We start from the raw sequence: 56,152 nt of genomic DNA, 5'->3' as shown, positions 1-56,152 counted from the left end.
GCTCGGGTGGATCGAGTCGATGCCCGCGCGGAACACCTCCGCGACGTACGCGCCGTACGACAGGACGAGCGCGAACCCGCCCAGCACGGCCGGGCTGTCCGGGACGCCCTGGAGCCGCAGCGCGGGCAGCCCGAAACCGACCAGGTACACCAGCAGGATCGTCGGGATGCCCCGGAACACGTCGGTGTAGGCGACGGCCAGGGCCCGCAGCGGGAAGAACAGCGGGTTGCGCAGCCCGCGCGCGAGCGCGACGAGCAGGCCGAGCACCAGGATCACCGGTTCGGCGATCAGGAAGATCCGCACGTTCAGCCAGAAGCCGCGCAGCACGTCCGGGAACGCGCCGGTGAACTCGCCCCAGTTGAAGAACGTCTCGTGCACGCGCGGCCAGCCGGGCGACGTCACCACGACGGCGACGACGACCGCGACGCACAGCACGGTCGACGCGGCGGCGACCGAGCCGGACCGGACGCCGGCGCGCCGGCGGCGCCGCTCCCGGTCCAGCTGCCGCTCGCTCTTGACCCAGGCGGTCTCGCCGCCCGCCCGCACGGTCATCGCGGGGTCACTTCAGGACGGGCGCGCCGGCCGACGAGGTCAGCCATTGCTGCTGGATCTTCGCCAGCTCGCCCGACGACTTGAGCTGCCCGACCGCCTGGTTCAGGCAGCCCACGAGCGTGCTGCCCTTCTCCATCAGCAGCCCGAAGTGCTCGGTGCTGCCGCCCTCGGTCTGCGGCAGCTGGCCCACGATCTTCGAGCCGTCGATCTGCGCGGCGGTGACGTAGAACGCGGTCGGCAGGTCCACCAGCAGCAGGTCGACCTGCTTGTTCTTCAGCGCGTTCACCGCGTCGATCTGGGTGTTGAAGATCTTCGGCTGGCCGTCCGGCTTGATCTGGTTCTGCACGGCCTGCAGGGCGGTCGTCCCGACCTGGACGGCGATCCGGGCCTTCTTCAGCTCCGCGATGCTCGTCGCGTTCGCGAACTTGCCGGCCTTGAGCGCGACGACGCCCTGCTGCACGTCGTAGTAGCCGTCGCTGAACGTCACCGCCTTCTCGCGGGCGGGGGTGGCCGAGATCTGGTTGATGTCGAAGTCGAAGTTCTTCGGCCCCGGCGCGTAGGACGACTCGAACGACTGCGTCGTCCAGGCGACCTGGTCCTTGGTGAAGCCGAGCTTGCCGGCGACCGCGTACGCGACGGCGCTCTCGAAGCCCTGCCCGTTGGACGGGTCGTCGTTCTTGAACCAGGGCTCGAACGCCGGCTTGTCGGTCGCGACGGTCAGCTTGCCGGCGGTCTTGAGCGGCAGCTTGTCCTTGGTGCAGGAGGCGGGGCTCTTGCTCGCCGAGGCGTCGGAGCCGTCGTCCTGCGGAGCGCAGGCGGTGACGGCGAGGGTGAGCGCGGCGACGCCGGTCAGGGCGGCCACGAGGGGGCGGCGGGTCACGGGGGTGCCTCCAGCGGTGCGGTGTTGCGTTGTCAAGAATGCGGGGTGGCGGCGCGCAGGGTGACGGTGCGCGCGCCGGCCAGACCGAGGACGTCCGCGGCCCGGCCCTGGTTGACGCCGAGGCCGAGCCAGCCCGAGGAGTCGATCCACAGCAGCGGCTCGCCGACGGCGACGCTGCCGAAGGTGCGCTCGAACGGGACGCGGGCGGTGCGGGACGCCCCGTCTGGAACGCTCCATGCGACGTCGAGGGGGGTGCCGGGCTCCAGCGCGCCGAACGCGGCGGCGAGATCGTCGCGCTCCGCGCCCAGCACCAGGCTGCCGAACCGGTCGGTGTACAGCACCGGGACGGTCAGCTCGCCGTCGCGGGCGACCGGCGCCGGAAGGTCCAGCGGGAGCGGCTCGACCGGCGCGCCGAGGTCGGCGACGTCCACGCCCGCCGCGAGGTGCGCGGCGGCGGGGGAGAAGATGTCCCGCCCGTGGAACGACGTCGAGACCTCCGGCAGCCGGTACGCCGGGTTCTCCAGCGCGTGCGCCCGGACGATCCCGCCGAGCGCCTCGGCCGCCGGCACCAGCAGCCCGTTGTCCGGGCCGACCAGCACGTCGCCGCGTCCGGTCTCGACCGCCAGCGGGCGGCGCGGCGTCCCGACCCCCGGGTCCACGATGCCCGTGTGCACGCCCACCGGCAGGTACGGCAGCGCCTGCCGCAGCAGCATCGCACCCTCCACCACGTCGAACGGCGTGATCTCGTCGCTGAGCACCAGGACGTTCGCCTCGGGCGCGATGGTGTGCACGACGCCGGCGCAGATCGAGGTGTAGGCGGCGCCGAAGTCCGTGGCGATGCTGACGAAGGGGCGGCTTCCGGACATGGGCGACCTCGGTGGGACCTGCGGGGATGCGGAGAGGAGAGCAGCAGCCTACCAAGCCGATCTCGTGACCGAACCGGCGCTAACCTCCGGGGATGCGCGCCGAATCGCTCGATCCGCTCCTGCTGCGGACCTTCGTCGCCGTCGCCGACCTCGGCTCGTTCACCGCGGCCGCGGCGGCGGGCGGCTACACCCAGTCGGCGGTGTCGCGGCAGATCGCCGCGCTGGAGGACGTCTGCGGCGTCGAGCTGTTCGCGCGCGGCGCCCGCGGCGTGCGGCCGACGCCCGCCGGCGAGCACCTCCTCCCGCACGCCCGCGCCCTGCTCGACCGGCTCGCCGACACGGTGCAGGCCATGGAGGGGCTGCGCCGCCTCGACACCGGGACGCTGCGGGTCGGCGCGTTCCCCACCGCGAACGCGGCGCTGGTCCCGCGCGCGCTCGCCCGGTTCCGCGGCCGGCACCCCGGTGTCCGCGCCACGCTGCGCGAGGGCGTCACCGACCGGCTGCTCGCGATGCTGGACGGCGGCGACCTCGACCTCGCCGTCGTCAGCACGCACACCGTCCCCGCGCTGCCCGCCGGCGACCTGGTGCCGCTGCTGGACGACGCGCTGCTCGTCGCGCTGCCGTCCGGGCACCCGCTCGCCGCCCGCCGCCGCGTCCCGCTGGACGCCCTGGCCGGCGACGCGTGGATCGTCGCCGACGCCCCCGAGGCCGTCGCGGCGCTGCGCGCCCGCTGCGAGCCCGCCGGGTTCGAGCCGCGCACCCCGCTGCGGGTCGCCGAATGGATCTCCAAGCTCGGCCTGGTCGCGGCCGGGTTCGGCGTCACCCTCGTGCCCGCCCTCGCGGCGGCAGCGGCGGCGCGCGACGGCGTCGTGCTGCGGCCGCTCGCCCCCGAGCAGCCCACCCGCGCCGTCCGCGCCGCCGTCGGGCGGCACGCCCGCAGGTCCCCGGCGGTCACCGCGTTCCTGGACGACCTGCGGGCCGTCGCCGCCGAACTGGGCTAGGCGGCCGGACCCGGTCAGGGGATCGCGGCGACCACCTCGACCTCCAGCAGGGCGTCCGGGTGGAACAGCCGGGCGACCTCGACGGTCGTGCTGGTGGGCGCGGCGCCGGGGAAGAACTGCCGCCGCACGGCCCCGTACTCGGCGACCCGGCCGAGATCGGTGACGAACGTCCGGATGTTGACCACGTCCGCGAACCCGGCCCCGTGCGCCGCGAGGATCCGGTCCAGCAGCGAGAAGATCACCTCTGACTGCCGGGCCATGTCGCCGGGCGCGTCGACCTTCCCATCCTCGGTGAGCGCGATCTGCCCCGACACGTACAGCATCGGCCCGGCCGTCACGTACGCGGCGTGCGAGTAGAAGGGGTTCGGCGGGGGCGGGACGGTGGCCGGATCGCCGAGCGTGACGCGCATAGGGGAGTCCTTCCTCGTGTGGTCCGCGAGTGCGATGAGGTCCTGCGGCCCGAGGCCGTCCGCGAGGGCGGCGGACGCGCGGGCTCGCGCGGCGGCGAGGACGCCCCCGGCGGGCGCTCCCGGGACGTCCAGCGCGAGATCGAGGTCCTTGGCGGCGAGCGCCACCGTGAAGCGCGGCGCCGCGCCGGGCGCCGCGTCCCGCAGCCGCCGCGCCTGCGCGCTCGTGCGGGACAGCACGTCCAGCACGAGGTCGCGGTCGAGGCCCAGGCGCCCGGCGAGCGCGAGCGCCTCGCCGAGCACGGCGAAGTTCGCGACCAGCATGCCGTTCGCGACGAGCTTCAGCGCGGCGCCGGACCCGGGCGGGCCCGCGTGCCGGACCCGTCCGAGCGCCTCCAGCGCCCCGGTGCAGCGGGCAAGGTCGTCGCCGGTGCCGCCCGCCAGCACCTCCAGCTCGCCCGCCTCCGCCTGCGGGACGCTGCCCACCACGGGCGCGTCGACGTAGGCGACGCCGTCCGGCAGCCGTCCGCGCACGCGGCGCGCGGCGTCCGGGCCGATCGTCGACGTGTCGGCGACCACGGCTCCGGGCTCCAGCGCCGCCGCGGCCCCGTCCGGGCCGAACAGCACGGCCTCGACGGCGTCCGCGTCGGTGAGCATGGTGATGACGAGGTCGCGGCCCGCGGCGGCGAGCGCGGGGGACGCGGCGAGCACCGCGCCGAGGTCGGCGGGCACCCCGCCCGCGGTGCGGTTCCACACCGCCACGTCGTGGTCCGCGGCGATCAGCCGCCGGGCCATCGGGACGCCCATGCGCCCCAGTCCGAGAAAAGCGATTCGTGTCATGGTGCGACCGACGCTAGGCCCGGCCGAGCCATGCCACCAGCGCAGGTTTCGCAGACCGGCCATGCGGGATCCGCATGGCTCGCGGAGACCGGCTCAGCCGAAGCGGCGGGCCGAGGCGTTCTCCTGGGCCATCCGGTGCAGGGCCGTCAGGACCTGCTCGTACAGCACGGTGGAGACGAGCAGGGTGTGGACGGTCCGGGCGCGCGGCGCGCCGTCGACCACCCGGCCGATCTCGTGGTCGGCGACCTCGGCGGCGGCCTTCACGTACGGCCGCAGGTCGGTGAGGGTGATCGGGAAACCGAGCCGGCGCAGCGCGACGAACGTGCGCGCGAGCAGGTCGCGGGCGGGGGAGCGGTCGCCGACCGTCCAGCCGAGCTCGCGGACGAGCGCGTCGACGTCCTGCCGCGCGGCGCGCCAGTGCGGGTCGTACGGCGCGACGACGTGCGGGGCGATGGCGTGCTGGGCGGTGCCGAACAGCTCGTGCAGGCCGACCCGCTCGTCCTCGATCGCCTCGACGATCCGGTGGATCGCCGCGACCGGCAGGTCGCCGACCTCGCGCAGCGCGCTGATCAGGCGCAGCCGCTCCAGGTGCCGGTGGTCGTACTCGGCGCGGGTCGCGCTCACCGTCGAGCCCTTCGGGAGGAGGCCCTCCCGGATGTAGAACTTGATCGTCTGGACCGTCAGGCCGCTGCGATCGCTGAGCTCGGAGATCTGCACCGCGCACCTCCCTGTCCGGAGCACAACGCTATCCAGGGCGTGCGGGCCGGTACCGGCACTCTTCGAAGGTGGCCCGAGATGCGGTGCTTTGTCGGCCCTGGGCGTCAGGCGGTCAGCCGCAGATCGGCGACGGACCGTCCGGCGCGCACCGCGCACCCGCCGGGCAGCCGCTCGTCCAGCGGGACCCGGACGGTCACCCGCTCGCCCGCCGCGGCCTCGGCGACCGCGAACCCGGCGAGCCGGAGCGGCAGCCCGTCCGGCGACGCGTAGACCTGGACGACCTCGCGCCCCGGCCGGTCGCCCGCGTTGCGGACCGTCACCTCCGCCGTCCCGTCCGCCACCGCCAGCGACTCGTACTCCCAGGCCGTGTACCCCAGGCCGTGCCCGAACGGGTAGGCGACCTGCTCGGGCGCGTAGTGCAGGTAGCCGATCGCGGCGCCCTCCGCGTACGGCAGGGACCCGTCCTCCACGGGAACCGGCGACAGGATCCCGTCCTCCGACACCGGGAACGTCGTGGGGAGCCGCCCGCCCGGCTCGGCCGCGCCGGTGAGGACGTCGGCGAGGGCGTCGCCCCCCTCCTGTCCCGGCAGCCACGCCCACAGCACCGCCGCGACCTCGTCCCGCCACGGCATCAGCACGGGCGCGCCCGCGTTCACCACCACCACCGTGCGCGGGTTGGCGGCGGCGACGGCGGACACCAGCTCGTCCTGGCGGCCGGGCAGTGCCAGCGTCGTCCGGTCGAAGCCCTCGCTCTCCACGTCGTCGTTGGTGCCGACGATCACGACCGCCGCGTCGGCGGCGCGGGCGGCCTCGACGGCCGCCGCCAGCTCCTCGTCCTCGGGCAGGTGCGGCTCGTGGTGGCCGATGCCGAACGCGGTCAGGAACGATCCGGGCCGGTAGGCGCGCCGCAGCTCCACCGGGACCGCCCGCCCGGCGGCGAGCTCCACCTCGACGCGGTGCTCCGGCGGCCGCATCATCGCCTCGACCGGGTCCCCGCCGTCCAGGGCCAGCTTCACCGTCGCCGTCGTGTCCGCGACGCGCACCTCGTACTCGCCGACGCCCGCGACCGCGAACGTGTGGACGCCGTCCGCCGCCGGCGTCACCCGGGCGCGGACGACGATCTGCGCCGTCCCCTCCGGGACGCCCTCGAAGAACATGAAACGGGCGGCCTCGCGGTGCTCGGAGTCGAGGATGGCGCCGTCCGCGTCGAGGAACTCCAGCCGCACGCCCCGCTCGCCCGTCTCCGGATCGGCCGCCATGTCCAGCGGCAGCGCCGCCAGCCGCTCATGCGGGTACACGCCCGCGCGCACCGTCAGCTCGGTGCCGGCGCCGAGCGCGCGGCGCAGGCCGTCCACCGGCGAGACGACGTGCTCGGGGTTCACGTGCGCGCTGCCGCCGCCCTGCGCGCTGAACCGCACCGCGTTCGGGCCGATCAGCGCCAGCCTGCGGGGCGCGTCGAGCGGGAGCACGCCGCCCTCGTTGCGCAGCAGCACGCACGCGCGCGCCGCGAGCGCGCGCAGCTGGGCGGGCGCGTCGGGGGGCGTCGTCACGGGCGCCGGCTCGGGGAACCCGTCGAGCGCGCCGACCCGCGCGGCCAGCCGCAGGATCCGCAGCACCTTGTCGTCGACCAGCTCCTCGGCCACCTCGCCGTCGCGGACCGCCGCGACGAGCCTGTCCCGCCACGCGTTGCGGGGCATCCCCGGCATCTCCAGGTCCATCCCGGCGTTCGCGCTCGCCGCGGTCGACCGGATCGCCGTCCAGTCCGACATCAGCACGCCGTCGAATCCCCAGCGCTCCTTCAGCACACCGGTCAGCAGCGCGCGGTGCTCCGTCATCGTCGTGCCGTTGACCTTGTTGTAGGCGGCCATCACCGCCCACGCGCCCGCCTTCACCGCGTCCTCGAACGGGCGCAGGTACACCGCGTCCAGGGTCGCGCCGTCGATCCGGGCGTCGTACGACATCCGCGAGGTCTCGGAGTCGTTGCCGACGAAGTGCTTCACCGTCGCCGCCACCCCGGCCGACTGCACGCCCCTCACGAACCCGACGCCGATCCGCGCGGTGAGCAGCGGGTCCTCGGAGTAGTTCTCGAAATGCCGGCCGCCCAGCGGGGTCCGGTGCAGGTTGATCGTCGGCGCGAGCTGGACGTGGACGCCCTTGTCCCGGGCCTGGGCGCCGTTCAGCCGGCCCACCCGCTCGGCCAGCTCCGGATCCCATGTCGCGGCGAGCGCCGTCGGGCTCGGGAACAGCAGGCTCGTGCTCCGCTCGTCCCACGCCGTGCCGCGGACGCCGCTCGGGCCGTCCGACAGCACCACCTTCCGCAGCCCGATGCCCGGGACCGGGCGCAGCGACCAGAAGTCGGCCCCGCTCAGCAGATGGACCTTCTCCTCGAGCGTCAGCTGGGCAAGCCGCTCGCGCAGGCCGGACTCGTCGACGGACATCGAACCTCCTCCTGGACGTATCCGAACGCCGCCGCCCACCCTAATTTCCGATACCGAGTACTCGGTAGGTTTGTTATTCGTGCGTTATTCTCCGCCTGCGTAGAGTGAGGCGATGTGAGGACCGGCACGGATCGGCGGCGCGGCTACGCCGCGGGCGACGCCAGGCGCGAGCGCATCCTGCACGTCGCGACCCTGGAGTTCGCCGAACACGGCTACCGCGGCACGTCGCTGGCCCGCGTCGCCGAACGCGCCGGGCTGTCCCAGCCCGGCCTGCTGCACCACTTCCGCACCAAGGAGCAGCTGCTGGTCGCCGTCCTCGAACTGCGCGACCGGCGCGACATGGAGCGGTTCTTCGCCGACGGCGGGGCCGCCGGCGGCCCCGACCTGCCGGCCGCTCTGGTGCGGGTCGTGGAGCACAACAGCCGCACGCCCGAACTCGTCCGGCTCTTCGTGGTGCTGACGAGCGAGGCCGTCACCGCCGACCACCCCGCCCGGGACTGGGCGCGCGCCCGCTACGCGCGCCTGCGCGCCTGGGTCGCCGACGCCCTCCGCCGCGCCGCCGACGCCGGCGAGCTGCGCGCCGGCCTCGACGCCGACGCCACGGCCGCCCGCATCATCGCCATCATGGACGGCCTCCAGACCCAGTGGCTCCTCGACCCGGACCGCATCGACATGCCCGCCCTCTTCAAGGCCCACGTCGACGACCTTCTGGAGACCCTTCGCCCCAGCAAGGCTTGAACGCGAGCCACCGGTCACGGGACAGCCCGTGGAGCGAGCCCTGGCGAGCGCAAGGGATGCCCGGCGCGCCGCGCCCCCCGCAGCGGAGCGAGGAGGTGGCGAGCCGCGCAGCGGGGGGTTCAGGGGGCGTCCCCCGGTCAGCTCCTGCGCATGCCCTCGCTGATCTTTTCGGCGGCGGCGACCACGGGGGCGGCGTGCAGGCGGCCAGGGGAGCGGGTGAGGCGTTCGAGGGGGCCGGAGACGGAGACGGCGGCGATGACGCGGCCGCCCGCGCCGCGGATGGGGGCGGAGACCGAGCCGACGCCCTGCTCGCGCTCGCCGACGGACTGGGCCCAGCCGCGGCGGCGGACGGAGGCGAGCGTGGTCGCCTCGAACTTGGCGCCGCGCAGGCCGCGGTGCATCCGGTCCGGCTCCTCCCAGGCCAGCAGGATCTGGGCGGCGGACCCGGCGGACATCGGGAGGGCGGCGCCGACGGGGATGGTGTCGCGCAGGCCGCTGGTGCGCTCGGCGGCGGCGACGCAGACGCGGACGTCGCCCTGGCGGCGGAACAGGGAGGCGCTCTCGCCGGTGTGGTCGCGCAGCTGGGCGAGGATGGGCTGCGCGATGGCGAGGAGTCGGTCCTCGCCGGCGGCGACGGCCAGTTCCGCGAGCCGGGGGCCGAGGATGAACCGCCCCTGGGTGTCGCGGTGGACGAGGCGGTGGTGCTCCAGCGCGACGGCGAGCCGGTGGGCCGTGGGGCGGGCGAGACCGGTGGTCTGCACGAGCTGCGCGAGCGAGGCGGGACCGGCTTCGAGCGCGTTCAGCACGAGAACCGCTTTGTCAAGTACGCCGACTCCGCTAGAGTTGTCCATGTCTTGATATTGCCGTCTCGTAATTTGAGATGCAAATCAGCCGGACCGGACCTCGGCGCGACGGCGCGCCGGACGATCATGACAGGTGAGGTGGGTGTGATGGGCCGTACATTGGCCGAAAAGGTGTACGACGCGCACGTCGTACGGCGTGCCGAGGGTGAGCCCGACCTCCTCTACATCGACCTGCACCTGGTCCACGAGGTCACGAGCCCCCAGGCGTTCGACGGGCTGCGGATGGCCGGCCGGCAGGTCCGCCGCCCCGACCTGACGATCGCCACCGAGGACCACAACGTCCCGACCACGGACCTGCTCAAGCCGATCGCCGACCCGGTGTCGCGCACCCAGGTCGAGACGCTCCGCAAGAACTGCTCCGACTTCGGGATCCGCCTGCACCCGATGGGCGACGACGGCCAGGGCATCGTGCACGTCATCGGCCCCCAGCTGGGCCTGACGCAGCCCGGCATGACCGTCGTGTGCGGCGACTCGCACACCTCCACGCACGGCGCGTTCGGCGCGCTCGCGTTCGGCATCGGCACCAGCGAGGTCGAGCACGTCCTCGCCACGCAGACGCTGCCGCAGATCCAGCCGAAGACGATGGCCGTCACCGTGAACGGCGACCTGCCCGAGGGCGTCACCGCCAAGGACCTGATCCTGGCGATCATCGCCAGGATCGGCACCGGCGGCGGCCAGGGCCACATCATCGAGTACCGCGGCGAGGCGATCCGCTCCCTGTCGATGGAAGGCCGCATGACGGTCTGCAACATGTCCATCGAGGCCGGCGCCCGCGCCGGGATGATCGCCCCCGACGAGACCACGTTCGCCTACCTCGAGGGCCGCCCGAACGCCCCGCAGGGCGAGGACTGGGACAAGGCCGTCGAGTACTGGACGTCCCTGCGCACCGACGACGACGCGGTCTTCGACAAGGAGGTCGTGATCGACGCGGCCGAGCTGACCCCGTTCGTCACCTGGGGCACCAACCCCGGCCAGGGCCTGCCGCTCGCCGAGTCCGTGCCCGACCCCGCGGCCATCGACGACCCGGTCAAGCGGCAGAACGCCGAGCGCGCCCTGGAGTACATGGGCCTCACCGCCGGGACGCCGCTCCGCGACATCGCGGTCGACACCGTCTTCGTCGGCTCCTGCACCAACGGCCGCATCGAGGACCTGCGCGCCGTCGCGGGCGTGCTGGAGGGCCGCAAGGTCGCCGACGGCGTCCGGATGCTGGTCGTGCCCGGCTCGATGGAGGTCAAGAAGCAGGCCGAGGAGGAGGGCCTCGACCAGGTCATCTCCGCCTCCGGCGCCGAATGGCGCGAGGCCGGCTGCTCGATGTGCCTGGCGATGAACCCCGACAAGCTCACCCCCGGCGAGCGCAGCGCCTCCACGTCCAACCGCAACTTCGAGGGCCGGCAGGGCCCCGGCGGCCGCACCCACCTCGTGTCGCCCGCCGTCGCCGCCGCCACCGCCGTCACCGGCCGCCTGGCCGCTCCCGCCGACCTCTGAGGAGACCCGAGCCATGGAAGCCTTCACCACCTACACCGGACGCGCCGTCCCGCTGCGGCGCAGCAACGTCGACACCGACCAGATCATCCCGGCCGTCTGGCTCAAGCAGGTCAGCCGCACCGGATTCGACAAGGGCCTGTTCTCCGCCTGGCGCGAGGACCCGGACTTCGTGCTGAACCAGCCGCAGTACCAGGGCGCCGGCATCCTCGTCGCCGGCCCCGACTTCGGCACCGGCTCGTCCCGCGAGCACGCCGTCTGGGCCCTGCAGCAGTACGGCTTCCGCGTCGTGATCGCGCCGCGCTTCGGCGACATCTTCCGCAACAACTCCACCAAGATGGGGCTGCTACCGGTCGTCCTCACCGGCGAGCAGGTCGAGGCCCTGCAGAGCGCGGCCGAGAAGGACCCCGCCCTGGAGATCACCGTCGACCTCGAGAAGCGCGAGGTCCGCTGGGGCGCCGACACCGCGACCTTCGAGATCGACGACTACACCCGCTGGCGGCTCATGGAGGGCCTGGACGACATCGGCCTGACCCTCCGCCACGGCGACGCCATCACCGACTACGAGGCCGCCCGCCCGACCTGGCTGCCGGTGACGCTGTAGTCCTGGGGGGACGCCCCCTGGAACCCCCCGTCGCGGCCGGCAGGCTGTTTCGCGCTCCGCTGGAGCTCCGCGCGAAACAGCCTGCCGGCCGTCGGGCATGCCCGCTGCGCTCGCTGGCGCTCGCTCCGCGTGCCTGCCCGTGATGGCGGCCGGGCTTCGAACCCCGGCTCGGCTTCGGGCTTTGCGGCTTGGCGTACCCCGGGGCGGGGGTCGCGTAGCCTCGCGCGGGAGAATCTCTCGCAGGGGACGAGGACGCCCGAGCGTTTGGGGGCTTGTGTGAACGCCACGCCGTGGAGCGGACCGGAGTGGGACGACCCGGCGCTGACCCGGCTCGCCCGGCAGCTGCGCGACGCGCACCGGGCCGTGGCGCCGCTGCCGCCGCAGACCCGGCAGCGCCTGATCCGCCACCTCCTGGCGATCACCGATCTGGCGAAAAGGGACTCCGACCTGGCCGCCCGCAGGCTGGAGGCGTTCCTCGCCGATTTCCACGAGGCGCCCGACGTCCGTTAGCGTGCGCAGTGGCCGGATCCGGTCCGGTCACCCGGCGAGACGGGGGCGAGGCCGACAAAAACGCCAGCGACACGGCAACTTCTGCGTGCAGGTGATTGTGTCCATGCTGAGGGTCCCTTAGTTTCGTTCGGGCAAGGGGGGAACTAGAGGAGTAACCCATGAACAAGCGTGAGCTGGTCGACGCCATCTCTGACCGGCTGGGCAGCAAGAAGGCCGCAGCCGAGGCCGTCGACGCGATCCTGGAGGCGATCCAATCCGCCGTCGCCAAGGGCGACAAGGTGGCGATCACCGGGTTCGGTTCGTTCGAGAAGGCCGACCGGCCTGCCCGTACGGCCCGCAACCCCGCAACGGGCAAGACCATCGAGGTTCCCGCGACGTCCGTGCCGAAGTTCAAGGCCGGGGCGGACTTCAAGAACCTGGTGGCCGGCAAGAAGTAGCCTCACCGCGGCAGCGCCCGGGACCGTCCTGAACGGTCCCGGGCGCTGCCGTTTCCACGGCCCGTTCAGATCCCCGGCAAGGGGAACGTCGACAGCGTCACCACCGTGACCCGGTCGCCCTCCATCGCGAGGTTCACCCGCTGCCCGAAGCGCAGCAGCCGCAGGCCCCCCGCCGCGAACGCGTCCGCGTCGAACGGCAGCTCCGTCCCGTCGTCCAGCAGCACGCTCCCCGCCCGCGCGGCCGGGTCGAAGTCCTTCACCGTCCCCTGCATGCGGGAACCCTATCCCCGGCCGTGCCCGGCGGACGGCGCGAAATCGGGGAGCAGGGCGGCGACGGCCGCGGTGCGCGGGCCGGTGCCGAGGGCCAGGGCGGCGCGGAGGTCGTCGGGGGTGTCGACGTCGCGGCGGACGCTGTCGGTCCCGGGCAGCAGCAGCTCGCGGGCGCCGCGCGCGCGGTGCGCCGTGCGGGAGTCGCCGCCGAAGGCGGGGGAGAAGGGGACGCCGGGACGCGCCGTGTAGAGCGTGGTGCCGATGCCCGCCGCGTCCGGGACGAACGCCTCCGGCGCCCCCGCCGCGGCGTCGAGAACCGCGGCGAGCTCCTCCGGCCGCAGGGCGGGCAGATCGGCGGACAGCGCGCCGACGCCCGCGTCCGGGGCGAGGTCGCGGCCGCGCCCCGCCCCGTGGATCAGGGCCGGGTTCAACCCGGCGTCGGGCTCGTCGGGGACGATCCGGGCGCCGAGCGCGGCCAGCTCCCCGGCGGGCACGGGATCGTCGGTGACCACTATCACATCGCGGACGCGGGCGCAGCGGAGCGCGGCCGCGACGGTGTCGGCGGCGACCGCCAGGGCGAGCGCCTCGCGGTGCGGCCCCGCCGCCGCGGACATGCGGGTCTTGGCCCTGGCCAGCACCTTGACCGGCACGACGAGCGACCACTCGGGATGAGGCGCGCTGGGCGCTGGGGTAGACATGGCAACTCGACACTATGCGCAGACAACCGCGACACTTGTGGACACCCCGCGTTCACGTCGGGTACGGATGGAGGAGGGGACGGGTCATGAGCCACGGGTACTCGCCTGGCTGGCGCAAGCTCACGATCGTCATCCTGCGGCCGCTGCTGTTCGGGCTGCTGAGACGGGACTGGCGCGGCCGGGGCAACGTGCCCAGGACCGGCGGCGTGATCATCGCCGCCAACCACATCTCCGAGTCCGACCCGCTGGCCCTCGCCCACTTCGTCTACGAGGCGGGGCGCTACCCCGTCTACCTGGCCAAGGCCGCGCTGTTCAGCACGCCGATCGTCGGAGCCGTGATGCGCGGCACCGGCCAGATCCCGGTGCACCGCGACCGCGCCGACGCCGCCATGGCCCTCGAGGACGCCGAGAAGGCGCTGGTGGACGGCGAGTGCCTGATGTTCTACCCGGAGGGCAGCTGCACCCGCGACCCCGAGCTGTGGCCGATGACCGGCCAGACGGGCGTGGCGCGGATGGCGCTGCAGACGGGCGCGAAGGTCGTCCCCGTCGCGACGTGGGGCGCGCACGAGCTGCTGCCGTACAAGAAGGCCGAGCAGCGCGGGCTCGCCGGGAGCCTGAAGAAGGGGTTCCACCCGTTCCCGCGCAAGACGATGAAGGTGATCGCGGGGCCGCCGGTCGACCTGTCGAAGTACGAGGGCCTGCCGCTCACCAAGGAGACGCTGCGCGCGGCCACCGACGACATCATGGACGTGATCAGCGAGCTGGTCGGCGAGCTGCGCGGCGAGCGGCCGCCCGCCGAGCGCTACGACCACCACCGGGTGCTGGAGGAGCGCCGCCGCGCCGCCAAGGAGGCCGAGGACGCGGCGGCCGCGAAGACCGCCGGGCGGGCCGAGGCCGGCGGGGTGCCCGACCCGGCCGGGCCGGCGGACGGCGCCGCCGAGACGGCCGGCGCCTCCGACACCACCGAGACGACGAAGGCGGGTGACTCGTGACCTACCGCACCGCGGTGATGGGCGCCGGGTCCTGGGGGACCACGTTCGCCAAGCTGCTGCACGACGCGGGCGGCGAGGTCAGCCTGTGGGGGCGCCGGCCCGAGCTCGTCGAGTCGATCAACGAGCGGCACGAGAACACCGACTACCTGCCGGGCGTGGAGCTGCCCGCGGCGATCCGGGCGACCCTCGACCCCGCCGAGGCGCTGGACGGCGCCGACTTCGTGGCGCTCGCCGTCCCGGCGCAGAGCCTGCGCGAGAACCTCTCCGGCTGGGTGCCGCTGCTGCCGTCCGGCGCGGTCCTGGTCAGCCTGATGAAGGGCGTCGAGCTCGGCACCACCCGGCGGATGTCGGAGGTCGTCCGGGAGGTCGCCGACGTCCCGGAGGAGCGGGTCGCGGTGTTCAGCGGGCCGAACGTGGCGCGCGAGATCGCGACCGGCGAGCCGAGCGCGGCGGTCGCCGCCTGCGTGGACGAGCGGGCCGCGGTGGGGCTGCAGGCCGCCACCATGACCCCCTACTTCCGCGTCTACACCTCCACCGACGTGATCGGCGTGGAGCTGGGCGGGGCGATCAAGAACGTCGTCGCGCTGTGCGTCGGGATGTCGGTCGGCCTCGGGTTCGGGTCCAACACCCAGGCGGTGCTGATGACCCGCGGGCTCGCCGAGATCACCCGGCTCGGGATCGCGCTCGGCGCCGACGAGCACACCTTCGCGGGGCTCGCCGGGATGGGCGACCTCGCCGCGTCCTGCATGTCGCCGCTGGCGCGGAACCGGACGTTCGGCGAGAACCTCGGCCGCGGGATGACGCTGGAGCAGGTGGTCGCCGCCACCAAGCAGACCGCCGAGGGCGTGAAGTCCTCGGAGGCGGTGCTGGAGCTGGCCCGCAAGCACAACGTGGAGATGCCGATCACCGAGGCGGTCGTCTCGGTGCTATACCACGGCACCCCCATCACGGAGGCGGCGATCTCGCTGATCTCCCGTTCACCGAAACCGGAACGGTACGGAGTGTGACCCGTGGACGACGCGACGTCGCGTCCGGTGGCCGGGGCGCGCCCGGATCGTTCGTGGCCGCGCTGTACTGATCACCGGTAGGGTCGGGAATCATGTCCCAGGTTTCCAAGATTCGCGTGGCCGTGGTGTTCGGCGGGCGCAGCTCCGAGCACGCGATCTCCTGCGTCACCGCGGGCGCCGTGATGGCCGCGATCGACCGGGACCGCTACGAGGTGCTGCCGATCGGCATCGCCCGCGACGGCCGCTGGGTGCTCGCCTCCGGGGACCAGCGGCTCGCGATCCAGGACGGCCGGCTGCCCGAGGTGTCCGGCGAGGGCAGCGCCCTCGCGCTGCCGTTCGACCCCGACAGCCGGGGCCTGATGGTCGTCGAGCCGGGCAAGGTCCCCGCCACGCTCGGCGAGGTCGACGTGGTGCTGCCGCTGCTGCACGGCCCGTACGGCGAGGACGGCACCATCCAGGGGATGCTGGACCTGGCGGGCGTCCGGTACGTCGGCGCCGGGGTGCTGGCCAGCGCGGTCGGCATGGACAAGGGGTTCATGAAGCTCGTCTGGCAGGCGCGCGGGCTGCCCGTCGGCCCGTACGTGCTGATCGGCGACCGGGAGTGGCGCCGCGAGCGCAAGCGCAAGCTCGACGAGGTCAAGGAGCAGCTCGGCCTCGCCGCCGGGCGGGCGGTGTTCGTCAAGCCGGCCCGCGCCGGGTCCAGCATGGGCATCACCCGGGTCGCCGACGAGGCCGACCTGGAGACGGCCGTCGAGACGGCCCGCGAGCACGACCCGAAGGTGATCGTGGAGGCGGCGATCGAGGGCCGCGAGATCGAGTGCGGCGTGCTGCAGGGCGTGGACGACGGCCCGCCGGAGGCGAGCCTGCCCGCCGAGGTGCTGATGGCCGGCGACCACGACTTCTACGACTTCGAGACCAAGTACCTCGACGGCGGCACCCGGATGGCGATCCCGCCGGACCTGCCCGCGGAGGCGATCGACGAGGTCCGGACCATCGCGGCGCAGGCGTTCGAGGCGCTGGACTGCGAGGGCCTCGCCCGCGTCGACTTCTTCCACACCCCGGACGGCCGCTGGATCCTCAATGAGATCAACACGATGCCGGGGTTCACGCCGGCGTCGGCGTTCCCGCAGATGTGGGCCGCGACCGGGCTGGACTACCCGTCCCTCGTCGACCGGCTGATCCAGACCGCGCTGCGGCGCTCCACCGGGCTCCGCTGACCCGGCACCGGGCCTCCGGAAGCGGACCCCGGCGCGGCGCGGCGCGGCCGTTCCGGTTCCCGGTGATGGCGGTTTGACGTGTCCTTCGCGGCGGTGAAATCCGGCCGAAACGCGTCCAGGACAGGATCGGGACCGTTCCCGGTCACCGTTCTGGAAGGACGCCCGCCTTGACGCTCTCATCCGTTCCGCCCGCGCCGGCCGCCCCCTTCACGCTGGAGGGGACCGGGCGGCCGGTGCCCGGGCACGACCGCTGGCATCCCGCCATCCCGGGGGTCGCCGAGGTGATCACCGGTGGGACCGTCCGGATGGAGTGCGCGGCCCGCGAGCCGGGCGAGGACGCGGTGCTGTGCGGCCCGCTCGTGGTCGTCGGCGCGGAGCCCGGCGACGTGATCGTGGTGGACGTCCTCGGCGTGGGGCGTGCAGACGGGGTGTACAGCGCGTCCGGGCATCCGGGGCTCATCGGGTGCGCGCCGCGGGCCGTCCGGGCGGCGCCGGAGGGCTCCTCCCGGACGGCACGGAGCCGGATGCTGCTCGGCGCGGTCCATCCGGCGGCGCGCGCCCGGGTGGCGGCGGAGGCGGTGCGCAGCGAGGCCCGCGGCCGGGAGATCGGCGGCTGCGCGATCGCGCCGCTCACCGCCGGGTCCCGGATCCTGCTGCCGGTGCACGTGCACGGCGCCAAGCTGTCGGTCGGCGACCTGCACTTCCCCGTGCGCGGCGCCCTCGACTGCCGCGACTCCGGGCTGGCCGGCTGGATCGACCTGCGGATCAACCTGACCCGGCGGGGCGTCGAGCGGTTCCGGGTGACCGGGCCGATGCTGATGCCCGACCCGTCTCCCCGGATCGCCTAGCCGCGGGCGCGGTCGCCGTCTCCGGACCACGCCCGCCACGCCCGCCGCTTCCGGGCCGCGACGGCGCCGCTAGGCGCGGAACACCTCGCCGCCGTCGACGTTCAGGATCTGCCCGGTGATCCACGCGGCGTCGTCCGACAGCAGGAACAGGCAGGCGCCGACCATGTCCTCGGGCGTGCCCATCCGCTTGAGCGCCATCTTCTGGTCGACGATCTTCTGCGACATGTTGCCGGGCACGACCTTGCGGTTCGCCTCGGTGTCGGTGGGGCCCGGCGCGATCGCGTTCACCCGGATGCCCATGCTGCCGAACTCGTGCGCGAGCTGCTGCGTCAGCCCGTTGATCGCGACCTTGGCCAGCCCGTAGAAGCCGGAGTACTGCCAGGCGGCCGTGGACGACTGGTTCACGATCGACCCGCCGCCGCGCGCCTGCATGTGCGGCTGGCAGGCGCGCGCGCACAGCAGGGCGCCGTCCATGTTCACCGCCATGAACTTCTTGTAGTAGTCCCAGTCGACGGTGAACAGGAAGTCCAGCTTCATCGTGCCGAAGATGGCCGCGTTGTTCACCAGGTGGTCGATGCCGCCGAACCGTTCCACGGCGGCGGCGGCCATGGCCTCGGTGGACGCCGGGTCCGACACGTCCGTCCGCACGAACAGGCCCTTGATGTCGTCGGCGACGGCCTGGCCGCGCTCGTCGACGTCCGCGACGACGACGGACGCGCCCTCCGCCGCGAGCCCCCGCGCGTACGCCTCGCCGATGCCCTGGGCGGCGCCGGTGACGACCGCGACCCTTCCCTCGAACCTCATGCTCACAGTCCCCTCCGCGGGCGGCCGTCCGGCCGCTGGTTCTGGACAGGTGTCCAGACTACAGTTCAGGACCAACCGGGGCGCAAGGGCGGATCCCCCTCGATCCCGGCGTTCACCGCATTCGCGAAGATTCGGGGACGGGCCCGATGCCGGGACGAAACGATCTAGGGGGAGCGGTGGCACTGCGGCGGATCAAGGTCGCGGCCGTCTACGGCGGCGCGCTGCTCGGCCCGCTCGGCGGCGGCGTCGTCGCGCCGATGCTCCCGGAGATCGGCCGGTCCGTGCACGCCTCGGCGGGCGCCGCGGCCGCGTCGCTGACCGCCTACTTCGTGCCGTTCGCGCTCGTCCAGCTGGTGTCCGGGACGCTCGGGGAGCGGTGGGGGCGCCGCCGGACCGTCCGGATCGCCTACCTCGTGTACGCGGCGGGCTCCCTGGTGTGCGCGCTCGCCCCGGCGCTGGGCCTCTTCCTCGGGGCACGGGCCGCGCTCGGGGCGGCCAACGCGTTCACCTCGCCGCTGCTGCTCGCCGGGCTCGGCGACATCGTGCCGCGCGACCGCCTCGGCCGGGCGGTCGGGGCGTACTCCAGCTGCCAGGCGGCCGGGCAGTCCTTCGCGCCGCTCGTCGGCGGCCTCGCGGCGGCGTCGTCGTGGCGGCTCGGGTTCGTCGTGGTCGCGGGGGCCGCCGTGCTGCTGGCGTTCGCGCCGCCGCCGGGGGAGCCGCGCCCGGCCGCGGCGGCACCGCCCTGGCGGCCGCTGCTGAGCCGGCGGATGGGCCTGCTGTCGGCGGCCTCGTTCGTGTCCTATCTCGGCGCGTCGGCGCTGCCGTTCCTCGTGGCGCTGTACGCGCGGGAGAAACTGCACGCCGGCGCGGACCTCACCGGCGTCGCGCTGCTCGGGTTCGGCGTGGCGGGGCTGGTGCTCGGCGCGGTCTGGGGACGCGTCGCCGAGCGCGCCGGGGCGCGGCTGTGCGGAGGCGTCGCGGCCGTCGTGACCGGGGTGTTCGTGGCGGTGGTCGGGTCGTCCGGCTCCGTGGGCGCGCTCGCCGCATGGTGGACCCTGGCGGGCGCGGGCGCGTCGATGATGACCGTGGCACTGCAGAGCCTGACGATGCGGGCGGTGCCGGGGAACCGGGGCGGGGCGCTGTCGGCGGTGTCGGCGTTCCGGTTCGGCGGCGGAGCGGTCGCGCCGCTGGTCTGGCTGCCGGTCTACCACGCCGGCGCGGCGGGCGCCTTCGTGGCGGCGGCCTGCTCGTTGCTGCTGGTCGTCCCGGCCCTCGCGCTCGCCGGCGACGCCGAGGGGTGACGATCCTCACCGGACCGTGCCATTGTTGGGCGCCGGGACCGCCGGTAACTTACTAGACGTCTCGTCAATAGCCCGTCGGTGCGCCGGAGGGAAGCCCCATGTCGGTCCAGCGTCCGCCCGTACGGCCCCCGGAGCCGGAGAACATCGTCCTGCAGGCGCGCGACGTCCGGTTCGACTGGTCGGACGTCCCCCTGCACTGGATCCCCCGCGACCCGGTGGCCACCCACCTCATCAACGTCCTGCACATGCTGCTGCCCGCCGGGGAGGAGTGGTTCGTCAGGATCTTCAAGGAGGCCGTCCCGTACATCCGCGACGACCGTCTCCGCGAGGACGTGCTCGGCTTCATCGGCCAGGAGGCCATGCACGCCGCCTCCCACGACGCCGTCCTCGACCACTTCGTCGAGCAGGGCCTGGACGTGCGGCCGTTCGTCCGGCAGGTCGAGTTCGTCTTCGAGGACCTGCTCGGCGACCGCGGCCTGGAGGGCGACCGCAAGCGCGCCTGGCTGTTCGAGCGGATCGCGCTGATCGCCGCGATCGAGCACTTCACCGGCGTCCTCGGCGACTGGATCCTCAACGCCAGGGCGCTGGACGAGGCGGGCGCGGACCCGATGATGCTGGACCTGCTGCGCTGGCACGGCGCCGAGGAGGTCGAGCACCGGCACGTCGCGCACGACCTGTTCATGCACCTTGACGGCTCGTACGCGGCCCGGCTCCGCGCGATGGGCCAGACGATCACCATGCTGGGGGCGCTGTGGCACCGCGGGCACCGCTTCCTGATGGCCCGCGACCCGATCGTCCGGGGCCGGATCAGGGGCGGGCTGCGGCACCTGCGGCGCACCGGCCCCGCCGGCCTCACCCCGGACGGCCGGATGGTCGGCGCGTCCGTGCGGCGCTACCTCAAGCGCACCTACAGCCCGCTGAACGAGGGGTCCACCAGCCAGGCGCTGGCCTACCTGGCCGCGTCCCCGGCGGCCCGGGCGGCCCTGCGATGATCCCGCCCGACCTGCGGGGACGTCGCGAGCGCGACCCGTTCTGGGTCGCGGTGAACGCCGCGTTCAACGGCATCCAGCGGTACCGCGCGCTGCGCGCCCCCGCCCCGCCGGCCGTCCGGCCCGTCGACCGGACGCTGCGCCTGACCGTCCAGAAGGTGCGCCGCGAGGCCGACGACGTGGTGAGCCTCCGGCTCGCCGCCCCCGACGGGCGCGCCCTGCCCGCGTGGCAGCCCGGCGGCCACCTGGACGTGCTGCTCGCGTCCGGGCGCCGCCGCCAGTACTCGCTGTGCGGCGACCCCGCCGACCGGCGCGCCTACCGGATCGCCGTCCGCCGCCTGCCCGGCGGGGGCGGCGGGTCCGTCGAGATGCACGAGCTGAGGGAGGGCGCGCCGGTCGCCGTCCAGGGACCCCGGAACGCGTTCCCGTTCCTCGCGCACGACCGGTACGTGTTCCTCGCCGGCGGCATCGGCATCACGCCGATCCTGCCGATGGCCGTCGCCGCCGATCGGTTCGGCGCCGACTGGCGCCTGGTCTACACCGGCCGGACCCGCGCGTCCCTGCCGTTCCTGGACGAGCTGCCCGCCGGCCGCGTGACCGTCCGCACCGACGACGAGCACGGCGTGCCGTCCGCCGCGGACCTGCTCGGCGACGTCCCCGACGGGACCGCCGTGTACTGCTGCGGCCCCGCCCCGATGATCGACGCGGTCCGCGCCGCCGTCGGCCTGAACGCGACCCTGCACTACGAGCGCTTCGCGCCGCCGCCCATCGCCGGCGGGAAGCCGTTCGAGGTGGAGCTGCGGCGCAGCGGCCGCACCCTCGCGGTGCCCGCCGACCGGTCCGCCCTCGACGTGATCAGGGACGTGCTGCCGGACGTGGCCTACTCCTGCCGGCAGGGCTTCTGCGGCACCTGCCGGACCGGCGTGCTGACCGGCGCCGTGGACGACCGCGCGCCGTCCGACCAGGGCGACGACTCCATGCTGGTCTGCGTCTCCCGCGCCACCGGAGGGCGGATCACCCTCGACCTGTGACCCGGCGGAGGCCACACCCGCTGCCCGGATGTGCCAGGCTTGGGAGATCTGGTCCCGTCCCGAGGAGAACGTGCCGTGCCGCCAGCCGACCTGCCGGATCGCATCGGCCCCTACCGGGTGGCGGACCGGCTCGGCGAGGGCGGGATGGGGACGGTCTACGTCGGGCTGGACGGGACCGGCCGCAAGGTCGCCATCAAGGTGATCCGCCGCGAGTACGCCGCCGACCGGCAGTACCGGGCGCGGTTCCAGGCGGAGGTCGCGGCGGCGCAGCGCGTCCGCCCCTTCTGCACCGCGCCGGTCCTCGACGCCGACCCGGCGGCCGACCCGCCGTACCTCGTCACCGAGTTCGTCAACGGCCCCAGCCTCGACGCCGCGGTGGCCAAGGACGGCCCGCTGCGCGGCGCCGACCTGGAGGCCGTCGCCGTCGGCATCGCGACCGCGCTGACCGCGATCCACGACGCGGGCGTCGTGCACCGCGACCTCAAGCCCGCGAACGTGCTGCTGTCCACGTTCGGCCCGCGCGTCATCGACTTCGGCATCGCCCGCTCGGTGGACGGGACGCGCCTCACCGCGACCGGCGGCATCGTCGGCACGCCCGCGTTCATGGCGCCCGAGCAGCTGGACGGGCGCGGCGCGACCCCCGCGTCCGACGTGTTCGCCTGGGGCGCGACCGTCGCGTTCGCGGCGCGCGGCGGCCCCTGCTTCGGCGGCGACTCGATCCCCGCGATCATCCACCAGATCGTCAGCGGCGAGCCCGAGCTGGGCGGGCTGAGCGGGACGCTGCTGAGCGCGGTCGAGTCCGCGCTGGCGAAGGACCCGGCGCGCCGCCCGTCCGCGCAGGCGCTCCTGGACCGGCTGATCTCCGGCGGCGCGCCGCGGCAGGCGCCCGCCGGTTCGCCGCTCGCCGGTCCGTCGCGGACCGGCATGACGCAGGCCTCGGCACCGAGGCACGCCGCCTCCGGGGGCGGCCCGGCCGCCCCGCCGCCTCCGCGGCACGCGGGCCTTTCCGCGGCACCGGCGCCGTCGCGCGCCGCCGCACCGCCCCCCGCGCACGCGTCCGCGCCGCCCCCGGCGCAGGCCCCCACGCCGCCGCCCGGGCCCGCGCCTTCCCCGGCGCTCGCGGCGGGCGAGGCGGACGCGCTCGTCGAACGGCAGTACCGGCAGGCCGCGCAGGCGGGCGACCCGTCCGCGATGCGCAACCTCGCGGTGCTTCTCAGCATGCAGGGACGCACGGCCGAGGCGGAGTCGTGGCAGAAGTACGCCGACGCGGTCGCCGCCCGCCCGGCACCGTATCCGCAGGGCACCACGCCCGGCTACGGGCCGCCGACGCAGTCGCCGGGCGCCGCCGCCCGCCCGAACGGGTACGGCAAGCCGTCCTACAACCACGCCTCGATCTACGCGCTGACCTGCGGGCTCGTCGGGCTGATCTCGTGCGGCCTGACCTCGATCCCGGCGATCGTCGCCGGGCACATCGCGTGGGCGAGGGTGCGCCGCTCCGGCCAGCGGGGCCTCGGCTTCGCGATCACCGGGATCGCGCTCGGCTGGCTCATGGTCGCGTTCTGGCTGCTCGTCCTGCTCGGCTGGTCGCTGCCGGACGACACGTCCAGCGGATGACCCCGGACCGGGCCGCGCGTTAAATCCGTTGCGGGCCCCCGGCGCGGATGGCACCGTAGAGCACGTCAGCCCGTCGAAGACGGTGACACGAGACCTCGAGAGGAGGACCGGCCATGGCGATGGAGCAGCTACGACTTCGACTGCCCTCGGCGTCGCACGCCCGCCCCGGCCGGTATCCCCTCTCCTAGAGGCCCCCTGGCCGAGCCGCCGCGAGCGACGCCTCGCACAGACCTGCGGCTCTACCCCAACAGGCAGAGGGGCCATCCTCAGATGGTGGACGTTCCGGGTTCGAATCCCGGGAGCCGCACGCACGCCTCCGTAGTCCAACGGTAGAGACAGCGGCATGAGGTGCCGTGTGCTGGGGGTTCGAATCCCTCCGGAGGTACCGGGCGGGCCATGGGCCCGCGCAAGGGGCGGCGCCGACGCGGGAGAGTCGGGCCTGTCTGTAAAACAGGTGCAATGTCTGAGTGGGTTCGAATCCCACCCGCCCCACAGGATCCCCGTTCAGGGTCGCGGTCAGCGCTGGCGCTCGTGGATGTAGAGCTCCTTGCGGCCGGCGGGCCCGACCGAGCGGTGGTCGGGCACCGGCAGCTCGTAGCGGACCTTGCGCAGGTGGTCGCCGTACTGCCGGTCGGCGTTGTAGACGGACCGGAACTTCCAGATCGACCTGGCGAAGTTCGTCTGCCCGTGCCACAGGTGGCGGCCCATGATGCCGAGCGTCTGCGCAGCCGCGGCGACGCCGAGATGCTTGCGGTTCATCACGGACTGCGTCCTCACCAGCTCGCGGTAGAACTCGTACAGCGGCAGGTTCGTCGGCACCACCGCGTGCTGGATGTCGAAGAGCCGGTAGTCGCGCGTGGTCAGCTTGCGGGACTCGGTGTGCCAGATCTCCGTGCCGGGATAGGGCGTCATCACGGTGAGGTTGACGATCTCCGGCACCGACAGCGCCCACTCGCGGACGAGCTTGAACTGCCGGGCGTCCCAGGCCGGGTCCACGATCAGGTTGATGGCCACGGTGAGGCCCATCTTGCGGGCGAGCTCCAGGGCCTTGATGTTGGTGTCCGGGCTGGTCCGCTTGCGGTATCGGTCGAGGCCCTCCTCGTCGAGCGCCTCCATGCCGAGGAACATGTAGTTCAGGCCGAGCCGCCGCCACCGCTCGAAGACCTCGGGGTGGCGCAGCAGCACGTCCGCGCGGGTCTCCAGGTAGTACTCCTTTCGGATGCCGCGCCGCTCCACCTCGGCGGCGATCGCGTCGCCGTGCTCGGGCTTGATGAACGCGACGTCGTCGACGATGAACAGGCCGGGCTCGCGGATCGACGCGATCTCCTCCGCCGCCGCCTCCGCCGACACCTTCCGGTACGTGCGCCCGTAGAACGTCCACGCGCTGCAGAACGAGCAGTCCCAGGGGCAGCCGCGGGTGAACTCGATGGACGCGGCCGGGTCCAGGACGCCGATGAAGTACTTGTGGCGGCGCCGGGTCAGGTCGCGGGCCGGGCGGGGCGCGTCCAGGCTGTCGAGCAGCAGCGGCACCTTCTTGCAGGTGCCGTCGGCGGTCACGGCGCCCGGCACCTCGCCGAGCCCGCCGTCGCGCGCGGCCTCCAGCAGCAGCGGCGCGGCGACCTCGCCCTCCCCGCGCAGCACCGCGTCCAGCGCGCCGTTCGCCTGGTCGAGGACGTGCGCGGCGATGAACGAGACGCTGTGCCCGCCGGCGAACACGAAGCACTCCGGCAGCCGGCGCTTGACCTCCTTGGCGAGGTCGATCATCTCCGGCACGTTGGCCAGGTAGTTCACCCCGAACCCGACCGCCTCCGGCCGGAACTCGCGCAGCTCGCGGCGCAGGTCGTCGTGGGTGAAGACCTGCAGGTCCAGCAGCCGGACCTGGTGGCCGGCGGTGCGCAGCGCGGCGGCGACCCGCTCGACGCCGAGCGGTTCCAGCCGCAGGAAGATCTCCGAGTACATCAGTCCGCTGGGATGGACCAGGAGAGTGCGCATCGGGTTTCCCTTCCCAGGCGCGTCGGTCGTTCGCTGTGGTGCCGGGAACGCGGCGCCCCGGACAGCGGACTGTTACCCGTGATCACGGAGAGTTAACGAGTTGCCGGGGCGGCGGGCGTCGAACTAATGTCTGGACATGTGTCCGGAGAAGTGTCGACCGAGCCCCCGCGCCGCCGCCTCACGCCGCGGCAGGCCGATACGGTGCGCCGGCTCACCGACGCCGCCGTCGAGGAGGTCCGCGACACCGGCTACGAGGGGCTGACCGTCCGCAACGTCGCCCGCCGCGCGGGCGTGGCGCCGGCCACCGCCTACACCTACTTCGCGTCCAAGAACCACCTGATCACCGAGGTGTTCTGGCGGCGCCTCAGCGCGCTGCCGCCCGTCGAGACCGGCGGGGACCGGGACGTGACCGGCCGCGTCGAGCGGGTGCTGCGCGAGATCGCGCTGCTGGTCTCCGACGAGCCGGAGCTCGCCGCGGCGTGCACCACCGCGATGCTCGGCACCGACCCCGACGTCCGGGAGCTGCGCGCCCGCGTCGGCGCCGCGATCCGCACCCGGCTGCGGGACGCGCTCGGCGACCACGACGACCCCGCGGTCCTCGGCGCGCTGGAACTGGCCTACTCGGGTGCGCTCCTGCACGCCGGCATGGGCTACACCTCCTACACCCGCATGGCCGACCGGCTCGCCGAGATGGCGCGGCTCATCCTGCCCGGCGGCGACGGCGCCCGCGCATGAGCGGGACGGCCTAGATCTGGCCCTCCGGCTTCGCCGGGATCGTCGCCTTGATCGCCGGGGTCAGCTCGATCAGCACGTCCCCGGCCGGCCGGTACTTCGCCGGGACGGTCACCTCGACGTACGCCTGCCGCCCCACCGCCGTCCAGGTCACCGGACGGTCCACCGGCTGCCCGAACCAGCTGATCCCGTTGATGTCCACCAGCTCCGACGTCTGCCGCAGCGCCGCCGGTATCGGCACGCCGCAGCGCAGCGCGATCGCCGGCGAACCCCACGCCGCCGTCAGCTGCGAATCCGGCTTCGTGTCGCGCAACGATCGACCGTGCACCTTCGCGGGCAGGCGGAGCCCTTCACAGAGCCGCCGCGTCGCCGCGTCAGGATGCGGAACCGGGACCTCCACCGCGCCGTCCCCGCACGCGGCGGGCAGCAGCATCAGCGGAGCCAGCAGGAGCGGCGCCCAGCGGAACCGGATCTCAGATGTGGACAATGGGGCAGGTGAGAGTGCGCGTGATGCCCTCGACCGTCTGGATCTGCGCGACGACGAGCTTGCCCAGCTCGTCCACATTCCGCGCCTCCGCTCGGACGATCACGTCGTAGGGTCCCGTGACGTCCTCCGCCAGGGTCACACCGGGCACGCCGGAGATGTGCCCCGCGACCTCGGCGGCCTTGCCCACCTCGGTCTGGATGAGGATGTAGGCCTGCACCATCACGTCCTCCCCTGGGCGGAGAATTAGCCGTCGGACGGTCACCGTATCGTGTTAGGCGGCGCCGTGGGCGTTCGGGGGGCGCACAGCCCTTTCGCGGGCCGGACGAGGCCGGCGGGGCACGGCGGCCGGGCGGTGAGAGGGCGGGAACGGGGCGGATGGGCACCATCGGGGAGCTGGGCGAGTTCGGGCTGATCGGCCGGCTGACGCGGCGGCTGCCGCAGGGCCCCGCCGTCCTGCTCGGCCCCGGCGACGACGCCGCGGTCGTCGCCGCACCGGACGGCCGCGTCGCCGCCACCACCGACCTGCTCGTCGAGGGACGGCACTTCCGCCGCGACTGGTCCGGCCCCTACGACATCGGCCGCAAGGCCGCCGCGCAGAACCTCGCCGACGTGGTCGCGATGGGCGCCCGCCCGACCGCGCTGCTCGTCGGGTTCGCGGCGCCGCCGTCCACCGAGACCGCCTGGGCCGAACGGCTCTACGACGGCCTCGCCGACGAGTGCCGCCGCGCCGGCGCGTCCGTCGCGGGCGGCGACGTGGTCGGCGCGGACGAGGTCACCCTCGCGATCACCGCGCTCGGCGACCTCGGCGGCGGCGCGCCGCTCACCCGGTCCGGCGCCCGTCCCGGCGACCTCGTCGCGGTGCGCGGCCGGCTCGGGTACGCCTCCGCCGGGCTGGCGCTGCTCGCCGAGGGGCGCGACGGGCCCGCCGAACTGCTCGCCGCGCACCGCCGCCCCGAGCCGCCGTACGAGGCGGGCGCCGAGGCGCGGGACGCGGGCGCGACCGCGCTGCTCGACGTCAGCGACGGCCTCGTCCAGGACCTCGGGCACCTCGCCGAGGCGAGCGGGGTGCGGATCGACGTCGACTCCGCGACACTGGTCGTCCCGGAGTCCTTCGGCCCGGACGGGCTGCGGCACGTGCTCGCCGGCGGCGAGGACCACGCGTTCGCCGGCGCGTTCCCGCCCGGTTCGCCGCCGCCCCCGTCCTGGACGGTGATCGGAGCCGTACGAAGGGGTGCGGGAGTGCGCGTCGACGGGCGCGTTCCGGACGCCGCCGGGTGGGACCATTTCCGGGGGTGAACGGCCGGTTGACGCCGGGTGCCGGCGGGGTGGGCTTTCCCTCATCCGGTAGGCATGTTTGGTACTGGTTTGGTATACATCCTGTGATCGAAGAGGAATGGGATGGGACGACACACCAAGCGCGAGCGACCCGATGACGAGCCCGCGCCGGACGATCCGGCGCCCGCGGGTTCGTTCCTCGGAGCCCCTCCCGGCCCGTCCTTCGAGGCCTTCTCCGGCCCGACCGACGACCAGGTGTTCTTCTCCTACGAGCCCTACCCTCCCGCCTCCTCGCCCGGTTCCCCGGCCGGCCCGCCGCCCGCCGCGCAGCGCCAGCACGGCCCGCCGGACCCGCGCCGCTTCGAGCCCTATCCCGGCGACTACCCGGGCGACCTCCCCGCCGCCATGGCCGGCCGCGACGACCGCGTCCCCGGCGCTCCCGCCTCCTCCCGCACGCCGTCCGGGCCCATGGCGGGTCCCGCCGCCGACGGCATAGCGCAGGCTCCCGCCCCGCCCGCCGCGGATCCCGCGGCCTCCGCGCCCTCGACACGGGCCCGGGTCGCCCGGCTCGTGTCCGCGCTCCCCGTCCCGATGCTGCCGATCGTCGCGCTCGTCATCGCCGTCGGCGTCGTCGCCTACGCGCTGAGCACGCAGCAGATCTCGCTCAACTTCGCCGGCGGCGCCCCCAAGAACCCCGTCGACACCAACCCGCGCGACAGCACCGTCTCCCAGCGCGGGCCCGGCAACCGCGCCAGCCGCGCGAGCCGCCCCGACGGGCTCGTCATCGCCTTCCACGTCGTCTCCCGCACCAGCACGGCGTTCCGGGCCACCGGCACCGTCACCAACCAGGGGCAGCAGGCGATCTCCCGCTGGGCGCTCGCCTTCAGGATCCCGAACGTGACGGTGCGCACCGTCAGCGGTGCGATCGTCGTGAAGACCGGGCAGCTCGCCTACGTCCGCGGCCGCACGGGTCTCGCGCCCGGACGCTCCGCCCAGTTCGTCTTCACCGCGAACGGCACGCCGCGGAAGCCGACCTACTGCATCATGAACAAGCTGGCCTGCACCATCCTGTGAGCTCCCCGGCCGGAAGCCGCGCCGTGTGACGGATCGCCATAAAGTGGATGCCATGCAGCAGAACGCGCCCGCGCCCCGCCAGGCCCCGCCCCTCGTGCTCACCATCGCGGGCTCGGACTCCGGCGGCGGCGCCGGGATCCAGGCGGACCTGAAGACGATGCTCGCGCTCGGCGTGCACGGGATGAGCGTCATCGCCGCCGTCACCGCGCAGAACTCCCTCGGCGTCCAGGGCTACTGGGAACTGCCGGTCGAGGCCGTCCGCGCCCAGCTCGACTCCGTGCTGTCCGACATCGGCGTCCACGCGATCAAGACCGGGATGCTGGCGTCGACCGCGCTGGTCGAGACGGTCGCCGAGGCGCTCGCCGCCTCCGACGCCCCGTCCGTCGTGGACCCGGTCGGCGTCTCCAAGCACGGCGACTCGCTGCTGGCGCCCGACGCCGTCGACGCGGTCCGCTCGGCGCTGCTGCCCACCGCGACCGTCGTCACCCCGAACCTGTACGAGGTCGAGCAGCTCACCGGCGTCAAGGTGGTGGACGAGGCGGGCCTGCGCGAGGCCGCCGAGGCGGTCAAGGCGCTCGGCCCCCGCTGGGTGCTGATCAAGGGCGGCCACCTGCCCGGCGAGCCCGCCGACCTGCTGTTCGACGGGGAGCACGAGCACCGCTTCACCGCGCCGCGGCACGACAACCGGCACACCCACGGCACCGGCTGCACCCTCGCGTCCGCGATCGCCTCCCACCTGGCGCTCGGCGACGACGTCCCCACGGCGGTCGGCAAGGCCAAGGAGTACGTCACCGGCGCGATCGCCGCGGGCTTCCCGCTCGGCGGCGGCATCGGCCCCGTCGACCACGGCTGGCGGTGGCGTTCACCGCAATCCCGGCCCGAGGGCCTCGCCTAGCGGCTCGTCCCTCGACCGTGCTCGTGCGGGCGCGGCATCGCTTCGCGATCTTCCCGGTGGAGGCTCGCCTCCGGCGTCGCCTCCACCGGTCAGGTCACGCGCTCGCGTGACCGCCGGGCGCCGCTACCGGGATGAGCTCGCCGGAATGGCCTCCGCGACACGAGCCCCGGGCATGCGAAAACCGGCTCACCGGGCAGTCCCGATGAACCGGCTCAGGCTCGCGACCCGCGGTTCAGACGGTCGGCTTGACGATCTTGCCGGCCTTGATGCAGGAGGTGCAGGCGTTGATCCGCTTGGTGCTGCCGTTCACGACGGCGCGCACGCGCTGGATGTTGGGGTTCCAGCGGCGCGGGGTGCGGCGGTGCGAGTGGGAGACGCGCATGCCGAAACCGGGTCCCTTGCCGCAGACGTCGCAGACGGAAGCCACGGGAAACTCCAAGTGGTGTCGATGCTCTACCGGAGCGCCGCCCGTCGCCGCCTCGGGCGGGGCCGGGCATCGTGGGCGCTCACTGACCGCGCCTCGGACGAGGCGCACGGGTCAGACTAGCCGAACGGCCCCTGACTAAGCGAATCGAAGCCGCGGTCAGGGCTCTGGCGCCCGGTGGGAAGGGCACTGCAAGATGACCCGATGGTCCTTGATGCGGCGGCGGTGCGGCGGTGGTGCAGGCTCGCGGCGGACGCCCTCGGCCGCACCCGCGGGGAGATCGACGCGCTGAACGTCTTCCCCGTCCCCGACGGCGACACCGGAACGAACCTGCACCTCACCGTCCTCGCGGCGGCGGACGCGGCGGACGCCCTGCCCTCCGGCGCGTGCGAGGCGGACACGTGGCGCGCGGTCGCGCAGGCCGCGCTGCTGGGCGCGCGGGGCAACTCCGGGGTGATCCTCAGCCAGGTCCTGCGGGGCATGGCCGACGTGCTCGGTTCACCGCCGGCGCGGACGGGCGGCGAGGCCCTCGCGGAGGCGCTGGAACACGCGTCCGTGCTGGCCAGGGCGGCGGTCGAACACCCCGTCGAGGGCACGATCCTGAGCGTGCTGGGCGAGGCGGCGTCGGTGGCCTCGGCGGCGTCCGCGACGGGTGTCGAGGGGACGGCCCGCGCGGCGGCGGACGGAGCCCGCCGGGCGCTGCGCCGCACGACCGGGCAGCTCGACGTGCTGGCCCGCAGCGGCGTCGTGGACGCGGGCGCCGCCGGGCTGTGCGTGGTGCTCGACGCGCTCGCCGCCGTGGTCACCGACGAGTATCCCGAGCACTACGAGGTCCCCGCCCGCGCCGCGGGCACGACGCCGCCGCCGGCCGCGCGGCCCGAACCGCAAGGACCCGGCTACGAGGTCATGTACCTACTGGACGCGCGGGACGCGGCCGTCCACGACCTGAGGGAGAGGCTCGACGGCCTCGGCGACTCCCTCGTCGTCGTCGGCGGCGACGGCCTGTGGAACGTCCACGTGCACGTCGACGACGCGGGCGCCGCGATCGAGGCGGGCCTGGCCGCCGGGCGCCCGCACCGGATCCGCGTCACCTACCTGCACGCCGCGTCCCCGGACGAGCCGCACCGGCCGCACGCGGGCCGCGCCGTGATCGCGGTGACCGCCGCCGACGGGCTGGCCGCGCTGTTCGAGGAGGCCGGCGCCCGGGTCGTCCGCCGCGAACCCGGCGCGGTGCCGCCGCTCGCCGTGCTGGCCGAGGCGATCCTCGCGGCGGGCGACGAGGTGGTGGTGCTGCCGAACGAGCCGGAGGTCCTCGCGCTCGCCGAGGCCGCCGCCGAGCGCGCGCGCGACGGCGGCGCCCGCATCGCGGTGGTCCCGGCGAAGGCGTCCGTGCAGGGCCTCGCCGCGCTCGCGGTGCACGATCCGCTGCGCCGCTTCGGCGACGACGTCATCGCGATGACCCGCGCCGCCGGCGCCACCCGGTTCGGGCACCTGGAGGTCGCCGCGCAGGAGGCGGTGACGAGCGTCGGCCTGTGCCGCCCCGGCGACGTCCTCGGCCTGATCGAGGGCGACGTCGCGACGATCGGCGCCGACGTCGCGGAGGTCGCCCGGCGCGTCCTGGACCGGATGCTGTCGGGCGGCGGCGAGCTCGTCACGCTGATCGCCGGGCGCAACGCGCCGCCCGGGCTGGCCGAGCGGCTCGAGGACCATCTGCGCGACGGCCGTCCCGACGTGGAGGTCGCCCTCTTCGACGGGGCGCAGCGCCGCTACCCGCTGCTCATCGGAGTCGAGTGATTCGTGTCGCCGGCATGGGCTAGAAAGGGTCCGTGGCGAATCTCGACGAGCCGTTGCGCAAGGTTCTCGGCGACAAGACGGCCAAGGTGCTGGAGAAGGGCCTCGACTTGCACACGGCGGGCGACCTGCTGCACCACTATCCGCGCCGCTACGCCACCCGGGGCGAGCTGACGCCGCTGAACGAGCTGCTGGACGGCGAGCACGTCACCGTCATGGCGGAGGTCGTGAAGGTGCAGGGCCGCTCGCTGACCCGCAGCCCCGGCTACGTCCTGGAGATCACCGTCACCGACGGGACGGGGCAGCTCAAGCTGAGCTTCTTCGGCCGCAAGGGCTCCTACCGCCCCGAGAAGGACCTGTCGCCCGGCACCCGCGGCCTGTTCGCCGGCAAGATCAGCACCTACCGGCCGCGCAGCGGGAACGTCCAGCGGCAGCTCACCCACCCGCAGTACAAGGTCGTCGCGGAGCGGACCGCCGAGCAGGCCGCGCAGGAATGGGCCGACGAGATCATCCCGATCTACCCGTCGACCAAGGGCCTGGACATCGAGACGATCGGCATGTCGGTCGGGATGGTCCTGGACCAGCTCGACCTGCCCGGCGACCCGATGCCCGAGGCGCTGCTGCGCCGCCGCGGGCTGATCGGCCTCCGCGAGGCGTACGAGGGCATCCACCGGCCGAAGTCCTGGGACGAGCTGACCCGTGCCCGCGCCCGCCTGAAATGGGACGAGGCGTTCGTCGTGCAGGTCGCGCTGGCGCAGCGCCGGCTCGCGGCCGCGGCCCTCCCGGCGAAGCCGCGCCCGCCGTCGTTCGGCGGCGTCCTCGCCGAGTTCGACGCCCGCCTGCCGTTCGAGCTGACCAAGGGCCAGCGCGAGGTCGGCGACGAGATCGCCGCCGACCTCGCCCTCGAACACCCCATGCACCGCCTCCTCCAGGGCGACGTGGGAGCCGGGAAGGCCCAGCCACTCGACGCCGGCGTGTTGACGCCCCGGGGATTTCGACCGATGGGCGACCTTCGGGCGGGGGACGAGGTGATCACGCCCGAGGGTGAGGTCACGGTGGTGACGGGTGTCTTCCCGCAAGGCGAGCGGGAGGTCTACCGCCTCGTGTTCTCCGACGGGACCTCGGTCGAATGCGATGACGAGCATCTCTGGGCGGTGAAGACCGACACTGGCTGGCACCGCGGGAGTGATCTCAAGGTCCTGACGACACGTGAACTGCGCCAGGATCTGCTTCGCAAGTCCGGGGGTAGCAAGTGGTACCTGCCCCTGGTCGAGGCGCCCGAGTTGGACACGCTGGTCGCCCGTCCGCTCGACCCCTACCTCTTGGGCGTCCTGCTCGGTGACGGGTTCATGAAGTACGGGCGGCTCGCGATATCGACGCAGGACCGGGAGATCGTCGATGCGGTAGGGGAACTGGTGCCCGATGGATGCAGGCTCGTCCAGCGACCGGATCGTCCGCTCGACTGGTCGATACTCGGTGAGCGTCGCGGTGCGGGGAACCCGGCCATCGCCGCCCTACGGAGCCTGGGCGTTTACGGCAAGGGGGCGTACGACAAGTTCGTACCGTCCGGCTATCTGCACGCGCCGGCGAAAGAGCGGCATGCACTGCTGCAAGGGCTGCTGGACACGGACGGTACGTTGCGAGCCGAGGGCAGGGACGTCAGCCTGCTCTCCGCCTCGCGGCGATTGGCGGAGGACGTCGCCTGGCTGACCCGGTCGCTCGGAGGCTACGCCCGGTGCCGTCAGACCATGAAGATGGGCAAGCCCTACTGGACGACCAGCGTCGCACTGCCGAACGACTTCCCGCCCTTCCGGCTGTCCCGCAAGGCGAGCCGGTTGAAGCCGCGGACGAAGTACGAGCGCAGGCGCAAGGGCGTCCGCGCGATCGAGTACGTCGGCCGCAAGGCGGTCCAATGCATCTCCGTCGCCCATCCCGGTCGCCTCTACGTGACGGACGGATGGACGCCGACCCACAACACGGTGGTCGCGTTGCGGGCGATGTTGCAGGTGGTGGACGGGGGCGGGCAGGCGGCGCTGCTCGCGCCGACCGAGGTGCTCGCGCAGCAGCACTACCGGTCGATCACCGGGATGCTCGGCGACCTGGCGCAGGCCGGGCAGATCGGCGGCGCCGAGCACGCGACGCGGGTGGCGCTGCTCACCGGGTCGCAGGGCGCGAAGGCGCGCAAGGCGGCGCTGCTCGACGCGGCGTCCGGCACGGCCGGGATCGTCGTCGGCACGCACGCGCTGCTGCAGGAGACCGTGCAGTTCGCGGACCTCGGGCTCGTGGTGGTGGACGAGCAGCACCGGTTCGGCGTCGAGCAGCGGGACGCGCTGCGCGAGAAGGTCGACGGCGGCCGTCCGCACGTGCTGGTGATGACGGCGACGCCGATCCCGCGGACCGTGGCGATGACGGTGTTCGGCGACCTGGAGACGTCGGTGCTGGGGCAGCTGCCCGCGGGCCGGTCGGCGATCCAGACGCACGTGGTGCCGCCGGAGCGGCCGAACTTCCTCGCGCGGACGTGGGAGCGCATCCGGGAGGAGGCCGCGCAGGGCCGGCAGGTCTACATCGTGTGCCCGCGCATCGGGGAGCAGGAGGGCGACGAGGGCGACGCCGTCGCCGCCGACGAGGAGGGCCGGCGGTCCCCGCTCGGCATCATGGAGCTGCTGCCGCAGCTGGAGGAGCTGCTGTCCGGGCTGCGGATCGGGGTGCTGCACGGCAAGCTCCACCCGGACGAGAAGGACGCGGTGATGCGCCACTTCACCGCGCGGGAGCTGGACGTGCTGCTCGCGACCACGGTCATCGAGGTCGGTGTGGACGTGCCGAACGCGACCGTCATGGTGATCATGGACGCGGACCGGTTCGGCGTGTCCCAGCTGCACCAGCTGCGCGGGCGGGTCGGGCGCGGGTCGCTGCACGGGCTGTGCCTGCTGGTGACCGACGCCGAGCCGGGGAGCAAGGCGCGCGAGCGGCTGGACGCGGTGGCCTCGACGACCGACGGGTTCCGGCTGTCGCGGCTCGACCTGGAGCAGCGGCGCGAGGGCGACGTGCTGGGGGCGGCGCAGGCGGGCCGCGCGTCCAGCCTGCGGCTGCTGACGCTGCAGCGCGACGAGGACGTCATCCGCGACGCGCGCGAGGAGGCGACGTCGCTGGTCGAGGCCGATCCGGACCTGTCCGGCCATCCGGGGCTGGCGACCGTGCTGGCGTCGCTGCTGGACGAGGACCGCGCCGGCTTCCTGGAAAAGACATAATTCCTACTGATTAAGTTGACTTTTTGCCGGATCGCCGCCACGATGGCCGTGTGACCCCGAACTCGGCCCTCGTCGCCCGGCTGCACGTCGACCTGCGGCGCGTGGCCAGCGCCCTGTGTTCCCGTCGCTGATCCCGCCCGGGGTCCGGGCGCCCGCCCGGCCCGTCCAGGACCGACGGCTTCCAGGAGGCCACACCATGACGATCACCCGGCTCGACGACGTGGAGGAGTCCCTCCGCGCGGCCGACCCCGCGACCCGCGCCGCCGCGGTCACCGCGCTCACCGCCGCCGTCCGCGCCGGCGACGCGCCGCGCGGCGCCGGCGACACCCTCGCCTGGGCGCTCGCCGACGAGGACGGCGACGTCCGCGGGCGCGCCGCCCACGCCCTGCGCCGGCTGCCCGAGCTCTACATCGGCGAGGACGGCATCGGCGCGCTCCGGCTCGCCGCCGCCCGCGGCCGCGACGGGCTCGTCCGCGACACCGCCGCCGAACTGCTCGCGGTCCTCTCCCGCGGCGCGGGGGAGCTGTACGCGCAGGGCCTGCAGGACGACGAGCCGAACATCCGGATCCAGGCCGTGCTCGGGCTCGTCGCGCTCGGCGCCGTGCCCGAGGTCGCCGACGCGGCCGACGACCCGTCCCGCGAGGTGCGGGTCGCCGTCGCCGAGGGACTCGCCCGGCTGTCCGGCCCCGCCGCGCTCACCGCGCTGGAGCACCTGCTCGGCGACCACGACCCCGTCGTCCGGATGGCCGCGCTCGACGCGGCGGCGGAGCTGGGCGTCCCCGGACCGCTGGAGGGACGCGTCGTCACCTCGACCGCGCACGCCAGCTGGCAGGTGCGGCGCCGCGCCGTGCGGGCGCTCGGCCGGGCCCGCGCCGACGTCGCCGTCCAGCCGCTCGTCCGCGCCCTCGGCGACCGGATCGTGGACGTGCGGCGCGCCGCCGTGCGGGCGCTCGAGCAGTGGGCGGCGGACCGTCCCGAGGTGGTCACGGCGCTCACCGAGTCCCTCACCGACCCGGACCCGGGTGTGCGCACCCAGGTCCGCTGGGCGCTCGCGTAGGCGTACGCGGGCTCGCGGGCGGGCCGCCGGCGTGGCACGGCGCCGGCGGCCCGCTCTCACCTCCACCGCGCCGGTCTCGATGCGGGCGGGACGTTCTGGGGTGGGGCGCCCTGCTCGCTTCAAGGCCTGCGCGGCGGCGTCAGGGACCGACCCCTGGGCGAGCACGGCAACGCACCGGAACCGAGAACTCACGGACGATCACCGACGTCTAACGTGATACCGGAAGGTAAGGGCCGGACGGTGCCGGCGCGGGTAGGTGTTCCCGTGGCGGTCCACGCGACGGAGGAGAGCCGATGACGCCCGTTGCCCCACTGCGGCCGGACGACCCGGGGCGGCTGGGGCGGTACGAGCTGCTCGGACGGCTCGGCGAGGGCGGGCAGAGCGTCGTCTACCTGGGGCGCCGCGACGACGGCATGCACGGCGCCGTCAAGCTGCTCCGCGCGCAGCTGAGCCGCAGCCCCGAGTGGCGGGCCCGGTTCGAGCGCGAGCTGAAGCTGATCGAGCGGGTCGCCGGGTTCTGCACGGCGCAGGTCGTCGACGCCGACGTGTCCGCCGAGACGCCGTACGTCGTCAGCGAGTACGTGCCGGGCCCGTCGCTGACCGGCCTGGTCGGCGAGCGGGGCCCGCGCGCCGGCACCGACCTGGACCGGCTGGCGATCGGCACGGTCACCGCGCTCGCGGCGATCCACCGCGCGGGCATCCTGCACCGCGACTTCAAGCCGTCGAACGTGCTGATGGGGCCGGACGGCCCGCGCGTCATCGACTTCGGCATCGCGCGGTTGATCGGCGAATCGGCGGCGCGGGGCAGCGGCGTCGTCGGGACGCCGTCCTACATGGCGCCCGAGCAGGTGACCGACGCCGAGCTCGGCACCGGCGTGGACATGTTCACCTGGGCCGCGACGATGCTGTTCGCCGCGACCGGCCGGCATCCGTTCGGCAACGACTCGATCTCCGCGGTGTTCAACCGGATCCTGCACTACGAGCCGGACCTGTCGCCCCTGCCGGGGACGCTGCGCGGCTCCGTCGCCGCCTGCCTGGCGAAGGACCCGGCGCGGCGTCCCGAGGCGCAGCAGGTGCTGCTCGACCTGATCGGCCGCGACGTCCCGCCCGCGCCGCGGGCCGGCGGCGCGCTGACGACCGGCGCGCAGCTCGCGGGCGACCGGCGCACGCCGCCCCTGCCGGACCGGTTCGCGGCGGCGGGGACCGGACCGGAGCCGCCGACGCCGGACACGGTCCCGCGCCCGCCGCACCGCGTCGGCCGCCGCGCGGCGCTCGCGGCGGTGCCGCTCGCCGTCCTCGCGGGCGGCGGGACGGCCTGGGCCGTGCTGGCGAACGGCTCGTCGGACGCGCCCGCCACGGCGTCCACCGACCAGGCGGGCCCGCCCGCCGCGGCGAACGCGGCGATCGCGCCGGCCGCGGAGGCGGTCAGGTCGGTGCTCAGCTTCGACCACTCCTCGCTCGACCGGAACGTGGCGGCGGCGCACCAGGTGTCGACGCCGCGCTACGGCGCCGACTACGACCGGCAGCTCGCCGCGAGCGGCTACCGCAAGGAGCTCCAGGACAAGAAGGGGTCGGTGACCACCGACGTCGTCGACTCCGCGGTGGTCGGCGCGGCGTCCGGCAGCGTCACCGTGCTGTCGTTCGTCAAGCGGACGGTGCGCGCCGAGGACGCCTCGCCGCGCCTGCTGTCGGACCCGATGCGCGCGACGATGGTCCGGCAGGGGAACCGGTGGCTCCTCGACACCCTCTACACGCTCAAGGCGGGGTCGCAGCGCGCCGACACCTCGGGCCTGCCGTGGCCGGGCGCGCAGGCGCGCGGAGCGCTCGGCGCCGTCTACCGGGACCCGGCCGTCGCGTCGGGGACGCCGGTGGAGCTGGGACTGCGCGCGGGCGGCGGGTCGCAGGGGCTGACCGCGCTCGTCGCCGTCGGCGACTGCAAGGGCGCGTGCACCGACAAGGACCCGGTCTCGTTCCACCGCCTGCTGCTGCGGCGGTCGGGCGGGGAGTGGACGGTGGCGTCCTCGCAGCGGCTCTGAAGCGGGGACGGTCCAGGGGCGTTCCGGACACGGGGCGCCCCTGGACCGTGAAGGCGGGTCAGGACTCGCGTGCCGCGGCCCGCCTGCGGGTCGCGGCGATCGCCGCGACCCCGGCCGTGACGGCGGCGAGGCCGAGCGCGGCGATGGGCAGCGCGTCGGTGCCGGTGAACGGCAGGCCCTTCGGCGGGACGTACGCCGACGCGGAGACGCCGGACCCGAGTCCGCCGCCGTGCGCGGGCGGCAGGTCGGGCAGCAGCGGCGCCGACGGCGGGGCGGGCGGCGCCGGGGAGGGGCTCGGCGGGGTGGTGGGGCCCGCGGGCGGCGCCGGCGGCGACGGCGGCAGCGGCGAGGTGGGCGGCTCGGTCGGCGGTGGGGTCGGGGGGCTCGGCGGCGCGGGGGCCTGCTCACAGCCGCCGCCGACGCAGGCGCCGAGGTTCAGGTGCGCCGACACGGGCGTGCCGCCCGCCGGCGCCAGCCCGGCGGCCAGTTCGGTGTTGCCGCTGATGAGCCGCCGTCCCGCCGACAGGGTTCCCCCGGTCCTCACCTTCAGGTTCGCGCTCCCGGCCGGTGTTCTGACGTTCCCGTCCACGCGGGCACCCGCATTGAGGGTGGCGTCGTTGAGGCCCACGTTCGCGCCGGCCCGCACCCGGAGGCCGACCTCGCCGTCCGGCGTCCTGACGCCCGCGCCCAGGTCGAGGCCGGCGCCGGCGGTGTTCGTGCGCCGGTCGTAGGCCAGGGTGGCGGTCAGGTGCAGGTCCAGCGCGGGCGCCGCCGGCTTCGCCTTCGCAGTCGGCTGGGCGGTCGGCTTGGCGCGCTTCACCTTCACCTTGTGCGCGGGGCCCTTCGCGCGGAGGCGGTGTCCGGCGGGCCGGGCCGGATGCCTCCGGGCCTTGGGCTCGCGGGTTCCCGCCGGCTGCGCGGCGGACGCGAGCCGGAGGGACGGCTGGTGGGCGGGGGGACGGGAGGCGTCGGCGTTCGACACGCCGCTCATGGCGGCGATGCCGAGAACCGTCGCTCCGGCCGTCACCGCGATTCTCCTACCGTGGTGCACGGATGCTCCTGAGGGGGAGGGGTACGGGTTGCACAACCTGCGAGCACGTTGACACGTCAGGTAGTCGAAGTGAACGGCCGCCCTCGTATTTGGGGACAGGTTCACAACGGTCTCGGTGGTCGTTTGTGCACCTTCCGCAACGACCCGCGGCGGTCGATCGAGTCAGGACGGCCGGTCGGGGCCCGGCAGGCCGGAGTCCCGGACCGGTGCTTCGCCCCGCAACCCGGCGCACGCGGCGGCGCGGCCGGGCACCGGATCCTGCGAAACTGGACCGATGAGCAGGGTCATCGCGGGGAGTGCGGGGGGCCGGCGGCTGGCCGTCCCGGCCGGACGGGACACCAGGCCGACGAGCGACCGGGCGCGGGAGGGCCTGTTCTCCACCGTGCAGGCCCTGCTCGGCCCGCTGGACGGGCTGCGCGTCGCCGACCTGTACGCGGGGTCCGGCGCGGTGGGGCTGGAGGCGCTGTCGCGGGGCGCGGCGCACGCCCTGCTCGTCGAGTCGCACCCGCGGGCGCTGAAGGTGATCCGGCAGAACGCCGCGGCGCTCGGGCTGCCCGGGGCCGTCCCGCTGGGGGAGAAGGTCGAGCGCCTCGTCCGCACCGCGCCGGACGAGCCGTACGACCTGGTCTTCGCCGACCCGCCCTACGCCCTCGCCGACGCCGCCGTCACCGGCCTGCTCGAAGACCTGCGCGACCACGGCTGGACCGCCCCGGACGCGCTGGTCGTCGTCGAGCGGTCCGTCCGGGGTCATAACCTGGTCTGGCCGGACGGGTACGAGGGGGAACGCGACCGGCGCTACGGCGAGGCCGTGTTCTGGTACGGCAGGGCGCTCGGCGGCTGAACGCCCCCTGAACGGCCGCTGGGAATCACCTGGGAGTGGGCGGCGATGACGGGTCGGGCGTCATGCGCGGGGTAGGGGCCAGGGCATGAGACCGGGGATCGACCGGGCCTTGGCTGCCACATGGGTCGTCGCGCTGGCGATGACGGTCGCCCTGCTCGCCAACATCACCTACGTTCAGGGCTTCCAGGCGCAGGACCTGCGGGACAGCAGCCTCAACGCGCGCCGCCTGGAGAACCGCAACAAGGTCGAGCGCGGCCCCATCGTCGCCGACGGGCAGCGGCTGGCCTGGTCGGAGCTCACCTCGGACGGCAAGACATACCAGCGGCACTACACCGACAGCAAGGTCTTCTCGCCCATCACGGGGTACTTCTCGCCGTTCACCGAGACCGGGCTCGAAGGCGCGGAGAACCACTTCCTGGACGGCAGCGACGCGCGGCTCGCCACCACGAACCTCATCGACAAGATCATCGGGAAGCGCATCCCCGGCGGCACCGTCGAGGCCACGATCAACGTCAAGGCGCAGCGCGCCGCCTACCAGGCGCTGCAGGCCAGCGGCGCGCGCCGCGCGGCGGCCGTCGCCATCGACGCGAGGACGGGCGCCGTCCTGGTGATGGCCTCCACACCGTCCTACGACGCCAACGACGTGTCGGTCCTGAGCGGGGACAAGGCCCAGGCGGCCTTCAACGAACTGAACTCCGAGCCGCTCAAGCCGCTGCTGAACAAGGCGACCGGCGAGGTGTACCCGCCCGGTTCGACGTTCAAGACGATCGTCGCGTCCAGCGCGCTGAGCGCGGGCAAGAGCGAGGACTCGCAGGTCCGCGCCGGGCGCAGCTACCGGGCGCCGGGCGGCGGGCAGCCGATCAACAACGACGCCGGCGACATCGGCGGCGAATGCGACCAGAACCCGATCCCGCTCATCGACGCCTACGCCCAGTCCTGCAACACCACGTTCGCGTACATGGGCGCGCAGAACCCCGGCAACGCGGCGGTGCACGAGCAGGCGGGCAGGTTCGGCTTCGGCTCCCGGATCAAGATCGCCGACGGGATGTCCGCGGCGCCGAGCGCGTTCCCGGAGACCGGCCAGCCGGTGCTCAGCGCGCTCGGCTCGATCGGCCAGGGCAGCACCGTCGCGACCCCGCTGCAGATGGCACTGGTGGCCGCGGCCGTGCTGAACGACGGGAAAGTCATGCAGCCGTACCTGGTGGACAAGCTGCGGGCCGCCGACGGGTCGGTCGTCCAGCGGGCGGACCAGAAGGTGATGGCGCGCCCGCTGACGTCAGACCAGGCGAGCCAGATGCAGGACCTCATGAAAGCCGTCGTGGCGAAGGGCACGGGCAAGGAGCTGCGGGGCACCTCGGTGGCCGGCGGCAAGACCGGCACCGCCGACGTGGAGAACGAGCCCTACAACGACCGCTGGTTCATCGGCTTCGGCCCCCGCACCGACCCGAGGTACGCGGTCGCGGTCATGACGGAGAAGGAGGGCTACGGCATCGAGTCCGGCCCGATCGCCGCGAAGATCTTCGACGCGCTGGGCGGCTGACCGGCGGCGGGCCACCGAGCAGCCCGGGTGAAAGCGGGCCGAACCGGATTTGGTACGTTCGCGCCGCAGGTCAGAAACCGGGACCGAAGGGGTTCGCGCCGTGCGCCGTGTCGTCTGTCCGGGATCGTTCGACCCCGTTACCAACGGGCACCTCGACATCATCAGCCGCGCCTCCCGCCTCTACGACGAGGTGGTGGTGGCCGTCCTGATCAACAAGAACAAGAAGAGTCTCTTCACCGTCGACGAGCGCGCCGACATGATCACGGCCGTGACCGAGGAGTACGGCAACGTCAAGGTGGACAAGTTCTACGGGCTGACGGTGGACTACTGCAAGGAGCAGAACATCCCGGTGATCGTCCGTGGGCTGCGGGCGGTCAGCGACTATGAGTACGAGCTGCAGATGGCGCAGATGAACCACCGCATCGCGGGCGTGGAGACGCTGTTCATGGCCACCAACCCCGAGTACGCCTTCCTGTCCTCCAGCCTGATGAAGGAGGTCGTGAAGTTCGGCGGCGACATCTCCGGCCTCGTCCCCGACCTCGTGCACGACCGCCTCGTGGAACGGCTGCAGCAGCAGACCTGACCGGCGCCTGGAGCCGAGCACCGGCGGAGCGGAAGGCGACGCTCAGGGGCTCTTACCGGAGGTGCGGGGGCGTCCCGCAACCGGACACTGATGGCCGCGGCGCTGGTGGGAGGGGCGCGAGTTGGGGGCATCGGCCGGTGTTCGGTACCCTGGGACATCGGCCATCAAGACGGCCGCAGTTCGCCATGCCTCACGAAAGCAGGACTCCGCTGACTCGCCTCGATCCCAACGCCCCGCTCGTGCTCGACACCCGAGCTCTCAGCAGGCAACCCGGGTCGTCGCGGGAGATGCGCCTGTCCGTGCCGGCTCCGGAGAACTTCGGCGTCGAGATGGTGGGCGTTCCCGAGGGCGCCGCGATCGAGCTGGACCTCCGGCTCGAGGCGGTGCTGGAGGGGGTGCTCGTCACGGGCACGGCGACGGTTCCCCTCGAGGGGGAGTGCGCCCGCTGCCTGGACCCGATCGCCTCGACCTTCGAGGCGGACTTCCAGGAGCTCTTCGTCTATCCTGACACCCGCTCCGGCGGGAACGCCGACGACGACGAGCTCCGCCTCGAGGACGACCTGCTCGACCTCGAACCGGTGCTCCGGGACGCGGTGCTGCTCGCGCTGCCGCTCTCGCCGCTGTGCCGGGACGACTGTCCCGGCCTGTGCGCGGAGTGCGGCGCACGGCTGGCCGATGTCGGCCCGGATCACCACCATGACGTCGTCGACCCGCGCTGGGCGGCGCTGCAGGACCTCGCCGGCGAAACGTCGCCGGAGCCTCCCGAGGGGGGACGCGGGGACTCCGGTCCCCGTGGATCAGTCGACCAACAAGGAAAGCAGGAGGGCTGACGTGGCCGTCCCGAAGCGGAAGAAGTCGCGCAGCAACACGCGGCACCGGCGCTCGCAGTGGAAGGCCACCGCGCCGACCCTCGTCGAGTGCCCGACGTGCCGTGACAAGAAGCTGCCCCACACCGCGTGCGCGACGTGCGGCACCTACGACCGGCGGCAGGTCATCGCCCCGTCGGCCTGAGCCTTTTCGCATCCCGGGGGGCGGATCCGCCCGTGCGCGCCGAACGGCGCGGGCGGGCGCCCGCCCCTCGCGGACGCGCGGCAACCCCGACCACCCCGGCGCGTGACGTCGGCGTGGTGAGCGGCGCGGACCCTGCGCCCGGAGCCGTGGTGCACGCCGGGATCATCCGAACCGGCGCGCACCTCGTCTTCGCGGACGGCGTCCTTCCGGGGCGACCCGGACGCGTCGTGCTTGCTCGCCGTCGCGGCCTCCCCGGCCGCCGCGCCACAGCGGCGACCGCGCCCTGCGCGGTGCCCGGCCTCCGAGGAGGGCCTGTGAGCAAGAAGTCGTCCGATCCCGCTCCCGACCGCGCGGAGCTGACCGCCGCGCTCGGCGTGGAGGTCACCGGCGATCTGCTGGAGCGCGCGCTGACGCACCGTTCGTACGCCTACGAGAACGGCGGCCTGCCCACCAACGAGCGGCTGGAGTTCCTCGGGGACTCGGTGCTCGGCCTGGTCGTCACCGACACCCTGTTCCGGGGCCACCCGGACCTGCCCGAGGGGCAGCTGGCCAAGCTGCGCGCCGCGGTGGTGAACATGCGGGCGCTGGCGGGCGTCGCGCGCGCCCTCGGCGTCGGCGCGCACATCCGGCTCGGCCGGGGCGAGGAGGGCACCGGCGGCCGCGACAAGGCCTCGATCCTCGCCGACACCCTGGAGGCGCTGATCGGCGCCGTCTACCTGGACCGCGGGCTGGACGAGGCGTCCGCGCTCGTGCACCGGCTCTTCGACGCGCTGATCGCCCGCTCGGCGGGCCTCGGCGCCGGCCTCGACTGGAAGACCTCGCTGCAGGAGCTGACCGCGGTCGAGGAGCTGGGCGTCCCCGAGTACCACGTCGCCGAGAGCGGCCCCGACCACCAGAAGACGTTCCGGGCGTCGGTGCGGGTCGGCGGCGCGACCTACGGGTCCGGTGAGGGCCGCAGCAAGAAGGAGGCCGAGCAGCACGCCGCCGAGGCCGCCTGGAACGCGATCCGCGAGATCGTCGTCCAGCGGGAGGCGGCCGAGCAGGCCGGGCACGCGGGGCACGCGGGACAGGCGGGCGCCGCCGCGGAGCCGGAGGACCGGCCGCAGCCCCAGCCGCAGGCGGGGCCGAAGGGATCGCGCTCGGCCGGGCTCGCCGGTGCCTGAGCTCCCCGAGGTCGAGGTCGTCCGGCGCGGGCTGGAGCGGTGGACGACCGGCCGGACGATCGCGTCGGCCGAGGTGCTGCACCCGCGGTCGGTCCGCCGCCATGAGGCCGGTCCGGCCGACTTCGCCGGGCGGCTCGCCGCCCGGACCGTGCTCGCCCCGCGCCGCCGCGGCAAGTACATGTGGCTGCCGCTGCGCGCCGAGTCGGAGGGCGACGCGGGCGAGGCGCTGCTCGCCCACCTCGGGATGAGCGGGCAGCTGCTCGTCGGGGAGCCGGACCGGGAGCGCGAGAAGCACCTGCGGGTCCGGATGGTGTTCGACGACGGCGGCCACGACCTGCGCTTCGTCGACCAGCGGACGTTCGGGCACCTGATGGTGGCCGACCTCGTGCCGGACGCGTTCGACGCCGGCGCGCTCGTCCCGGAGCCGATCGCGCACATCGCCGCCGACCCGCTGGAGGACGCGTTCGACGCGGAGGCGTTCTACCGGGCGCTGCGCCGCCGCAAGACGGGCATCAAGCGGGCGCTGCTCGACCAGTCCCTCATCAGCGGGGTCGGCAACATCTACGCCGACGAGGCGCTGTGGCGGGCGAGGCTGCACTGGGCGCGGCCGACCGAGACGATGACCCGCGCGGAGGCCGCGCGCGTGCTGGAGGCCGCCAGGGAGGTCATGGGCGCCGCCCTGGCCGTCGGCGGCACCTCGTTCGACAGCCTGTACGTCAACGTCAACGGGGAGAGCGGCTACTTCGAGCGGTCGCTGGAGGCGTACGGCCGCCGTGGCGAGCCGTGCGGCCGCTGCGGGACGCCGATCCGCCGCGACGAGTTCATGAACCGCTCGTCCTACAGCTGCCCGGTGTGCCAGCCCAAGCCCCGCCGAGTGCGGTACTAGGCTTCCCCGCGTTCGGGATCGAGGGGGGCGGGAAGGGCGCGATGGAGGACCTGGAGCAGGAGACGGTGCGGCTGACCGCATGGGTGCGGGGCCGGGTGCAGGGCGTGGGCTTCCGCTGGTGGGTGCGGGCGCGCGCGCTGGAGCTGGGCCTGGCCGGCAGCGCGACGAACCTGAGCGACGGGCGCGTGGAGGTCGTGGCGGAGGGGACCCGCAAGGACTGCGAACGGCTGCTGGAACTGCTGGAGGCCGATCCGCTCGACGGCCGGCCGCTCGTCGCCGGCCCGCCGGACCGCCCGGGGAAGGTGACCGGCGTGACGCGGCGGTGGAGCGAGCCGCGCGGCGAGGCCTCCGGTTTCCTGGAACGGTGACCGGGTAGGGGGTTCCGGTTTTTACCTGCTAAACTAGTAGAGGAAGGTTGTTACCGGCCTGTGATGTGCGTCTTGACCAGGACACCGGCCGGTGCGACTCTAGACGATACGCGCACCGATTCAGATGCTTCTCGTGCGCGATCCCTGCTGGTTACTCAGCGTGGAGGACCCTTAGTCATGGCGAAGGCTCTACTCGGCCACGTCGGCGGTCCCGACCCCCGGATGGTCGCGGAGATGCGGCGCCTGCAGCAGCGCGTGCGGGACCTGGAAGCCGAGCTCGTACGGCTTCAGGCGGAGAACGACGCGCTTGCGACGGCGACCGACGACGACGTGGTGTCGCTCGCGGTGAAGGATCGTGAACCGGCGCTGACCTGATCGGCGCCTTTTCCTCGCAGTGGACAAGGGACGCCGTCACCAGGCGTCCCTTCTGTTTTGCCCACCCCACCCGGCGACGGGCGTCACAGCATGCCGCCGGGCGGTCGAACTCCGGTCAAACCTTCGTAGGGTTTCGGTCTGACCGAGCTCGGGGTCTCTGCGGCCATTCGCCGTATTAACGGGCATTCGTCCGGCGTTCCGGGCCGTGCCCCGAATCCGCCTCCCATCCGTGCGGGTGCCGTGCTCGCACCGCCCGCTGCCGGTATCGTTCGTTCGGATTCCCGGAGCCGGCAGCGCAGGAGGAGGACGACGGGCGCGTGTACCTGAAGACCCTGACGCTGCGCGGCTTCAAGTCCTTCGCGTCCTCCACGACGCTGAAGTTCGAGCCGGGCATCACCGCCGTCGTCGGCCCCAACGGGTCGGGCAAGTCCAACGTGGTGGACGCGCTGGCCTGGGTGATGGGCGAGCAGGGCGCCAAGTCGCTGCGCGGCGGCAAGATGGAGGACGTCATCTTCGCCGGCACCGCGAACCGGGCGCCGCTCGGCCGCGCCGAGGTCGTGCTGACGATCGACAACGCCGACGGGGCGCTGCCGATCGACTACACCGAGGTCACGATCAGCCGGCTGATGTTCCGGTCCGGGTCCAGCGAGTACGCCATCAACGGCGACTCGTGCCGGCTGCTGGACATCCAGGAGCTGCTGTCGGACTCCGGCATCGGTCGCGAGATGCACGTGATCATCGGGCAGGGGCAGCTCGACCGCGTGCTGCACTCCGGCCCCGAGGGCCGCCGCGCGGTGATCGAGGAGGCCGCCGGCGTCCTCAAGCACCGCAAGCGCAAGGAGAAGGCGCTGCGGAAGCTGGACGCGATGCAGGCGAACCTCACCCGCGTCCAGGACCTCACCACCGAGCTGCGCCGCCAGCTCAAGCCGCTCGGCAAGCAGGCCGAGATCGCCCGCCGCGCCGCCGTCATCCAGGCCGACCTGCGCGACGCGCGGCTGCGGCTGCTCGCCGACGACCTGGTCACGCTGCGCACCAGGCTGGAGCAGGAGGCCGCCGACGAGGCGGCGATCCGCGAGCGCCGCACCGAGACCGAGCGCGCCCTCGCCGAGGCGCAGGAGCGCGAGGCGGTCCTGGAGGCCGAGGAGGCCGAGCAGGCGCCGAAGCTCGCGCAGGTGCAGGACACCTGGTTCCGGCTGTCGGCGCTGAAGGAGCGGCTGCGGGGCGTCGCCGACCTCGCCGCCGAGCGGAACCGCAACGCCTCCGAAGCCCGCGAGGAGGAGCGCCGCGGGCGCGACCCCGAGGACATGGAGCGCGAGGCCGCCGAGATCCGCGAGCAGGAGGAGATGCTCCGCGCCGCGCTCGACGAGGCGCAGGACGGGCTGGCCGACGCGGTCGAGCAGCGCACCGGAGCCGAGGAGGCGCTCGCCGCCGAGGAGCGCCGGCTGCAGGCCGCCGCCCGCGCCGCCGCCGACCGCCGCGAGGAGCTGGCGCGGCTGCGCGGCCGCGTCGAGGCGCTGCGCAGCAAGGCGCAGGCGGGCCGCTCGGAGATCGGCCGGCTCGCGGACGCCCGGGCCGAGGCCGAGCAGCGCGCCGAGACCGCGCAGGCCGAGTTCGAGGCGTTCGAGGCCGAGGTCGTCGAGGACCCGGCGCTCGCCGCCGAGCACGAGATGGCGCAGGAGGCGCTCGCCACCGCCAAGGACGCCGCCGAGGCCGCCCGCGCCGCCGTCGACGAGCCGCGCCGCGCGCTGAAGGAGGCGCGCTCCGCCGTCGCCGCCGCACGGACCGCCGACCAGGCCGCGCAGAAGAAGGTCACCGCGCTGCAGGCGCGGATCGAGGCGCTGAACCTGACCCTCGCCAGCGCCGCCGACGGCGGCGAGGCGCTGCTCGCGGCGGGCGCCGACGGGTCGGTCGACGGCGTGCTCGGCACGGTCGCCTCGCTGCTGACCGTCCGCCCGGGCTACGAGACGGCGGTGGCCGCCGCGCTGGGCGACGCGGCGCAGGCCATCGCGGTCGGGTCGCTCGACACCGCCGAGGCGGCGCTGACGCTGCTGCGGTCCCGCGACGCGGGCCGCGCCGGCCTGCTCGTCGGCGGCGGAGACCCCGGCAGGTCCGAACGCGTGCCCGGCGTCGACCACGCGGCCGACGCGGTGACCGTGCCCGACGCGGTGCGTCCCGCGCTGGAGCATCTGCTGCGCGGCGTCGCCGTCGTCGACGACGTTCCCGCCGCCGCCGCGCTCGTCCGCCGCGAGCCCGCGCTGCGCGCCGTCACCCGCGACGGCGACCTCGTCGGCGCGCACTGGGCGCAGGGCGGCGCCGCCGGCGGCGGGCAGAGCCTGCTGCAGATGCGCGCCACCCTCGACCAGGCCACCGAGGACCTCGCCGCGGCCGAGACCGCCGCCGCGGCCGCCGCGGAGGGGCTCACCGCGTCGGCGGAGGCCGAGCAGTCCGCGCAGGCGGCGCTGGACGCGGCGCAGGCCGCCGCCAACCAGGCCCAGACCGGGGTGAACCAGGCACAGTCCGACCTCGACCGGGTCCGCGCGCGGCTCCGCGAGTTCGACGCGCAGGCCGCGCAGGAGGCCAAGCGCGCCGCACGGCTGGAGGCCGACGTCCGCGCCGCGCGCGGCGAGGCCGAACGGCTCACCAAGGCCCTGGACGCGGCGAACGAGTCGCTGGAGCGCGACACCGAGGCCGCCGAGGAGCTGGCGGTGCGGCTCGCCGAGTCGGAGGAGGCCGCCGAGGTCGCCGACGAGGCCGGGCACGACACCGACGCCCGCGACGAGCTCGCCGAGCGCCTCCGGGTGCTGCGCTCGTCGGAGATGGAGGCGCGGCTGGCCGTCCGCACCGCCGAGGAGCGCGTCCAGGCCATCACCGGCCGCGCCGACGCGCTGGAGCGCGGCGCCCGCCGCGAGCGCGAGGAGCGCGCCCGCGCCGCCGAGCGCCGCGCCCGCCGCGAGCTCCAGGCGAGGACCGCGAAGGCCGTCCTCAAGGGCGCGCGCACCGCGCTGGACCGGATCGAGCTGTCGCTGGCCGCAGCCGTCCGCCGGCGGGAGGCCGCGGAGCAGGCCAAGGCGGCCCGCGAGGCCGAGCTCAAGGTCGTCCGCACCCAGGTCCGGGAACTGTCGGGCACGCTGGAGCGGCTCGTCAACGTCGTGCACGGCAACGAGGTCGCGCGCGCCGAGCAGCGGCTCCGCCTCGAACAGCTGGAGCAGCGCGCGCTGGAGGAGTTCGGCCTGGAGACCGAGTCCCTCGTGAACGAGTACGGGCCCGACCAGCCCGTCCCGCCCGACCCCGACAAGGGCGAGGACGCCCGGCCCGTCCCTTACGTGCGGGCCGTCCAGGAGAAGCGGGCCAAGGCCGCCGAGCGCCAGCTCAACCAGCTCGGCAAGGTCAACCCGCTCGCGCTGGAGGAGTTCGCGGCGCTGGAGGAGCGGCACGCGTTCCTCACCTCGCAGCTCGACGACCTGAAGAAGACGCAGCGGGAACTGCTCGCCCTGGTCAAGGAGGTCGACGACCGGGTGCAGCAGGTGTTCGCCGCCGCCTACGACGACACCGCGCGCGAGTTCGAGCGGATCTTCGCGCGGCTGTTCCCCGGCGGCGAGGGGAGCCTGTCGCTGACCGAGCCGGAGGACATGCTCGCCACCGGCGTCGAGGTCGCGGCGCGCCCGCCCGGCAAGAAGGTGAAGCGCCTGTCGCTGCTGTCGGGCGGCGAGCGGTCGCTGGTCGCGATCGCGTTCCTGGTCGCGGTGTTCAAGGCCCGTCCGTCGCCGTTCTACGTGCTCGACGAGGTCGAGGCCGCGCTGGACGACACCAACACCCAGCGGCTGATCACCGTGTTCGAGGAGCTGCGCGAGTCGTCCCAGCTCATCGTGATCACCCACCAGAAGCGCACCATGGAGGGCGCCGACGCCCTCTACGGCGTCAGCATGCGCGGCGACGGCGTCACCCAGGTCGTGAGCCAGCGCCTCCGCGAGCAGGACTCCGCCTGATTTTTCATTCTGCCGCTGATTGGACCATTCCAAATGGTGGGCGGCATGGACCAGCGTCTCGTTCCGTGGACGTTTCCGGTGTCCATCCGAAATATTTCGCGTCCGAATAGCGCATTGCCGTCGCCGCATTTTCCCCGGTGGTGGGGGAATGGGAGCGGCGGCGTGCACCGACCGTGATCCCGCGGCGACGCTGACGGGCTTGTGCCCGTCCGATGGTTCCACTAGTCATGTGGCCCGTGGTTCTCCGGCTCCCCTCCCGGACACCCCGCCCGGGCTCGGAGAACCGCTGGAGAGGACAGCGTGGACGCGCAGAAACTCAAGGACAATTTCGCGCAGGTGGGATCGAACGGCATTGTCGTCGCCGAATATTTCTACGCCGATCTGTTCGCCCGGGAGCCGCAGCTCAGAAGCATGTTCCCGGGCGCGATGAGCAAGCAGCACGAGGTGCTGCTCGGCGCGCTGTCGCAGATCGTGTCGACGGTCGACGACACCGATACGCTCGTCCCGTTCCTGCAGGACCTCGGCCGCCGGCACCACGGATTCGGGGTCGCCGCCGAGCACTACGGCCCCGTCGGCGCCAGCCTGCTGGCGACCCTCGCCTACTTCAGCGGCCCCGACTGGAACGAGGACCTGGAGCGCGACTGGGCCGCCGCGTACGGCGTGGTCGCCCAGGTCATGACGGAGGCCGCCGCCGAGCCCGTCGCCTGACCGCGGCGTGGACGCCCAGCGCCTGAAGGACAACTTCGCCGCCGTCGCCGGGCAGGGCGACGCCGTCGCGCTGTTCTTCTACTCCGACCTGTTCGTGCGCAACCCGCACCTGCGCGACATGTTCCCGATCGGGATGACCGGGCAGCGCGACAAGCTGCTGCGCGCCCTCGGCCAGATCGTCGCCAAGGCCGACGACCTGCCGGCCCTCGTCCCGTTCCTGCGCCAGCTCGGCCGCGACCACCGCCGTTTCGGCATCGTCGCCGAGCACTACCCGCACGTCGGCGCGAGCCTGCTCGCCACGCTCCGGCACTTCTCCGGCGCGGCCTGGAGCGCGGACGTCGAGAGCGACTGGAACGCCGCCTACAGCCTGGTCGCCAAGGTCATGCTGGAGGCCGCCGACGAGGACGCGCTCGCCAGCCCCGCCTGGTGGAACGGCCAGGTCGTCGAGGCGGAGCGGCGCCGCTTCGACATCGCCGTGCTGCGGATCCGGCCGGACCGCCCGCTGCCGTACACGCCGGGGCAGTCCGTCGCGCTGGAGGTGCCGTCGCGGCTGCGGCACTGGCGGTACTACTCGATGGCGAACGCGCCGCGCCCCGACCACACCGTCGACTTCCACGTCCGGCTGGTGGACGGCGGGCCGGTCAGCCCCGTCCTGGTCCGCGCCACCCAGCCCGGCGACCGCGTCCGGATGGGCGCGCCCATCGGCACGCTCACGCTGGACGAGTCGTCCGGCCGGGACGTACTGCTCGTCGCGGGCAGCACCGGGCTCGCGCCGCTCAAGGCGATCCTGGAGCAGATCGCCGGCCTGCCCGCACCGCCGCGCGTGCACCTGTTCTTCGGCGCCCGCGACCGCGACGGCCTGTACGACCTGGAGGACCTGGGCAAGCGCGCCGCCGAGCTGCCGTGGTTGACCGTCGTCCCCGCCGTGTCGGACGAGCCCGCGCCCGGCGAGTCCGGCGGGCACGGCTTCTCCGCGCTGCTGGGGTCCGGCGGCGGGCACGGGGCCGGCCCCGGAGGCCCCGCCGGTGAGGAGGTCGAGCACGGCGACCTGCCCGACGTGGTGGCCCGGCGCGGCCCCTGGCCCGGCCACGACGCCTACGTGTGCGGGCCGGCGGCGATGACCGAGGCCGCCGTCGAACGGCTCGTCGCGTCGGGCGTCGCCCGCGACCGCATCCGCCTGGAATCCTTCGCCGACGCACAGAGGTGACCGCAGTGAACTCCCCGAACCTCCCGGTCGTGCCCGACGGCACCCGGCTGACCCCCGGCGAGCTGCAGTCGGTGGTGTTCGCGCGGGCCGCCCTCGGCCGCCGCGGCTACGACGAGGACCAGGTCCGCGACTTCCTGCAGTACGTCGAGCGGGAACTCGTCCAGATCCTCAACCACAAGGCCGCGCTGGGCGAGGAGGTGAACCGGCTGCGCGCCCAGGCGGGCCGCGGCGCGGGCGGCGTCATGGCCCCCGAGGACGCGCACTTCCAGGCCGTCCGGATCCTGTCGCAGGCCCAGCAGACCGCCGACCTGTACGTCGCGGACGCCGAGCGCTACACCCGCGAGCTGGCGCACGAGGCCCGGCTGCACCGCGAGGCGATCCTGTCCGACGCGAAGGGCCGCGCCGAGCAGTTGCTGGAGGACGCGCACCGCAAGGCCGCCGAGGTCGCCGACGCCGCGGTCCGGTCGGTGCCGCCGCCCGCCGCGGCGGCCTCGCCCGGGCCGGGCGGCCCGCCCGACGACGCGCGGCGGCACGAGCTGGAGCGCGAGATCGCCTACCTGCGCACCTACAGCGATGTCTACCGCACCCATCTGCGCTCCTACCTGGAGGCCCTGCTGCGCAACGTCGACGAGTGGGAGAGCTCCGAACGGGCATCGGTACCGGGGGAGACCCCGGGGCCGCGGCTCCGGGGCTGATCGGGCACGCCCGCCGGGGGCGTGCTCTTCGCATGCGTGCGGGCGCGTGATCGGCGGGGGTTAGGTCCAGCGCCGCCGGTCTGGAAAACTGGGGACGCTATGGAATATGTGATCGTCATCGTCGCGCTGTGCGCGGTCGCGCTGATCGTCGGCGGGGTCATGCTGCTGCGCCGCCCGGTCCGCCGCCGCCGTCCGCCGGTCCCGCCCGCCGAGCGGCCGCCCGCCGAGCAGCACGGCGCGACCGCCGTCGACGAGGCGGAGGCCGCGGCCCCCACCATCGAGCGGGCGCCGCCCACCGAGGCACCGGCCCCGCCGCCCACCATCGAGATCGAGCGGCCGCCCCCCGGCGCGGGACGGCTCGTCCGGCTCCGGGCCCGGCTCGCGCGCTCCCAGAACACGTTCGGCAGGACCCTGCTCGGGCTGCTGTCGCGCGACACCCTCGACGACGACGCCTGGGAGGAGATCGAGGACACCCTCATCACCGCCGACATGGGCGCCGCCGTCGCCCGCCAGGTCACCGACGACCTGCGGACCCGGGTGCAGGTGCTCGGCACCCGCAGCCCGGAGGAGGTCCGCGCGCTGCTGAAGGAGGAGCTGGTCAAGCAGATCGGCGCCGACCTGGACCGCTCCCTGCGCACCGAGGCGCACGGCGACCGGCCCGCGGTGCTGATGGTCGTCGGCGTCAACGGCACCGGCAAGACCACCACCTGCGGCAAGCTCGGCCGCGTCCTGGTCGGCGACGGCAACACCGTGCTGCTCGGCGCCGCCGACACCTTCCGCGCCGCCGCCGCGGACCAGCTGGAGACGTGGGGCTCGCGGGTCGGCGCGCAGGTCGTCCGCAAGGACGAGGGGGCCGACCCCGCCAGCGTCGCGTTCGACGCGGTCAAGCAGGGCATCGACACCAAGGTCAACGTGGTGATCATCGACACCGCGGGCCGGCTGCACACCAAGACCGGGCTGATGGACGAGCTCGGCAAGGTCAAGCGGGTCGTGGAGAAGCAGGCCGAGGTGGACGAGGTGCTGCTCGTCCTGGACGCCACGACCGGGCAGAACGGCATGCAGCAGGCCCGCGTGTTCGCCGAGGTCGTCAACATCACCGGCGTGGTGCTGACCAAGCTGGACGGCACCGCCAAGGGCGGCATCGTGGTCCAGGTGCAGCGCGAGCTGGGCGTCCCGGTGAAGCTGGTCGGGCTGGGCGAGGGCCCGGACGACCTCGCCCCGTTCGAGCCGGAGGCGTTCGTGGACGCGATCCTCGGCGACTGAACGGCACCGCCCCACGGCGCCCCGCGACCCCTTGCGGTCGCGGGGCGCCGTTCTTTTCGGGCGCCCTTTCACCTGGACCGGAGCATGACCCGGGGAAAAGGAAACGGTTGCCGCCGGCGGGTAAGGCGGTGAGGGTTCCGAAACAGCCGTGAAACACGCCGCGGCGGGGTTTCACACCCCGGAAACACGGGCGGCGCGCCGGTGAAACGGCCGCCCAGGAATCTCGGGGCATCCACGTTTCCGGTCGAGGAGGGGCACTCTCCGAGATGAAGATCGATACAGGCGCGACCGCCTGGATGCTGGCGGCAGCGGCGCTGGTGCTGCTCATGACACCCGGGCTCGCCTTCTTCTACGGCGGCATGACCCGGGCGAAGAGCGTCCTCAACATGATGATGATGTCGTTCGGCGCCATCATCAGCGTCACCATCCTCTGGGTCCTCTTCGGGCACTCCATCGCCTTCACCGACAACGGTAGTTCCTTCGTCAACAAGTTCATCGGCGGATTCGACGCCGTCGGGCTGAAGGGCGTCGCGACCCAGGTCTCCGAAGGGCTGCTGAAGGACCAGAGCGACAACATTCCGACCATGGTCTTCTCGATGTTCCAGCTGACGTTCGCGATCATCACGGTCGCGCTCATCAGCGGCGCCATCGCGGACCGTGCCAAGTTCGGCGCCTGGATGACGTTCACCGTCGCCTGGGCGACGCTGGTGTACTTCCCCGTCGCGCACTGGGTGTGGGGCACCGGCTGGCTGAACAAGCTCGGCATCGAGGACTTCGCGGGCGGCACCGTCGTGCACGTCAACGCCGGCGCGGCGGGTCTCGCCCTGGCGTTCGTCCTCGGCAAGCGGCGCGGCTGGCCGAAGGAGCCGATGCGGCCGCACAACCTGCCGTTCGTGCTGCTCGGCGTCGGCCTGCTGTGGTTCGGCTGGTTCGGCTTCAACGCCGGGTCCGAGCTCGCCGTCGACGGCACCACCGGCCTCGCGTTCATGAACACCCAGATCGCCACCGCCGTCGCCGCGGGCGCCTGGGCCCTGGTCGAGAAGATGCGCGACGGCCACGCCACCACCCTCGGCGTCGCGTCCGGCGCCGTCGCCGGCCTCGTCGCGATCACCCCGGCGTGCGGGTTCATCGACCCGTGGGCGGCGATCGTCCTCGGCGCCATCGCCGGCACCGTCTGCGCCTACGCGATCGGCCTGAAGTACAAGCTCGGCTACGACGACTCCCTCGACGTCGTCGGCGTCCACCTGGTCGGCGGCGCGATCGGCGCGCTGTCGCTCGGCTTCCTGGCCGCCTACCCGTTCCTGCCGGGCCAGCACAAGGGCCTGTTCTACGGCGGCGGCGCGCACCAGCTGGGCCTGCAGGCCCTCGGCCCCGTCGTGATCGGCCTGTACTCGTTCGCCATCGCCTGGGTCATCGGAAAGATCATCGACATGACGATCGGGTTCCGCATCTCCGCCGACGACGAGGCCGCCGGGATCGACGTCACCGCGCACGCCGAGACCGCGTACGATCTCGCTCCCGCGGGAGGAGGCGCCTCCCGCGGCGCCGTTACCGGCACCGCGGCACCGCGCGCGGTGTCGCCCGACAAGAAGGTGGAGGCCGAGGCGTGAAGCTGATCACCGCCGTCATCAAGCCGTTCAAGCTGGACGAGGTCAAGGCGGCGCTGGAGACCTTCGGGGTCAAGGGGATGACCGTCAGCGAGGCCAGCGGCTACGGCCGCCAGAAGGGCCACACCGAGGTCTACCGCGGCGCCGAGTACAAGGTCGACCTCGTGCCCAAGCTGCGCGTCGAGGTGCTCGTGGACGACGAGGACGCCGACGACATCATCGACGTCATCGTCAAGTCGGCGCGCACCGACAAGATCGGCGACGGCAAGGTCTGGGCGGTCCCCGTGGACACCGTGGTCCGCGTGCGGACCGGCGAGACCGGCCCGGAAGCCCTGTAGGAGCGGTGTGACCCTCGTCCATCCTCCGGCCGGAGACCGGGCTCCCGAGGCCGCCCGCGCCGCCCTCGCGGCGGCGCGGGCCGCCCGCGCCGGCGACCTGGACCGCCGCCTCGCGGCCCTGCTCGCCAGCGCAGTCGACATCCCCGGCCGGTTGGCGCCCCCCGCCACCCCACCCTCAGGCGCCGCCTCCTCCGGCATCCCCGCCTCAGCCGCCGCGCCCGGTACGGCGCCCGCCGATGCCGCGCCCTCCGGCGTCGCGCTCGCGGCCGTCGGCAGCCACGGGCGGCGCGAACTGACCCCCGGCGGGGACCTCGACCTGGTGCTGCTGCACCGCGGGCGCCCGGACATCGCCGAGATCGCCGACCGCCTCTGGTACCCGATCTGGGACTCCGGCCTGCGCCTCGACCACTCCG

General features: G+C 74.0%; 54 protein-coding genes, 3 tRNA genes and 2 pseudogenes (2 of these 59 running past the window's edge). 44 read left to right on the top strand and 15 right to left on the bottom strand.

From position 1 onward, the window contains the following. The 3 genes in view from J4557_RS06055 to J4557_RS06045 are tightly spaced (at most 32 nt apart) and all read right to left on the bottom strand, a layout consistent with a single transcriptional unit that may run on beyond the window. Positions 1-552 carry the 5' portion of an amino acid ABC transporter permease gene (locus J4557_RS06055; RefSeq protein ID WP_190859645.1) on the bottom strand. Its footprint begins 321 nt before the window's first position, so 552 of the gene's 873 nt are visible here — the first part of the coding sequence; its start codon is at positions 550-552; its stop codon lies off the left edge, out of view. A gap of 7 nt (positions 553-559) precedes the next feature. Then, positions 560-1,432, bottom strand: coding sequence for an ABC transporter substrate-binding protein (locus J4557_RS06050; protein WP_307799454.1), 873 nt, complete (start codon positions 1,430-1,432; stop codon positions 560-562). Positions 1,433-1,464: 32 nt separating this feature from the next. Further along, a complete protein-coding gene (locus tag J4557_RS06045) occupies positions 1,465-2,298 on the bottom strand; it encodes an SAM hydrolase/SAM-dependent halogenase family protein (protein ID WP_208265412.1) in 834 nt (277 codons plus the stop codon). Between the two features lie 92 nt (positions 2,299-2,390). Here J4557_RS06045 and J4557_RS06040 point away from each other — a divergent pair, with 92 nt between their 5' ends. Beyond that, positions 2,391-3,299 (top strand): LysR family transcriptional regulator, encoded by a 909-nt coding sequence (locus tag J4557_RS06040; protein ID WP_208265411.1) that lies wholly within the window; start codon positions 2,391-2,393, stop codon positions 3,297-3,299. Positions 3,300-3,313: 14 nt separating this feature from the next. Here J4557_RS06040 and J4557_RS06035 read toward each other — a convergent pair whose 3' ends face one another. The 3 genes from J4557_RS06035 to J4557_RS06025 all read right to left on the bottom strand — a co-directional run bounded on the left by J4557_RS06035 (position 3,314) and on the right by J4557_RS06025 (position 7,701). Beyond that, positions 3,314-4,546 (bottom strand): NAD(P)-binding domain-containing protein, encoded by a 1,233-nt coding sequence (locus tag J4557_RS06035; protein ID WP_208265410.1) that lies wholly within the window; start codon positions 4,544-4,546, stop codon positions 3,314-3,316. A 93-nt stretch (positions 4,547-4,639) separates the two neighbouring features. Continuing rightward, positions 4,640-5,263 carry a MerR family transcriptional regulator gene (locus J4557_RS06030; RefSeq protein ID WP_208265409.1) on the bottom strand — a complete coding sequence of 208 codons (624 nt, stop codon included), beginning with the start codon at positions 5,261-5,263 and terminating at the stop codon, positions 4,640-4,642. 104 nt (positions 5,264-5,367) lie between these two features. Next, the gene (locus tag J4557_RS06025; RefSeq protein ID WP_208265408.1) at positions 5,368-7,701 is read right to left on the bottom strand and encodes a glycoside hydrolase family 3 protein; all 2,334 of its coding nucleotides are present in this window, start codon (positions 7,699-7,701) and stop codon (positions 5,368-5,370) included. 114 nt (positions 7,702-7,815) lie between these two features. On the opposite strand from J4557_RS06025, the gene J4557_RS06020 reads away from it, so the two are divergent. Further along, positions 7,816-8,439 (top strand): TetR/AcrR family transcriptional regulator, encoded by a 624-nt coding sequence (locus tag J4557_RS06020; protein ID WP_208265407.1) that lies wholly within the window; start codon positions 7,816-7,818, stop codon positions 8,437-8,439. Between the two features lie 137 nt (positions 8,440-8,576). On the opposite strand, the gene J4557_RS06015 is transcribed toward J4557_RS06020, so the two are convergent. Further along, positions 8,577-9,290 (bottom strand): IclR family transcriptional regulator, encoded by a 714-nt coding sequence (locus J4557_RS06015; protein ID WP_208265406.1) that lies wholly within the window; start codon positions 9,288-9,290, stop codon positions 8,577-8,579. A gap of 99 nt (positions 9,291-9,389) precedes the next feature. On the opposite strand from J4557_RS06015, the gene leuC reads away from it, so the two are divergent. The 4 genes from leuC to J4557_RS05995 all read left to right on the top strand — a co-directional run bounded on the left by leuC (position 9,390) and on the right by J4557_RS05995 (position 12,335). Beyond that, positions 9,390-10,787: a 3-isopropylmalate dehydratase large subunit gene (leuC, locus tag J4557_RS06010; RefSeq protein WP_208265405.1), complete on the top strand. Its 1,398-nt coding sequence runs from the start codon at positions 9,390-9,392 to the stop codon at positions 10,785-10,787. Between the two features lie 13 nt (positions 10,788-10,800). After that, complete coding sequence (gene leuD, locus J4557_RS06005; protein WP_208265404.1) at positions 10,801-11,388, top strand: 3-isopropylmalate dehydratase small subunit; 588 nt, start codon at positions 10,801-10,803, stop codon at positions 11,386-11,388. A 276-nt stretch (positions 11,389-11,664) separates the two neighbouring features. Then, positions 11,665-11,898: an SCO5555 family protein gene (locus J4557_RS06000; protein WP_190859668.1), complete on the top strand. Its 234-nt coding sequence runs from the start codon at positions 11,665-11,667 to the stop codon at positions 11,896-11,898. A gap of 158 nt (positions 11,899-12,056) precedes the next feature. Then, complete coding sequence (locus J4557_RS05995; RefSeq protein WP_151542535.1) at positions 12,057-12,335, top strand: HU family DNA-binding protein; 279 nt, start codon at positions 12,057-12,059, stop codon at positions 12,333-12,335. A 65-nt stretch (positions 12,336-12,400) separates the two neighbouring features. Here the strand turns inward: J4557_RS05995 and J4557_RS05990 are convergent, their stop codons facing one another. Both J4557_RS05990 and cofC read right to left on the bottom strand, forming a co-directional pair. Then, positions 12,401-12,607, bottom strand: a complete 207-nt coding sequence (locus J4557_RS05990; protein WP_208265403.1) for a hypothetical protein — start codon at positions 12,605-12,607, stop codon at positions 12,401-12,403. 9 nt (positions 12,608-12,616) lie between these two features. Beyond that, complete coding sequence (gene cofC, locus J4557_RS05985; RefSeq protein WP_208265402.1) at positions 12,617-13,303, bottom strand: 2-phospho-L-lactate guanylyltransferase; 687 nt, start codon at positions 13,301-13,303, stop codon at positions 12,617-12,619. An 86-nt stretch (positions 13,304-13,389) separates the two neighbouring features. Here cofC and J4557_RS05980 point away from each other — a divergent pair, with 86 nt between their 5' ends. From J4557_RS05980 to J4557_RS05965, 4 genes are all read left to right on the top strand, one after another. After that, on the top strand, positions 13,390-14,295 hold the full coding sequence (locus J4557_RS05980; RefSeq protein WP_208265401.1) for a lysophospholipid acyltransferase family protein: 906 nt from the start codon (positions 13,390-13,392) through the stop codon (positions 14,293-14,295). A gap of 17 nt (positions 14,296-14,312) precedes the next feature. Then, positions 14,313-15,302: an NAD(P)H-dependent glycerol-3-phosphate dehydrogenase gene (locus J4557_RS05975; RefSeq protein ID WP_208265493.1), complete on the top strand. Its 990-nt coding sequence runs from the start codon at positions 14,313-14,315 to the stop codon at positions 15,300-15,302. A gap of 92 nt (positions 15,303-15,394) precedes the next feature. Then, positions 15,395-16,519 carry a D-alanine--D-alanine ligase family protein gene (locus J4557_RS05970; RefSeq protein ID WP_208265400.1) on the top strand — a complete coding sequence of 375 codons (1,125 nt, stop codon included), beginning with the start codon at positions 15,395-15,397 and terminating at the stop codon, positions 16,517-16,519. A gap of 167 nt (positions 16,520-16,686) precedes the next feature. Beyond that, positions 16,687-17,367, top strand: a complete 681-nt coding sequence (locus J4557_RS05965) for an acetamidase/formamidase family protein (RefSeq protein WP_243775320.1) — start codon at positions 16,687-16,689, stop codon at positions 17,365-17,367. Between the two features lie 69 nt (positions 17,368-17,436). Here the strand turns inward: J4557_RS05965 and J4557_RS05960 are convergent, their stop codons facing one another. Further along, positions 17,437-18,171, bottom strand: coding sequence for an SDR family oxidoreductase (locus J4557_RS05960; RefSeq protein ID WP_208265399.1), 735 nt, complete (start codon positions 18,169-18,171; stop codon positions 17,437-17,439). Positions 18,172-18,347: 176 nt separating this feature from the next. Between J4557_RS05960 and J4557_RS05955 the strand changes: the two genes are divergently transcribed. The 7 genes from J4557_RS05955 to J4557_RS05925 all read left to right on the top strand — a co-directional run bounded on the left by J4557_RS05955 (position 18,348) and on the right by J4557_RS05925 (position 23,598). Then, complete coding sequence (locus J4557_RS05955) at positions 18,348-19,472, top strand: MFS transporter (RefSeq protein ID WP_208265398.1); 1,125 nt, start codon at positions 18,348-18,350, stop codon at positions 19,470-19,472. Positions 19,473-19,570: 98 nt separating this feature from the next. Next, positions 19,571-20,464, top strand: coding sequence for a metal-dependent hydrolase (locus J4557_RS05950; RefSeq protein ID WP_208265397.1), 894 nt, complete (start codon positions 19,571-19,573; stop codon positions 20,462-20,464). Beyond that, positions 20,461-21,492, top strand: a complete 1,032-nt coding sequence (locus J4557_RS05945; RefSeq protein ID WP_208265396.1) for a PDR/VanB family oxidoreductase — start codon at positions 20,461-20,463, stop codon at positions 21,490-21,492. The genes J4557_RS05950 and J4557_RS05945 overlap by 4 nt, the downstream gene beginning before the upstream one ends. Positions 21,493-21,567: 75 nt before the next feature. Beyond that, the gene (locus J4557_RS05940; RefSeq protein WP_208265395.1) at positions 21,568-23,106 is read left to right on the top strand and encodes a protein kinase domain-containing protein; all 1,539 of its coding nucleotides are present in this window, start codon (positions 21,568-21,570) and stop codon (positions 23,104-23,106) included. A gap of 233 nt (positions 23,107-23,339) precedes the next feature. Continuing rightward, positions 23,340-23,413: transfer RNA gene (locus J4557_RS05935), tRNA-Leu, on the top strand. Positions 23,414-23,418: 5 nt separating this feature from the next. Continuing rightward, positions 23,419-23,491: transfer RNA gene (locus tag J4557_RS05930), tRNA-Leu, on the top strand. A 25-nt stretch (positions 23,492-23,516) separates the two neighbouring features. Further along, positions 23,517-23,598 (top strand) — tRNA-Tyr (locus J4557_RS05925). Between the two features lie 24 nt (positions 23,599-23,622). Here J4557_RS05925 and hpnR read toward each other — a convergent pair. Continuing rightward, on the bottom strand, positions 23,623-25,098 hold the full coding sequence (hpnR, locus tag J4557_RS05920) for a hopanoid C-3 methylase HpnR (RefSeq protein ID WP_208265394.1): 1,476 nt from the start codon (positions 25,096-25,098) through the stop codon (positions 23,623-23,625). A 138-nt stretch (positions 25,099-25,236) separates the two neighbouring features. On the opposite strand from hpnR, the gene J4557_RS05915 reads away from it, so the two are divergent. Next, the gene (locus J4557_RS05915) at positions 25,237-25,833 is read left to right on the top strand and encodes a TetR/AcrR family transcriptional regulator (RefSeq protein ID WP_307799450.1); all 597 of its coding nucleotides are present in this window, start codon (positions 25,237-25,239) and stop codon (positions 25,831-25,833) included. A 10-nt stretch (positions 25,834-25,843) separates the two neighbouring features. Here J4557_RS05915 and J4557_RS05910 read toward each other — a convergent pair whose 3' ends face one another. Together J4557_RS05910 and J4557_RS05905 are read right to left on the bottom strand one after the other, a co-directional pair. Further along, a complete protein-coding gene (locus J4557_RS05910) occupies positions 25,844-26,317 on the bottom strand; it encodes a DUF3515 domain-containing protein (protein WP_243775319.1) in 474 nt (157 codons plus the stop codon). Further along, positions 26,304-26,537 (bottom strand): Lrp/AsnC family transcriptional regulator, encoded by a 234-nt coding sequence (locus J4557_RS05905; protein WP_151542521.1) that lies wholly within the window; start codon positions 26,535-26,537, stop codon positions 26,304-26,306. The genes J4557_RS05910 and J4557_RS05905 overlap by 14 nt, the downstream gene beginning before the upstream one ends. A 155-nt stretch (positions 26,538-26,692) precedes the next feature. On the opposite strand from J4557_RS05905, the gene J4557_RS05900 reads away from it, so the two are divergent. From J4557_RS05900 to thiD, 3 genes are all read left to right on the top strand, one after another. Continuing rightward, the gene (locus J4557_RS05900; protein WP_208265392.1) at positions 26,693-27,613 is read left to right on the top strand and encodes a thiamine-phosphate kinase; all 921 of its coding nucleotides are present in this window, start codon (positions 26,693-26,695) and stop codon (positions 27,611-27,613) included. Between the two features lie 102 nt (positions 27,614-27,715). Continuing rightward, entirely contained in the window at positions 27,716-28,666 is a 951-nt protein-coding gene (locus J4557_RS05895; protein ID WP_208265391.1) for a cellulose binding domain-containing protein, read from the top strand. Positions 28,667-28,718: 52 nt separating this feature from the next. Beyond that, positions 28,719-29,561, top strand: coding sequence for a bifunctional hydroxymethylpyrimidine kinase/phosphomethylpyrimidine kinase (gene thiD, locus J4557_RS05890; protein WP_208265389.1), 843 nt, complete (start codon positions 28,719-28,721; stop codon positions 29,559-29,561). A gap of 232 nt (positions 29,562-29,793) precedes the next feature. Here the strand turns inward: thiD and rpmB are convergent, their stop codons facing one another. Continuing rightward, positions 29,794-29,988: a 50S ribosomal protein L28 gene (rpmB, locus tag J4557_RS05885; protein ID WP_067632165.1), complete on the bottom strand. Its 195-nt coding sequence runs from the start codon at positions 29,986-29,988 to the stop codon at positions 29,794-29,796. Between the two features lie 201 nt (positions 29,989-30,189). Between rpmB and J4557_RS05880 the strand changes: the two genes are divergently transcribed. The 6 genes and pseudogenes from J4557_RS05880 (at position 30,190) to J4557_RS05865 (ending at position 38,117) form a co-directional block, all read left to right on the top strand. Beyond that, entirely contained in the window at positions 30,190-31,779 is a 1,590-nt protein-coding gene (locus J4557_RS05880; RefSeq protein ID WP_208265387.1) for a DAK2 domain-containing protein, read from the top strand. Positions 31,780-31,811: 32 nt separating this feature from the next. Continuing rightward, a pseudogene (locus J4557_RS49315) lies at positions 31,812-32,315 on the top strand (OB-fold nucleic acid binding domain-containing protein); the annotation flags it as partial. 1,071 nt (positions 32,316-33,386) lie between these two features. Further along, positions 33,387-35,024: pseudogene (locus J4557_RS52140) on the top strand (ATP-dependent DNA helicase RecG); the annotation flags it as partial. A gap of 50 nt (positions 35,025-35,074) precedes the next feature. Continuing rightward, on the top strand, positions 35,075-35,155 hold the full coding sequence (locus J4557_RS52135) for a putative leader peptide (RefSeq protein ID WP_372442199.1): 81 nt from the start codon (positions 35,075-35,077) through the stop codon (positions 35,153-35,155). Positions 35,156-35,220: 65 nt separating this feature from the next. Continuing rightward, entirely contained in the window at positions 35,221-36,081 is an 861-nt protein-coding gene (locus J4557_RS05870) for a HEAT repeat domain-containing protein (RefSeq protein ID WP_208265383.1), read from the top strand. Positions 36,082-36,374: 293 nt separating this feature from the next. After that, entirely contained in the window at positions 36,375-38,117 is a 1,743-nt protein-coding gene (locus J4557_RS05865) for a serine/threonine protein kinase (RefSeq protein WP_208265381.1), read from the top strand. A 58-nt stretch (positions 38,118-38,175) separates the two neighbouring features. On the opposite strand, the gene J4557_RS05860 is transcribed toward J4557_RS05865, so the two are convergent. Further along, positions 38,176-39,144, bottom strand: coding sequence for a hypothetical protein (locus J4557_RS05860; RefSeq protein ID WP_208265379.1), 969 nt, complete (start codon positions 39,142-39,144; stop codon positions 38,176-38,178). A gap of 298 nt (positions 39,145-39,442) precedes the next feature. On the opposite strand from J4557_RS05860, the gene rsmD reads away from it, so the two are divergent. From rsmD to J4557_RS05775, 17 genes are all read left to right on the top strand, one after another. After that, a complete protein-coding gene (rsmD, locus tag J4557_RS05855) occupies positions 39,443-40,009 on the top strand; it encodes a 16S rRNA (guanine(966)-N(2))-methyltransferase RsmD (RefSeq protein ID WP_208265378.1) in 567 nt (188 codons plus the stop codon). An 85-nt stretch (positions 40,010-40,094) separates the two neighbouring features. Then, a complete protein-coding gene (locus tag J4557_RS05850) occupies positions 40,095-41,549 on the top strand; it encodes a penicillin-binding transpeptidase domain-containing protein (RefSeq protein WP_208265375.1) in 1,455 nt (484 codons plus the stop codon). Between the two features lie 100 nt (positions 41,550-41,649). Continuing rightward, positions 41,650-42,132 (top strand): pantetheine-phosphate adenylyltransferase, encoded by a 483-nt coding sequence (gene coaD, locus J4557_RS05845; RefSeq protein WP_208265373.1) that lies wholly within the window; start codon positions 41,650-41,652, stop codon positions 42,130-42,132. Between the two features lie 185 nt (positions 42,133-42,317). Further along, positions 42,318-42,962, top strand: a complete 645-nt coding sequence (locus J4557_RS05840; RefSeq protein WP_208265371.1) for a YceD family protein — start codon at positions 42,318-42,320, stop codon at positions 42,960-42,962. A gap of 1 nt (position 42,963) precedes the next feature. Further along, positions 42,964-43,143, top strand: a complete 180-nt coding sequence (gene rpmF / locus J4557_RS05835) for a 50S ribosomal protein L32 (RefSeq protein ID WP_151545395.1) — start codon at positions 42,964-42,966, stop codon at positions 43,141-43,143. 356 nt (positions 43,144-43,499) lie between these two features. Beyond that, positions 43,500-44,306, top strand: a complete 807-nt coding sequence (gene rnc, locus J4557_RS05830) for a ribonuclease III (protein WP_208265491.1) — start codon at positions 43,500-43,502, stop codon at positions 44,304-44,306. Then, positions 44,299-45,192, top strand: a complete 894-nt coding sequence (gene mutM, locus J4557_RS05825) for a bifunctional DNA-formamidopyrimidine glycosylase/DNA-(apurinic or apyrimidinic site) lyase (RefSeq protein WP_208265369.1) — start codon at positions 44,299-44,301, stop codon at positions 45,190-45,192. Before rnc ends, mutM begins: the two co-directional genes overlap by 8 nt. A gap of 41 nt (positions 45,193-45,233) precedes the next feature. Next, on the top strand, positions 45,234-45,560 hold the full coding sequence (locus J4557_RS05820; RefSeq protein ID WP_208265367.1) for an acylphosphatase: 327 nt from the start codon (positions 45,234-45,236) through the stop codon (positions 45,558-45,560). A gap of 177 nt (positions 45,561-45,737) precedes the next feature. Beyond that, a complete protein-coding gene (locus tag J4557_RS05815) occupies positions 45,738-45,935 on the top strand; it encodes a hypothetical protein (protein ID WP_208265364.1) in 198 nt (65 codons plus the stop codon). Positions 45,936-46,252: 317 nt separating this feature from the next. Next, positions 46,253-49,921 carry a chromosome segregation protein SMC gene (smc, locus tag J4557_RS05810; RefSeq protein WP_208265362.1) on the top strand — a complete coding sequence of 1,223 codons (3,669 nt, stop codon included), beginning with the start codon at positions 46,253-46,255 and terminating at the stop codon, positions 49,919-49,921. A 300-nt stretch (positions 49,922-50,221) separates the two neighbouring features. Then, positions 50,222-50,629: a globin domain-containing protein gene (locus tag J4557_RS05805; protein ID WP_208265359.1), complete on the top strand. Its 408-nt coding sequence runs from the start codon at positions 50,222-50,224 to the stop codon at positions 50,627-50,629. 7 nt (positions 50,630-50,636) lie between these two features. After that, positions 50,637-51,836, top strand: a complete 1,200-nt coding sequence (locus J4557_RS05800; RefSeq protein WP_208265357.1) for a globin domain-containing protein — start codon at positions 50,637-50,639, stop codon at positions 51,834-51,836. Positions 51,837-51,841: 5 nt separating this feature from the next. Then, positions 51,842-52,531, top strand: a complete 690-nt coding sequence (locus J4557_RS05795) for a DivIVA domain-containing protein (protein WP_208265355.1) — start codon at positions 51,842-51,844, stop codon at positions 52,529-52,531. Between the two features lie 99 nt (positions 52,532-52,630). Next, the gene (gene ftsY / locus J4557_RS05790) at positions 52,631-53,794 is read left to right on the top strand and encodes a signal recognition particle-docking protein FtsY (RefSeq protein ID WP_208265353.1); all 1,164 of its coding nucleotides are present in this window, start codon (positions 52,631-52,633) and stop codon (positions 53,792-53,794) included. A gap of 266 nt (positions 53,795-54,060) precedes the next feature. After that, positions 54,061-55,404 (top strand): ammonium transporter, encoded by a 1,344-nt coding sequence (locus tag J4557_RS05785; RefSeq protein WP_208265351.1) that lies wholly within the window; start codon positions 54,061-54,063, stop codon positions 55,402-55,404. Then, a complete protein-coding gene (locus tag J4557_RS05780; protein ID WP_208265350.1) occupies positions 55,401-55,739 on the top strand; it encodes a P-II family nitrogen regulator in 339 nt (112 codons plus the stop codon). Before J4557_RS05785 ends, J4557_RS05780 begins: the two co-directional genes overlap by 4 nt. 7 nt (positions 55,740-55,746) lie before the next feature. Next, positions 55,747-56,152, top strand: the 5' portion of a protein-coding gene (locus J4557_RS05775) for a [protein-PII] uridylyltransferase (RefSeq protein ID WP_208265348.1). The gene runs 1,991 nt beyond the window's last position; the window shows 406 of its 2,397 coding nt (coding positions 1-406); it begins with the start codon at positions 55,747-55,749; the stop codon falls past the right edge of the window.

The organism is Actinomadura nitritigenes (assembly GCF_017573545.1).
Classification (GTDB): domain Bacteria; phylum Actinomycetota; class Actinomycetes; order Streptosporangiales; family Streptosporangiaceae; genus Spirillospora; species Spirillospora nitritigenes.
Note: the sequence above shows the minus strand (reverse complement) of the source record. Positions and strands in the feature narration are given on the sequence as shown.

What these genes read in the sequence shown, in the direction of transcription:
- J4557_RS06045 (WP_208265412.1), bottom strand. Translation starts at nt 2,298, where the DNA reads ATGTCCGGAAGCCGCCCCTTCGTCAGCATCGCCACGGACTTCGGCGCC.
- J4557_RS06040 (WP_208265411.1), top strand. Translation starts at nt 2,391, where the DNA reads ATGCGCGCCGAATCGCTCGATCCGCTCCTGCTGCGGACCTTCGTCGCC.
- J4557_RS06035 (WP_208265410.1), bottom strand. Translation starts at nt 4,546, where the DNA reads ATGACACGAATCGCTTTTCTCGGACTGGGGCGCATGGGCGTCCCGATG.
- J4557_RS06025 (WP_208265408.1), bottom strand. Translation starts at nt 7,701, where the DNA reads ATGTCCGTCGACGAGTCCGGCCTGCGCGAGCGGCTTGCCCAGCTGACG.
- J4557_RS06015 (WP_208265406.1), bottom strand. Translation starts at nt 9,290, where the DNA reads ATGGACAACTCTAGCGGAGTCGGCGTACTTGACAAAGCGGTTCTCGTG.
- leuC (WP_208265405.1), top strand. Translation starts at nt 9,390, where the DNA reads ATGGGCCGTACATTGGCCGAAAAGGTGTACGACGCGCACGTCGTACGG.
- leuD (WP_208265404.1), top strand. Translation starts at nt 10,801, where the DNA reads ATGGAAGCCTTCACCACCTACACCGGACGCGCCGTCCCGCTGCGGCGC.
- J4557_RS05995 (WP_151542535.1), top strand. Translation starts at nt 12,057, where the DNA reads ATGAACAAGCGTGAGCTGGTCGACGCCATCTCTGACCGGCTGGGCAGC.
- J4557_RS05990 (WP_208265403.1), bottom strand. Translation starts at nt 12,607, where the DNA reads ATGCAGGGGACGGTGAAGGACTTCGACCCGGCCGCGCGGGCGGGGAGC.
- cofC (WP_208265402.1), bottom strand. Translation starts at nt 13,303, where the DNA reads ATGTCTACCCCAGCGCCCAGCGCGCCTCATCCCGAGTGGTCGCTCGTC.
- J4557_RS05980 (WP_208265401.1), top strand. Translation starts at nt 13,390, where the DNA reads ATGAGCCACGGGTACTCGCCTGGCTGGCGCAAGCTCACGATCGTCATC.
- J4557_RS05975 (WP_208265493.1), top strand. Translation starts at nt 14,313, where the DNA reads ATGGGCGCCGGGTCCTGGGGGACCACGTTCGCCAAGCTGCTGCACGAC.
- J4557_RS05970 (WP_208265400.1), top strand. Translation starts at nt 15,395, where the DNA reads ATGTCCCAGGTTTCCAAGATTCGCGTGGCCGTGGTGTTCGGCGGGCGC.
- J4557_RS05960 (WP_208265399.1), bottom strand. Translation starts at nt 18,171, where the DNA reads ATGAGGTTCGAGGGAAGGGTCGCGGTCGTCACCGGCGCCGCCCAGGGC.
- J4557_RS05950 (WP_208265397.1), top strand. Translation starts at nt 19,571, where the DNA reads ATGTCGGTCCAGCGTCCGCCCGTACGGCCCCCGGAGCCGGAGAACATC.
- J4557_RS05945 (WP_208265396.1), top strand. Translation starts at nt 20,461, where the DNA reads ATGATCCCGCCCGACCTGCGGGGACGTCGCGAGCGCGACCCGTTCTGG.
- hpnR (WP_208265394.1), bottom strand. Translation starts at nt 25,098, where the DNA reads ATGCGCACTCTCCTGGTCCATCCCAGCGGACTGATGTACTCGGAGATC.
- J4557_RS05905 (WP_151542521.1), bottom strand. Translation starts at nt 26,537, where the DNA reads ATGGTGCAGGCCTACATCCTCATCCAGACCGAGGTGGGCAAGGCCGCC.
- J4557_RS05900 (WP_208265392.1), top strand. Translation starts at nt 26,693, where the DNA reads ATGGGCACCATCGGGGAGCTGGGCGAGTTCGGGCTGATCGGCCGGCTG.
- J4557_RS05895 (WP_208265391.1), top strand. Translation starts at nt 27,716, where the DNA reads ATGGGACGACACACCAAGCGCGAGCGACCCGATGACGAGCCCGCGCCG.
- thiD (WP_208265389.1), top strand. Translation starts at nt 28,719, where the DNA reads ATGCAGCAGAACGCGCCCGCGCCCCGCCAGGCCCCGCCCCTCGTGCTC.
- J4557_RS05880 (WP_208265387.1), top strand. Translation starts at nt 30,190, where the DNA reads ATGGTCCTTGATGCGGCGGCGGTGCGGCGGTGGTGCAGGCTCGCGGCG.
- J4557_RS05870 (WP_208265383.1), top strand. Translation starts at nt 35,221, where the DNA reads ATGACGATCACCCGGCTCGACGACGTGGAGGAGTCCCTCCGCGCGGCC.
- J4557_RS05865 (WP_208265381.1), top strand. Translation starts at nt 36,375, where the DNA reads ATGACGCCCGTTGCCCCACTGCGGCCGGACGACCCGGGGCGGCTGGGG.
- rsmD (WP_208265378.1), top strand. Translation starts at nt 39,443, where the DNA reads ATGAGCAGGGTCATCGCGGGGAGTGCGGGGGGCCGGCGGCTGGCCGTC.
- J4557_RS05850 (WP_208265375.1), top strand. Translation starts at nt 40,095, where the DNA reads ATGAGACCGGGGATCGACCGGGCCTTGGCTGCCACATGGGTCGTCGCG.
- J4557_RS05840 (WP_208265371.1), top strand. Translation starts at nt 42,318, where the DNA reads ATGCCTCACGAAAGCAGGACTCCGCTGACTCGCCTCGATCCCAACGCC.
- J4557_RS05820 (WP_208265367.1), top strand. Translation starts at nt 45,234, where the DNA reads ATGGAGGACCTGGAGCAGGAGACGGTGCGGCTGACCGCATGGGTGCGG.
- J4557_RS05815 (WP_208265364.1), top strand. Translation starts at nt 45,738, where the DNA reads ATGGCGAAGGCTCTACTCGGCCACGTCGGCGGTCCCGACCCCCGGATG.
- ftsY (WP_208265353.1), top strand. Translation starts at nt 52,631, where the DNA reads ATGGAATATGTGATCGTCATCGTCGCGCTGTGCGCGGTCGCGCTGATC.
- J4557_RS05785 (WP_208265351.1), top strand. Translation starts at nt 54,061, where the DNA reads ATGAAGATCGATACAGGCGCGACCGCCTGGATGCTGGCGGCAGCGGCG.